Genomic DNA, 57,671 nt, shown 5'->3' with positions numbered 1-57,671 from the left:
ATATTTTCCCTGTTCAGGTCTGCAACCGGGATCGTCAGCTTGTCACTCAGATAACCCCATACTGCGCGCAGGATTTCCTCATAGAAACTATCTTTCTGTTGCATCTGCAAATATTTCTTAGCCAGTTTAAGACGCTTTGTCGCCACCTTATTCGCTTTCCTGGTACGCATCATAGCGATATCGGCATTCGCCTTTATCTGTTTCCTGTATATTATAGTAAATGCAATAAACAGCACTAACGGAATCAGATACCACAGAAGATATGTAAGGGAGCCTACAAAGAAACTTTGAGGGTCTGTAAATGAATAGTCCCCTGTTTTAAGATAACGGATATCCTGCTCCATTTCCAGTTCTCTCTGGCTCGAATAACTGGTAGACACATTCTTTCCCGCATTTGGGTCCTTATCTACATCCAGTGTGTATGATGGGGATGAAACGGTTTTATAAGAACCGCTTCTGGTGTCGAAGTAGGAAAATTCGATGGCAGGTATTGTAAATTTACCCGGATAACGGGGAATAAACATATACTCTATTGATTTTGTACCCGACAAACCATTCTCGGTTAACTTAAAATCATTCTTTACATTCGGATCGTAAGTTTCAAAATCTTTAGGGAACTTGACTTCAGGATTCTTTATAAGTTTCAGGTTTCCCGTTCCCGTTATGTCCAGCTTGATAGTGACAGCGTCGTTTGCCTTAATTTTTTCTGCGGATATAGACGGTTTGAACGAAAAGTCTCCCACTCCTCCCGAAAAATTAGCGGGTTTATTTTGTATCGGAAGCGCAGATACATCGACCGTGACAGGTGTTGTCTTCAATGTTTTTTTAGCCTCGGTCATCACCTCCTGAGTACCGAAGAACGTCTGCACTTTTTTACCTGAAGCCACTTCAAATACGATTTCCATTGTACCCGACGGTATCGTCATTTTACCCGACCGTTGAGGGAACAAGAGCGTTTTCTTTACATCTACAGTATAATAGTTGCGTCCGTTATAATGCTCCAAAGCCATTTGGCGATTTGCCGGAAGCTCGAAATCCTCTGTCATGAAGCCTTCAAATTCAGGAAATTGGATCTTCCCTACATCCCTTATATTCAGTACTGTGTAGAAGCGGAATGTGACAGTCACCGCTTCCTGTTCTTTTACCTTAGTTTTAGAGAATATCGCCCTTACGAAAGCATCATTCGGATTGACATTTCCGGCTGTAGAAGAAGATGTTGTCGGCTTTACCTGCTGCCCGGGCTGTTGCGGCTGAGCATTCTTATCGGGAGGTAAGACCTTTATCTGGGCAGTATTCGATTTATAATTGCTGCCTCCTACTTTTACCGATGCCGAAGGTAAGGTAAAGGTACCTTCTTCTTTTGCCAACAATAGGTATGTATAGGTTATATTACTCTCCGAAGTCACTTTCCCATTGATGTTCGAAGAACTATACATTTGCGAAACAGATGGCCCGTAAAGTACGTCAAAACCTTTTATCTCATCCGGCACATGAATTTCCCGGCCTTCACCACCTTTCAATACATACTGCAGCTGGATTTGCGCACCCTTCACTGTAGAAGCAGGGGCACTGATAACAAAGGTGATGTTATCAGCGCATATGTTTGAAATGCTTATGAGTAATAATGTCAATAAAATCAAATACTTTTTCATTACTCTATTTACTCTTTTTCGTTAGGTCTATTTTTTTATTCAGAATACAAAAATAATAACTTTAAGGTCTCAGACCTACTTATTGACTACACTTTGTTCCGTCGAACGTTGTTTGTCCATCTAAATATAGCATCGGTCGAAAGTCATAACTTTAAAGTGTAATATTAAATATCAACGTTTACTTATATTGCTTTCAGGTCTTGTACCCGTATTATTACGGGCTCTATTATTAAAGACTTTTCACTTCTGATCGTCTCATCGTACACGTCTCCCCACATATCTCGTACTCTTCTGCCTGTCGGGGTAGAATATTCTACTGATATCTGCCCTTCGGGAATAGTCATCTGTCCCTGATTACGTGGCTGAAGTATTAAGCGCCTAAGTTCGACTACCTTATAGGTCTTGCCATTCACAACTTCATCTGTAAAGGTTTGACGCGAACGTGTTATATTGGTTGTATAAAAATCTTTCACAACAGGAAAATCCGCACTTATTATACGCTTAACCTCTTTAGTTGTATATAGCTTATAAGTCAGCGTCAATGTATCTGACAAATTTACACTTGTTCTGGATACGGTTGTTTTTACAAAAGCATCGACTTCGTCCGCAACTTCTTTTGGCGACTTCACTTCTACTTTGACGGACTCCGCTTTATATTTCTTGCTGTTTACCGTTATTTCAGCTCTGGGCAATGTATATTTCCCGTCTTTAGAGGCTTCCAGATAATAGGAAGATGTGGTCATATATACAGTCACTCGTTTACCATTATTAAACCTGACTGCCCTCGACGATGATACAGAAGGGCCATATAATATGGTGAAGCCCTCCATATTCTTTATTATTACCGGCTCTCTTATATCATTATCGCTTTCAACTATATAGTCCACTCTGAATTGTTCCCCTGTGAACACTGTTTCGGGCGCTTTTACATTTACCTTGACACTCTGGCCTATAGCCACCGACAGAAAGGGGAATAGTAATACAACTGACAAGCAGAACCGGCAAATTGAATAGCTATATCCTTTTCTCTTCATTACCAGTCTTTATTTTGCTTTCTGTTATTTTCGTTCTTCTGTTTTCGCTCCTGAGCTTTAGCCTGTTTTACACGTTCCTGTGTTTCTTTCTCGTCTTGTTCCAAAGCCTGAAGTATCTGTTGCATATTTTGCTGCGACATTTGGTTCTGATCCTGCTTCTGGTCCTGCTTATCCTGCTTAGGGTCCTGTTTCGGATCTTGCTTGGGATCTTGTTTCGGATCTTGCTTTTGATCCTTATTCTGATCTTGCTTATTATCTTTATTCTGGTCTTTGTCCTGATCTTCTTTATCTTTTATCATTTTCTGAACCACAGCCAGGTTGTACCGTGTTTCTTCATCTTTAGGATTCAGGCGCAGGGCATTTTTATAGGCTTCCATCGACTGCTTCAGATTATCCGCCTGTTGCCCTCCCCCCTGTTGAGGCTGACCTCCCTGTGCCATCTGCATTTGCTGTCCTTTTTCATTCCCTTTCTTTTTCAGGAATGTATTACCCATATTGCTCCAGGCAGAGCCCATTTTTGTTTCATCTTCATTCTCCAAGGTCAGATAATGCTGGTATTCTTTCAGCGCGTCATCCCATCTCTGCTGCTTATAATATGTGTTAGCCAGATTGAAAGAAGCTTCTTTCGAACTTGCATTTTCTTTCAGCGCATTGCTGTATTCGGTTTCAGCCGCGCCATATCGTTGTTCATTATATGCCTTATTCCCTGTTCGTACAGCTTTTCTAACCCCCTTCTGGGCGGATAGGCCGATAGTTACAAACACTAATAATGTTATAAATATAATTTTCTTCATCATCTTGTCCACATTCTCAATTATTTAAACAGCCTGATATTCCGGAATATCCTGTTCTTCTTATCAAACACACATATCTCCAGTAGAAGCAGCGCCAGCATAACCCATGCGAAAATCTGATATTTTTCGTCGTATTCGGAATATGCGATTCCATCTATTTCTTTTTTCTGCAATTTTTCCAACTCCGCTTGCAGGCTTTTCAGCGCACTGTTCGAATTATCAGCATGTGCATAAAGCCCTTTTCCGGCCTTTGCTATCTGGCGGCACATCTCTTCATTCAGCTTTGTCACGACCGGCTGCCCCTGAGTATCACGTTTCATATTATTAGAACCCGGCGATACAGGAATCATTGCACCTTCGGTAGTACCTATGCCCACAACATTTACATGCACACCCTTCTCAGCTGCCCGCGTTGCGGCTCCTTCCGCGTCGCCTTCATGTCCTTCACCATCGGTAATCAGAACAATAGCCTTGTCTATATCCGTATCGTTAGAAAAGCAACTCATGCTGATATCTATCGCACTGCCGATTGCAGTTCCCTGAACCGGTACAAGACTGGGATCAATCGTTTCCAGAAACAATTTAGCTGACTGGTTATCAGGAGTAAGCGGCAACTGTATAAAAGCTTCTCCGGCAAATACGACTATAGCCACTTTATCATCCCTGCGTTCATCGATAATGCGGGTCAGCATTTGCTTTGCCTTGGCTAACCTGCTCGGTTTTATATCTTCAGCCATCATCGAATTAGATACGTCTATGGCAATAACCAGTTCTATTCCTTTCTTGTCGACCTTCTCCACTTTTGTTCCAAACTGCGGGCGTGCAAGAACGACTATACCAAAACCTATGGCAACAAGTATAACCCAGAATTTCAGATATGAACGTTTCAATGAAAGTTCAGGCATCATTCTTTTTACCAATGCAAGTGTTCCCAGTTTTTCCACACTTTTCCTTTTCCTTATATTCAGGAAAATAAAGCCTATCACAAAAACGGGTATGGCAAAAAACAAATACAAATATTCAGGATTCCCAAATTTAAACATACTATTTTGCAATTACGAGTTACAAGTTACGAGTTACAAGCTTTAATACGTTATAACCAAACCCTTAGCCCATCATCATTCTTAATTTTTAATTCTTAATTATCTCATGGTATATTCCTCAACCATGTACGGCGAAGAACCAGCTCCAGGCCAACCAACGCTAATGCGAAAATGGCAAATGGCAGGTAAAGTTCTTTACGCTTGGTTACAGTATTTACACTTATATGGGTTTTTTCCATTTGATCTATCTCATCATAAATCGCACTCAGGCTGGTATTGTCCGTTGCGCGGAAGTATTGCCCTTTGGTAATAGCTGCTATCTCCGTCAATGTACGCTCGTCAAAGTCGCCTGACACCTGCATAGTCTGCAAGCCGTAAGGTGTCATTATCCTTGCTGTAGATGTCCCTCTGGAACCAATTCCTATGGTATAAACACGTATATCATAAGACGCTGCCAGTTCTGCTGCCGTTAAAGGTGCAATTTGTCCGGCATTATTGGAACCGTCAGTTAAAAGTATTACAACCCGCGATTTGGACTTACTGTCTTTCAAGCGGTTCACAGAGTTGGCCAAACCCAGTCCGATGGCAGTACCATCCTCTATCATGCCGAATTTAACCTCTGTAAGTAAGTTCAACAATACCTTGTGATCCGTTGTCAACGGGCATTGGGTAAAGCTTTCCCCACCGAATATGACCAGACCGATCCGGTCGTTAGGCCTGTCGTTAATAAACTCGGCGGCAACCTTCTTAGCCGCTTCGAGACGTGTAGGAGAAAAATCCTGCGCCATCATCGTACCCGAAATATCGAGAGCCATTACAATATCAATCCCTTCAGAGTTCGATACATCCGAAGAATTGACACTCTGCGGACGGGCCAGGACAATTATAACTAACGCGATTGCGACCACCCTTAGCAAAAACGGAAAGTGGCGCAGATAAACTCTTATTGTAGAGGGTGCCTTCTCAAAAGCAAAGCCTGAAGACATCTTAAATGTAGCCTGCATCTTCCTCAACTTAATGATGTACCACACAATTAGCGGTATCAGCAATAAGAGCAAGTATAAATATTTCGGATTGGCATATACTATATCCATCATATATCTTTAGCTTTGTTTTTTATCTTCTTTGTTTTCTTTTTCATTCGAGACTTGATTCTCTGCCAGATTATCCTTTTGTTCTTCCATTGTCTGCCTTTCTTCTATCTTAGTCTGATTGACAAACAGGTAAGCGTTAACCAGGCTCAGGTCGTTTTCGTCGGCAAACGGAGTATATTTGGCAAACTTGACCAGATCGGCCAACCTCAGTATCTGAGACAGGCCATCTGTTGCCGATTTTGTATCAGTAGCCAAATGTACGGAAGCGATAATATCCTCTGATATCATTTCCGGAGCATCTATATTGAATCGCCGGTCAATGTATTCGCGAAGAATATCTGTAAGTTCGGTATAATACTCTTTCTCCTGCCCTTTCTGCCATAGTTTAGAAGTCTTCAGCTTATCCAGTCCCTGTAATGCAATCACATGAGGAGGCAAAATAATTTTCGGGGTGAAGAAATAACCTTTATTCCTCTTCCGTATATAGAAGTAAAAGGCAAGCCCGATAAGGGCAAGGATCAATAGTATAATCAGAGGAATAAACAAATATTCAAGATAGTCCTGCCATACAAACGGCGGATCTTGCACTGTTTTTATATCCGATATCTGAAGCTTTTCAAAATCTATGGAATCAGTCTGGTGATTTTTCAATTGCTCCAGATATGCTAAAGACTGCTCCGACAATTGCGGTGCGGAAACTTTCAGCCCAAAATCGTTTGTACGAAGCGTATCCACACCATCCAACACCTGCATATAAGGTACATGGTAGAGTGTGGAATCGAACGAAGTCACGACATATTTCTGGCTGATGGTCATTACCTCTGTCATTACCGTATCCGGCTTCAGCATTTTCAGCACCTCGATACCTGTTATCAGCGTATCCGGATAGACAGGGAAGACGATATCCCGTCCTTTGGGGGCAATGACCTCTACATTAATGATTGCCTGTTCACCGATCAGGATATCCGATGGCTGTATTGTTGCCCTTACCGTCGACTTCTGCGCCGATAGCGAAAAACTCAGGCAGCAAAGCAAGCCAGGCAATAGTATATTTTTTAGTTTCAACATATTTTAGTTACGAGTTACAAGTTACGAGTTACAAGCCTTTTATAATTTATAACTCATAATTCATAATTATTCTTTTAGCTTCTCTTCTTAAACAAGGCCATCAATGCCTTTACATAATCCTCATCGGTACGGACAGAAACACTATCGACCTTACTCCGGTTGAATGATGTCTGCATATTCTCCTGTTGTTTTTTCCACCAGTCCTGATATACCTGGCGTACCCTTCTGGACGAAGTATCTACCCAACGTTCCGTTCCGGTCTCCGCATCCATAACCTTCATAAGTCCGACATCCGGAAGCTGGGTTTCGAGATTATCATAAACCTGCAAAGCAACGATATCGTGCTTACGATTGGCGATGGTCAGGGCGTTGTTATAATCCTGAACATCTACAAAGTCGGATATCATAAACGTCGTGCAACGCTTCTTGATAACATTCGTCAGATATTTCAAAGCCATTCCCACATCGGTTTTGGCACTATCTGCCTGAAAGTTTATGAGCTCCCGGATAATATACAGTATATGCTTCTTACCTTTCTTGGGAGGTATGAATTTCTCTATCTTGTCGGAAAAGAAGATCACCCCGATTTTATCGTTGTTCTGTATGGCTGAGAATGCGAGGGTTGCTGCAATTTCCGTAACCATATCGCGTTTCAGAGAGTTCCTTGTCCCGAAGTCCTGGCTGGCAGACACATCCACCAAAAGCATAACTGTCAGTTCACGCTCCTCTTCAAACACCTTAATAAAAGGCTTATTGTAACGGGCAGTCACATTCCAGTCTATATCGCGGATATCGTCTCCGTATTGGTATTCTCGTACCTCCGAAAAAGCCATACCCCTGCCTTTAAATGCTGAATGATATTGCCCTGCAAATATATTGCGGGACAAGCCACGGGTCTTTATTTCAATCTGACGTACTTTTTTTAGTAATTCGCTTGTTTCCATAAATTCAGTAAACAGTAAACAGTAAACAGTAAACAGTATCGTACACTATTTTCCGTCACTTTATTCTGGTTGTTTTTAGTATCGAAAATAATATCCTTGCGATTTCATCCACATCTTTATATATCTCTGTAAAAGCATCAATCTCCAAGTAATTAGTATCCTTAAGTAAGGATAACCAGTATTTAGTTTCCAGCACTTCTTTGTATGCAATACCCATTTTTGCAGAAAAATCAGCATGCGATATTGCACCGTTAGCTTCAGCAACATTTGCACCAATAGATGTTCCACATCTAAGTATTTGTTTCGACAAGATATATTCATTCTTTCCGTTTAAGGATTTATGCAATCCTACAATTTTTATCGCAAATGAATAAGCCTTCTCATAAACTATACTATCTTTTTGAATCATCTCAGTACTGATTACTGCTTACTGTCAACTGTTTACTGATCAAGGTACTTCAATCTTATTTAAGATTTCGCTGATGATCTCATCGGAATTCGTATTATTGGCTTCCGCTTCATATGTCAGTCCGATACGGTGGCGCAATACGTCGTGGCATACTGCACGGATATCCTCTGGGATAACGTAGCCTCTACGTTTGATAAACGCGTATGCACGTGACGCCAAAGCCAGACTGATAGATGCACGCGGAGAGGCTCCGAAACCGATCATCCCTTTCAGCGATGTCAAGCCGTTTTCTTCCGGAAAACGTGTTGCAAATACAATATCGACAATATATTTCTCTATCTTTTCATCCAGATAAACATCTTTCACCACTTCTCGGGCTCCAATGATTTCATCCGCTTTCATTACCGGAGTTAAATTTCCATAGTCTCCTGTCAGGTTGTTTCTCAGGATTAATTTTTCCTCTTCTTTCTTCGGGTAATTTATCACTACTTTCAGCATGAAACGGTCTACCTGCGCTTCCGGAAGCGGATAAGTACCTTCCTGCTCAATAGGGTTCTGAGTTGCCATCACCAGGAATGGGGACGGTAATTTATATGTCTTTTCCCCGATCGTCACCTGGCGTTCCTGCATGGCTTCGAGTAAAGCACTCTGTACTTTGGCAGGAGCACGGTTTATTTCATCTGCCAATACAAAATTTGAAAATACAGGCCCGTGTTTTACGAAGAACTCTTCGTTTTTCTGGCTGTAAATCATTGTACCGATAACATCGGCAGGCAATAGGTCCGGAGTAAACTGTATACGGCTGTATTTAGCATCGATCAACGACGCCAATGATTTTATAGCCAGTGTTTTTGCCAATCCCGGCACCCCTTCAAGAAGGATATGCCCATCGGCTAAGAGACCGATCAGGAGTGATTCCACAAGATGCTTCTGTCCTACAATCACCTTGTCCATCCCCATTGTGAGAGACTCTACAAATGAACTTTTACTTTGTATCCTTTCGGTAAGTTCTCGAATGTCAACTTGCGCCATACTTTTATTCTATTTTGCGTTTATATTTATTGTTTGATTTTTCTCAAATATAATTAGTAAACTCAGATTAACCCAAGATATTTTACGGGTAAAACACTCCTATTTTACTAAGCACGACAAAAATAGAAATGTTAAATCTGAAAACCGATAATTCGGAGTTAAAAAAAATTAAGCGGAACGAAGTATTTAAACCGACAAATTAAATAGTGTACAGCACATACATCATATTATTAATTTAAGGGTTTTAATATCCCGTTCAGTTACGAAATTCTCAATTGAAAAGGCTTTCTAAAAACGGCCTTATCCCGGCTAAGAAAAACTCAACCGCTATTACCATCACTATAAGTCCCATCAGACGCATCATTACATTGATACCGGTTTCGCCAAACCGTTTTATCAGTTTCGATGAACTGATAAGAATGAGATAAGTAACCAGTAACATAAGGCATAACGCCACCACAAATACAACTTTCAGCAATATACTGTCGGCATCTTCCATCAAAACAATAGCATTCGTTATCGCTCCGGGCCCGCACAGCATAGGTATGGCAAGCGGCGTGATAGCAATATCTTTGATTGTCTGTTTTATTTCCGAGCCTTTAGCTTTAATCGGAGACAGGCGGGCATTAAGCATATCGAAACCGACAACGAAGAAAATCGCGCCTCCTACTATCCGGAAACTGTTGACGGATATACCAAATACCCTGAACAGGAACTGTCCGGAGAAAGCAAAGACCAATACAATAATGAGTGAAACCAATACAGCCCGTTTTGCCACGGCAACCCTGTCTTTCGGCTCCATGTCGGAAGTAAGCCCGAGAAAAACAGGCATCGCGCTAATAGGGTTTATAAGGGTAAAGAAAGATGTAAAGACCAATAGTCCGTAGGTTAACAATTCATTCATATTCTTATTTTTCAACAAAGATATATCAAGCCTCAACATATCCGGTACATTTCCCGGATTTTGTATAAAAATTGTACATCCGTTCTTTCTGCCGGCACTATAATGATAAATGTTTTCCGCATTTATACTGTTTTGTACCGATTAATTTCAGAAACACCTTACCTTTGTTAGGTCTGACTAACAAATAGCAGAAGAATGTATGCTAATAAGTCAAAATTCACTATAATTTCATTTTGAAGCAAAAAATCTTCCATAGAATTTAGTATATTTGTACCGCTTTTAAGGATAGGAAATCCAAGCAAACAACATATTGATAATCAATTATATTAATTATATTTAATTACAGACAATCATGATTACAATTGACAAATTCAATTTTTCAGGAAAGAAAGCGTTCGTCAGAGTTGACTTCAATGTACCTCTGGATGCAGATTTCAACATCACAGACGACACCCGTATCCGTGCAGCTATGCCGACCCTAAAGAAAATCATAGCCGACGGCGGTAGCCCGATCATCGCATCTCACCTTGGACGCCCTAAAGGTGTAGAAGAAAAATATTCACTGAAACATATTCTTGCCCATGTATCCAAACTTCTTGGAGTCGATGTACAATTCGCTAACGACTGTGTAGGCGAAGAAGCCGGTATAAAAGCGGCCGCCCTTCAACCGGGCGAAGCTCTTTTGCTTGAAAATCTTCGTTTCTATGCCGAAGAGGAAGGCAAGCCACGCGGTTTGGCTGATGATGCAAGCGATGAAGTAAAAGTTGCTGCTAAGAAAGCAATCAAAGAAAGCCAGAAAGAATTTACAAAGACACTTGCTTCCTATGCGGATGTTTATGTAAATGACGCTTTCGGAACTGCTCACCGTGCACATGCTTCCACTGCACTTATTGCTGATTATTTCGATGCAGAACACAAAATGTTCGGCTATCTGATGCAAAAAGAGATCGACGCTGTAGAAAAAGTAATGAAAGACACTGCACGTCCGTTCACAGCAATTATCGGAGGATCAAAAGTGTCTTCTAAAATAGATATTATCGAAAACCTGCTTGACAAGGTGAATAACCTTATCATCGGCGGTGGTATGGCTTTCACATTCGAAAAAGCGAATGGTGGCAAGATCGGTAATTCTCTTTGCGAAGATGACAAGCTGGAATTAGCCAAAGACATTATGGCGAAAGCTAAAACCAACGGTGTAAACCTTGTTATAGCAAGTGACGCCAAGCTTGGTGACAAATTTGCTAACGATGCCAATACACAGTTTGCCGATGCCGGCAATATCCCCGACGGATGGTCTGGTTTCGACATAGGGCCTAAAGGTGAAAAAGAATTCACAGATGTAATCATGGCTTCCAAAACTATCCTTTGGAATGGTCCTGTGGGTGTATTCGAATTCGACAATTTCGCTCATGGTACCGAAACTGTTGCCAAAGCGATTGCTACTGCAACCAAAGCCGGAGCTTTCTCTCTTGTAGGTGGCGGGGACTCTGTTGCTGCTGTTAACAAGTTCAACCTTGCCGATCAGGTATCTTATGTATCTACTGGCGGTGGTGCATTGCTTGAGTTCATCGAAGGAAAAGTTCTTCCGGGAATTAAAGCTATCAGAGGATATTAATATCCAACGCTTATATATGAAGGTCCGTACATTCCTGTACGGACTTTTTTATTTCATTTTCAATTTATTTTTTTTAACTTTGGAACAACCTAAACAACAAAAACATGAAGAAAAAAATTAATGCCCTGCTTCTATGTTGCCTATTCTTATTCTTCACAGGATGTTCCAATGACGATGATCTTATAGTAGATGAACCTGAAGAAAAACAGGAAGAAGTCAACCCGATGGACGCATTTACCCCCCTTAAATCAAAATCAGCTACAAATAAAAAAGATTTGTTAGGAAAGGGTTATGATTATACAGGCTCATATGCAAGCGATCTATCAGTAAAAGAGTCCATCATCGACATGGAGAAATACCTGGCTGAGGAGTCGGGCCGTTACTATAAAATGGGATGCTTTGAAAGTTCTAACTTTACGGTTTCCGGTTCCACTGCATGGCGTTATACGAAACATCTTACAAATATATCCAATGACAGCTATTGGAATCTGATACCCGATAATATTGCCGCTTTCTCGGGTGTAATCCTTGATAATGAAATGCTGTATAACAAAAAGGATGAAAATAAAGAAGATTACTCATTTGCAAGCATCCACTATTATTACTATTGGTACAGGCACTCGCTAAACACCGGGCCTAAATATCTATATGATTATCTGACAACGGATTTCACGAATGACCTCACTTCTTTGCCTTCAAACAAAATCATTGAAAAATATGGTACTCATATTATTATTGAGTATGTTACAGGGATGCGTCTGGATTTAATATATAGGTCTAAGGTAGATAAATCGGGTTATGTGAGCCCAGAGTATGATGGTACATACTACACAGAACAGTATGTCGAAGATGGAATAAGGCACACTGTCAGGAGTATTGGCTATTGGCCTAATGGGCCGGGTAATCCGCCAGATGAAAACAATGTAAAACTAAATGGTATTCCTATCCTCTATATTGAAAACCATGGAGGTGACAATAGCCTGATACCATCCGGAGTCTACAATCTACAGAAACAATATCCACAATTAAACATCAACAAATGGTTTCAATCTTTAACCGAAGATAATACTGCCCTTGTAGACTTGAATTTAGACAAACTTATTCCTATATATGAGCTTGTAACAGATGAACTGAAGAAAACAGAATTACAAAATGCAATAGAAAAATATATCAAAGACCGACAGATTGTTTTCGAGTAAACAAAATAATAATTCTTATGAAAGCCTGCATAATTAATTATCAGGCTTTTCTTTTATCTCTTAAAAACTTAAACATTGCCCGTTCCCCTCCCGGATAAGTTTGACGATTAATAATTTAATCCGCTTTTTATTTTATCAACTGTATATTGTTAGAAAGTAACAAAGGTAACAGAAATCAATGTACCGATTAATCAATTTGCCGATGTGCCAATGTTTTTAACGAAAAATGAAGAACGAAAAATATTCTTAAACGAAAAGTGAAGAATGGATAACAAAAAATACTTTTAAACGAAGAATGTTTTTCACTTATCACTTTTAGTTTAAAACATTTGCTAATATGCTAATTTTAACTACACTTCGTTCCGTTGAACGATGTTTCAAATTTGCTAATTAATTTTTTCAAAGAACTATCAACTATCAGCTGACAGCCAAAAGTTATATATAGATAAACTTTTCGTACTTTTGTTACCTTATAATAAACTTACAAATGATAATATTCAATACGACTTTTCATGTAGAAGACGATGTTTGCGGCGATTATATTAGCTACATGAAAGAAACATATATCCCGAAAGCGGCTACCAGCGGATTCCTGCATGAACCGCGATTCGCCCGTATCCATGCGCAACATGAAGAAAGCGGCAGCAGTTATTCCCTGCAATTCAAGGTAAAAAATGTAGATACACTCAACCACTGGTTTGAGACAGAAGGTCTGGATTTACAAAAAGAAATTACGGTACGCTTCGGGAATAAAGCTCTGGGATTTGTTACATTACTGGAAGAAATCGAATTATAATGATAGAAAAGGAAAGGATCATTCTGGGTATCGACCCGGGAACCCAGGTAATGGGGTATGGCGTTCTCCGGGTGGTGAATAACAAACCTGAGATGCTGGCTATGGGTATACTCCAGTTAAGTAAGTATGATGACCATTATCTCAAGCTTCGCCGTATTTTTGAGCGGATAATCGGCCTGATTGACGAATTCTTACCTGACGAACTGGCCATTGAGGCTCCCTTTTTTGGAAAGAACGTGCAAAGTATGCTCAAGCTAGGCCGCGCTCAGGGCGTAGCTATGGCTGCTGCTTTATCGAGGGATATTCCCATTTTTGAATATGCACCATTGAAAATAAAGATGTCGATTACCGGAAACGGAAGGGCGGCTAAAGAACAGGTTGCCTATATGTTACAAAATTTTCTGAAAATACCTGATGAAAATATGCTGCCACAGATGGATGCCACCGACGGATTAGCGGCTGCAGTTTGCCATTTTTTCCAAACAAACAACCCTTCTCAGGAAGTAAAATTTACAAGTTGGAAAGATTACATAAATAAAAATCCGGGAAAAGTGAAAAAATAGACAACTCATATGATATACGAAGATCTGAAAACAATAGAATACGGCAGAGCGTGGGACTATCAGCAGCAGCTATTCGCAGAGGCTTTATCCTGCAAGGATAAAGGCACCAGACCCGAAAGTCATCTGCTTTTCTGCGAACATCCCCATACCATCACAATCGGTAAACATGGCAAACAGGAGAATCTACTCTTTCAGGAAACTTATCTGAAAGAAAAAGGAGTATCACTTTTCCAAATAGACAGGGGAGGTGATATTACCTACCATGGTCCTGGACAACTCGTGGGTTATCCGATATTCGATCTGGAAGCTTATGGTATAGGCCTACGTCAATATATCTTTAACGTAGAAGAAATTATTATCCGGCTTCTTCAAACTTATAATATCCGGTCGGAACGCCTCAATGGTGCAGCTGGTGTATGGTTAGATACAAATATCCCTTCAAAAACACGGAAGATAGCTGCCATTGGAGTACGTAGCAGCCGCTTTGTCACCATGCACGGATTTGCGCTGAATGTAAATACCGATTTATCTTTTTTCTCACTTATTAATCCTTGTGGCTTCATAGACAAAGGAGTAACTTCGATGGAGAAGGAGTTGGGGTATAAAGTAGATATGGAGGAAGTAAAAGAAAAAGGGAAAAATTTATTTGAAGCACTCTTTATCGAACAGATTGTTTAATAAACGTTTAACTAATTTTAGTTTCTCAATTCCAAACTTAACCGTGGCTTAATCGTTTCGTAATACACTTCTCATACTTTTGACGAAACAAAAAATGTAAAGGGATGGATATAAAACGATTGGGAGCCATCGACATAGGCTCCAATTCGGTACGTCTGCTGATTACAGATGTACTCGACTATCATGGCAAAGCAATCTTCAAGAAAGATTCCTTAATACGCATACCACTAAAATTAGGAGAAGACACATTCTCCAACGGATCGATCAGTGAGCAGAAAAAAGAGAAACTCGCTATACTGATGCAGTCTTTCTATGGACTTATTCAGGTAAATGATGTGGAAAAATGGCGTATCTGTGCTACATCAGCCATCAGGGAAGCTACAAACGCCAATGAAGTACTGGATTATGTATATGCCAGATCAGGCATCGAAATTGAGATAGTGGACAGTAAAGAAGAAGCCCGCTTTATACTGACCAACAGCATAGACGAACTTCTGGAAGAGAACCGGGCATACATATACACCGATGTAGGAGGCGGAAGCACCGAAATGGTTATATTCCATCAAAATAAAGAGATCGCCACGGAAGGATTCAAGCTGGGAACTTTACGCAATTTGTCTCAGGATGAGGAAAGGGCTGAATGGGAGAGGATGAAAGACTGGTTGTCCGAATACTGCAAAGATTTTGTAAAAATATCCCTGATAGGCTCAGGAGGCAATATTAATAAGCTGGACTCCCTGCTTCGCCGCTGTGGACGCATAAGACGGGAAGAACTCGTTAGTTTTTCGTGTAAACTGAGAAAGATGAGTTATGAGGAACGTCTCCTCAAATATAATATAAACCTGAACCGGGCTGATGTTCTCCTTCCGGCCATCGATATATACCTGCGCATAATGAAGCTGGCACGGGCTCTGGTTATCGAAACACCCATAATCGGTGTAGCCGACGGTATAATCAAAGATTTATACCTGAGAAATTATATGCCCGCATCAACACCCGATATCCAGGAAGTTTCTCAGCCTCAGGCAAGAGGAAAACAGCCCGCTTAACTGTTTATTCATAGGACCTTAACAGCGCTGTCACAATATATTTATTCTTTTGTTAACGATAAAAAAGAATAGATATGAATCAAAAAAAACATCACAAGACCATCGTTTTATCGGACATACATTTAGGTTCGAAATGGTCGAAAGCAAAAGAAGCTACAAAGTATTTGAAAGAAAATACATGTGACACGCTCATCCTGTGCGGTGACATCATCGACGGATGGCAACTCATGCGCGGTAAAAAAGCAAAATGGAAAAAACGCCACAGTAACTTTATAAAACTATTGCTGGATATTCAACACGATACAAAAATTATTTATCTGAGAGGGAATCACGATGACTTCCTGGACCGTATCCTGCCTCTCCAGTTCCAGAATATAAAGATTGTAAAAGATTACATACATACGAGCAACGGCAAGCGTTTCTATGTAATACACGGCGACGTATTCGACATGGTAACCAGCCGTTACAGCTGGTTGTCGAAAATCGGCGATGTAGGTTATACCCTCCTCATGTGGGTAAACAAATACTATAACAACAGGCGTTTGAAGAAAGGACTGCCTTATTATTCCCTTTCGCGTGAAGTAAAGAAAAGGGTAAAAGCATCCGTTTCCTACATCAGCGACTACGAGAAGCACATTGTGGAAATAGCTCGGAAGAAAAAATGCGATGGCGTTATCTGCGGACATATCCACCATCCGGAAAAGGCTTATTACGATGAAATATTATATCTCAATTCGGGTGACTGGGTAGAATCTTTATCCGCGCTGACTGAGGATTATGAAGGCAATTGGGAAGTAGTGATGTATAATCAGGAAGATAAAGTGGTGGAAGTTATGAAAGAGGATAAAGTTCCCGAAAAAGTAAAATTAGCCATATGAGATACCTATTCATCGTTCAGGGTGACGGCCGCGGGCATATGACACAAGCCATAGCCTTATCCGAAATACTGCGCCGCAACGGACACGAAGTCGTTGAAGTGCTGATCGGGAAAAGTAAAGTAAGGGAGATCCCGGATTTCTTCTATGAAAAGATCGGAGCAAAAGTCCGGGTTTTCGACACACTGTCTTTCAGTTTCAAAAAAGATAAAAAACATATACACCTGCTAAAAACGATACTATACAACATTACACCTAAAAGGCTCAGAAAGTATAAGAAAAGCATTGAGAAAATACACAGGCGCATAAAGAAAAACGAGCCGGATGTAGTAATTAATTTCTATGAAATACTGACTGGTTTTGCCCACTTACGTTTCAGTATGGATGTTCCCGTTATTAACATAGGTCATCAATACCTGCTTAAACATCCGGGATATACACATGGCAAAGGAGACGGACAGGGCATGATGTTTCTTCGCCTCCACACCCTGCTATGCGGAGTAGGAGCAACTAAAACCCTTGCCTTGTCATTCTATCCCATGAAGGATTATATACCGGAACGCATCGCCGTAGTCCCTCCACTACTAAGGAAAGAAGTTTTAGACCTTACACCCACAAAAGGAGACTACATACTGGGGTATATGCTGAATCACGGTTACGAGACCGAAGTCAGGACATGGCATGCTAAGTATCCCGACATTAATTTACATTTCTTTTGGGATAAGAAAGATGCAGGCAGAGAACAGCATATCGACAAAAATTTAACACTTCACACGATTGATGATGAAAAATTCCTTAACTTTATGAGCGGATGCCGGGGATATGTTACCACTGCCGGATTTGAGTCGGTATGTGAAGCCCTTTACCTCGACAAACCAGTAATGATGATTCCGGCTCATATAGAACAGGAAGTAAATGCCGCTGATACCGCATCTTTCGGAGGAGGGGTTATCGGGAACAATTTTAATATAAGTGTGTTATTGAATTATATGGAAACGAAAGAAAATTCAGACGGATCATTCCGGAAATGGGTGGATTCGGCTGAGGAAACCTTTCTCAGACACCTTACAACGCTTGTGTAATGATAAACAACAGAGATTTAAGCTGGCTTACTTTTAATGAACGTGTATTACAGGAAGCTCAGGATAAGAGTGTGCCTCTGATGCAACGTCTCCGCTTTTTGGGGATATACTCTAACAACCAGGATGAATTTATCAAAGTCCGGGTAGCCAATATTGTACGGCTGAGCCAGATAAAAGGGAAGAAAACACCCCGGTTTTCCGGAGGCTATACCGGCAGGGAACTACTACCGCTTGTAAATGCGGGAGTGTACTCGGGACAAAAAAAGTTTGCACATACCTACACAGAAGTTCTGGACGAAATGGAACAACAGGGGATATATGTTATCAATGAAAAACAACTGAACAGGAGACAGAAGCAATTCTGCCGCGACTATTTTTCTTCTGTTGTCAGCCAACGGCTGGTTCCCCTCATTTTAAAGAAAACAACACAAATACCGTTTTTGCAGGATAACAATATCTATCATGCCGTAAAGATGACTTCCGGCAAGAATTGCAAAAATCCGAGGTATGCTATTATCCAGATACCGGTAAGCAGTTCATGTCCCCGGTTCATCGTGCTGCCTTCGGTCAAAGACAGGAATGATATCATTTTCCTGGACGATATTATCCGGCTGTGCCTCGACGAAATATTTTTCATGTTCAATTACAAATATATATCGGCCTACACATTCAAACTGATGCGTGACGCGCAGCTGACCCTGGATGACGATATATCGAAAAGCCTGATAGAAAAGATGGAGGACGGATTACAAAACCGTCTGCACGGACAACCTGTGCGCCTGATTTACGACAAGGAAATGCCGGATGACTTGCTAGATATAATCGCCACTAAGTTGAGACTGAAAGGAAATGAAGGACTGGATGCCGGCGGCAGATACCATTTGATGCGTGACCTGATGAAATTTCCGAAAGTCCGTCCCGATCTGGAAAGTAAAAGCCCTGAGCCCTTACAGCATCCTGACATAAAAGCATTCTCGAGTATATTAAAAGTTATAAGCAGAAAAGACATTCTGCTTAATTATCCTTATCATACATTCAACCATTTTATCGACTTTCTCCGTGAAGCGGCTATAGACCCCAAAGTGGAAAGCATATATATAACGCTTTACCGTGTGGCAGAACGTTCGAAAGTGATAAATGCGCTGATAAATGCGGCGAAAAACGGAAAGAGAGTCGTCGTTCTGCTCGAACTACTTGCGCGCTTCGATGAAGAGCAGAATGTTGAATACTCCGAGCTGCTGCAAAAGGAAGGAATAAAAGTCATACATGGCGCAAATGGGCTGAAAGTGCATAGCAAGCTGGTATTGGTGCAGCGTAAAGATAGAGGATACGCCTATATCGGGACCGGTAATTTTAATGAATCGACAGCACAGATCTATGGCGATTTCGGTTTGTTTACATCCAATTCGCAAATAGTAGCCGATGCGGCGGCTGTTTTTGATTTTTTACTTAACACGCATAAACACTTTTCGTTCAAGCAGCTGATGATTTCCCCCTATTATATGAGAGAGCAATTTGAAGCACTGATAAAACAGGAAATAAAGAATGCCCAGAACGGTAAGAAGGCATATATACACGCCAAATTTAACAGTCTTACCGATGAGGACATGATAAGCCTGCTATATAAAGCCAGTCAGGCCGGAGTGGAAATACGCCTGATAGTAAGAGGCGCCTGCTGCCTGCAACCCCAGATAAAAGACCAGAGCGAAAATATCAGGGTTATCAGTATTGTGGATAAATATCTGGAGCATGCGCGGCTTGCTATTTTTCACAACGATGGCGATGAAAATATATATATCATGAGTGCCGACTGGATGACCCGTAATCTCGACCGCCGGGTCGAAGTCGGTACCCCCATCCTTGATAAAAAGATAAAAGAAACTCTAAAAGAATTCTTTAACATACAATGGTCCGATAACGAAAAAGCCCGGGACCTTACCATATTTGGAAGCAACGAATATGTAGAAAAAGAAGGCAATACCCCGTGCCGGTCACAAATGGCCCTATATGATTTTTATAAAAACCTGAATAAATAAACAAAATGAACACCGATATATTTGCAGGCATAGATATAGGCTCCAACGCTATCCGCCTATTGATAAACAATATAGAAACTTCCCGAACAGGCGCCGACTTTAAGAAAGTCGCTTTCCTGCGTGTACCCATCCGGCTAGGGGAAGATGTATTCACTAAAAATGAGATAAGCGAAGATAAGAAACAACGTCTGATCGATGCCATGCAAGGCTTTTCGCATATAATGAAAGCCTATGGTGTAACCGACTACAGGGCATGCGCGACCAGTGCCATGCGTGATGCCAGGAACGGGAAAGATATAACAAATACGATCCTCGAAAAAAGCGGTATCAACATAGAAATCATAAGCGGACAGGAAGAAGCTGATATAATATATGAAGCCGGAGGCCTGAACAACCTGATGGACAAAAACCGTAATTATCTGTATGTTGATGTAGGTGGAGGAAGCACCGAGGTCGTAGTATTCGGTAACCAGCAAAAAATCACCTCCAACTCATTCCAGATGGGAACTGTACGCATGCTCGTGGATGCTGTAAAAGAGGACGAGGAACAACGCTTCAAATCATGGTTGAAAGAAATATATAAGAAATATGCACCTCTTAGCATAATTGCTTCCGGAGGAAATATCAACAAGGTACACAAAATGCTGGGTAAAAGAGAAAAAGAATACCTTACCTATCCCGAGATGAAAGTTCTATACGATACCTTGAAAGATATGAGTTATGAAGAGAGAATTCAGAATTTCAAATTGAATACTTACCGCGCCGATGTTATTATTCCGGCTCTCAAAATATTCCTCATAGTGAGCAAGGCATGTAAGATCGGTGAAATCTATGTTCCTAAAGTAGGATTGGTAGATGGTATAATACACCATCTCTATGGGGAAAAACATAAATAAAGCCGGTTAGAATACACCCTTTTTTAATAAGCAAGGGACTAAAAGGCAAGCCGGCATGATGTGTGTGACGCTCTTTTGCCATGCTGAATAAGCTGACGCCGAGCATTGTTTCAAGAAATCAGCGATTCAACTGATTGTGAAGGATATCCTATATCAAAAGTATTCCTTCACAGAGGACAGGGTAACAGAATGATACCGGAAATTTCTTTTGGGGCAGCCCCTTTACTCAAATAAATCAATCGTGTTTTAGATATCTCTTGCAATTGCTGATATGGATACTATATCTCTCCCTGAGTCTGTAATGACTTCTCTTCCGTTATCTATTTGTCCGGTCAGTAAATGGAAGGCTACACCTGTTTGCAGACTATCCTCCATATCATACTGACATATCATCAGTAAAGAAGCCACGTCCCCGCGTGGTAAAGAAACTTCCATCGACCAGTTTTCATCTATATACAATGTAACATAACCAGCGGAATCTTTATAAGATATGAATACGCTGTATGGCTCCTGTGAGTCTATAAATACTTTGTATTTAACAGGGATTGAAGTTTTCTTACCGGTTGAACATGAATATACTCCCCCGATGAACAACGGCAACAGCATTGTGTAAAATATTACTTTCATAACCTCTTACTTCATTTCGCCCCATTTTACAATAGCAACCTGTTTAATCCGTTCATATGTATCACCTTTTCTCGATTTTAAGGCATTTGTAACTGTGTTAACATGGATACCCAAGGCAATCGAAACCTCCTTCTTCCATCCGTGAGGTAAAAAATCCGGTAGTTCTGTTTTATGTATTATAGTCGTTTTCGCCATATGTTTTATTTTAAAAAATTCATATCTTTATGGCTTTGTGAATATTCACAAATGCAAATATACTCAAATGAGTACACAAAAACAAATAAGTATTTACTAAATATTCACTTTTGAGAATAAAATTATCTCATGTCTATTAATCAAAGAGTTCAGGAAATAATAGATAAACTGTTTTCCGGCAACAAAAGAGCTTTCTCCGTCGCTGTAGGGATTGCTGCGACTGTTACTGAGAATATTGTAGGAACAAGAGGCACTAATCCTTCGTTTGAAGTAACCTGCAAAATAGCATCCGCAATTGAGAACATCAATACGGAATGGTTGCTGACAGGGAAAGGCTCGATGTTTAAAACCGGAATATTGCAAGGTAACGATATACTAAATACCGTTTCGGAAAATGAATCTTCTTATGGACTAATATCGGATTATAGCGCCAGACCTTTTATCGAATCAGCCTCTCTTGTCAAAGATAATTTCAGCCGAGCCATTAGTTCCAATAATTGCAAAACTATTATAATCCCCTTTATAGATGGCTGCGATTTTTTGTTACGAAATCATGGGGACAGCATGGTTAACCTGTCCGACCTGAAGAAAAGTATAAACGATCAGGATATTGTGGCATGCCGGTTTTGGGAAAATCTTTCGCATATACGCTGGGGTGAGGTGTATGCTATGGCTACAAAACAAGGATATATCATAAAAAAAGTAGTGCCATCGGATGTAAAAGGGAAAATAACATGCATTTCTTTTAATGGAAAAAAAGGATATACGCCATATGATCTGTCCCTTTCCGAAATTTCCGACTGGGCCATTGTAGTGGGTGTGGCTTCTGTGAATGTATGGTAGAACCGTTAACAGATAAATATATCAAAGGTTAAACAATAAATATTCGTCTATCACAAAATTAGAGGTTATTTCCCGAACCGCTTCGTCCGGCGCTATCATCAAAGAGGTGGAAAGCACTTCTGCATCAATAGCATTTACAGCCTTCACTGATACAATCTTCCGCACCTCACTATAGGTTCCTGTATGAGGGTCTAAAATATGCTTCGTATGACTTGGCATATTCCCGGAAGTAGATAGCGTACTATCTTTCAATTCCACTATTCCGAGGGTATTCTGAGGATTGTAGGGGTCTTCTATTCCAATAGACCAATTATCTCCAAAAGGATGAGAACCCAATGCCAGTACCGAACTATTACCGAAATTTATCAATGCGCAACTAATTCCTTTAGTCTGTAGAATATCCCTTATTTTTTCCAACGCATACCCTTTGGCATAAGCTCCCAGGTCCAGCTGAATGTCCTGGTCCTGAAAAAAGACCGTATGCCTTCTGCTATCTAAAAGTACCTGTTTGAAATCTTTCAGGCTGATGTCAAAATAGCCTAGAGTCATTGCATGATATTGCCTGCAATCGACGAGTACCGACCATAATTCATCATTCACCGGTACAGGTGAATGAGCCGCGTGCTGATTAACTGCGTACAATTCACTTTCTTTATCGAATTTATTAAACAACTTATTTAGCCGGAAAATCTCATTTTCAATTTCTATCCAGCATTCCATCGATACATTTTTGCCGGGATGCAGAATCAAAGCATCCAGCCTGGTCCCCATCACATGCATCATAGCCCCGTGAAACAGGTTGGAGGATTCATAGAAATCTGAATAGGAATCTGACATATTAATTCATTTTGTAAGTTAAAAACAAACTCTTAGCTTATATGACAAAAATACTGATAACTTTTAGTTTTTACAGTACCCGATTTGATTAAACTCTATGAATAAAAAAGAAACAATGAAAGAGGATATGAAGTTTTACAATCTATTCATTCCTCTCTCATCACTCTCCAGAGCCTTATTCAGGCTTCATCAATCATGATAATTGAACGCTTCACTTATATAGCGGGATCAATTCCATCCCGGATTTTGCGTAAGATTCGGATTCAAATCCATTTCGGCTTGCGGTATCGGCCATAAATAATAATGATCGGGAAATCCTCTCTGGCGAATATTTACGCCTGTAAATTCAGTCATCCAGACTCCGTCCACTACATCTTGCCCTATTCTCCACCTGCGGATATCAGAATACCGTTGTCCTTCTCCACAAAGTTCTACCATCCTTTCATGCCGTATTTTTTCACGCATCTGCTCTTTGTTCAGGCCTGAAGGGAGATCCGGCATACCGGCTCTGTCCCTGACATCATTTACAGCATCGTAAACAGACTGATCCGGAGCAGCAAGAGCTTCATTCCGGGCTTCCGCATACATCAACATCACATCAGCCAAACGAATAAGAGGGAAATTCAGAGGCATATTATCCTGTAATGTATATACAGAGCCTGTTTCCACAAACTTCCGCCATGCGTAACTGCCGTTTGTCCAAACAGGAACAAAGGCGGTAAGATCAGTTGACACAACCGGAAATTTATAGACATATGATATCCCTCCCGCACCTACGAACTCTGACCAGGGTACTATTATTCCCGCATGGAGGCGAGGGTCCCGGTTCGCATATAATTTTCTGACAGAAGCTTCATCATTCCAGTCTGTTACTCTATTTGGGTTAAATGTCTGCCCATTCGCATTTGTATAATTATTAAAATCGAATGGAGTACCATCTATCATCTCATATGCATTTACCAATTCAGGAGTCGGGCGCGTACGTTGCGAATTTGACGTTGCACCCCTTCCGGCGCCATAATTCCGGTCTGTCGCTATTCCATGGCCTGATTCGGCTACATATTGAACATCAAAAATGACTTCGCTATTATTATTACCGGCTACCCTGAACAGTGTATGATAGTCGCCGAGTAACGTCCTGTCGCTTTGCTCCATTATTTCGTTAAAGTCTGCGGCAGCTTTGTCATATTGCTTTGCCCAGAGATGGGCTTTGCCCCGCATTGCTAAAGCAGCCCACTTAGTGACACGCCCTTTGTCTGACTGACCATAACTTTCCGGTAAAAGGGAAATAGCATCTGTCATATCCTGTACAATGAAATTATAAACTTCCTCATCTGTACTACGGGCTTTATATCCTTCGTCAATATTCATTGGATAGTCATAGATCGGAACACCTCCAAAGTAATCCCACAACTTGAAATAGAAGTATCCCCTGAAAAACTTAGCTTCACCCAGGCAGCGATTTTTTATTGTCGCATCCATCGAAGAAATATCGGGAATGTATTTTAAAGCGGTATTGGCCCTGTAAATACCTTTGTAGAATATTCCCCAGGAAGTTGAATATATCGCAGCATTAGTAGGATTGACACCAGTAGTCAGACCTGTGGACCACGACTGGTAAGAAATATCAGTAAAATCGTCCATCATGCCATATATAACTATACTATTGACAAACTCACGGTTAGCATGGTACAACGGATTTATGCCCTGTATCGCATCTTCCTGTGATTTCCAGTAATCTCCTTCCGACAGACCGACCAATGAATTCCTGTCAAGGAAATCGCTGCAAGAAGCCAGAAAACAAACAGATAGTAAGATTAATATTATTTTGTTTTTCATGTCTCTTTTATTTAAAATGTTACATTTAAACCAATAACCCATTGTTTCATCAGAGGATATGCCATACTGGGATTCTCAGGATTATAGCCATCGAAACTTGTAAATGTGAAGTAGTTTTCGAGATTTGTATATACCCTCAATCTTTCAACCATAAACCTGGAAGTTAATTTTTTAGGCAAAGTGTATCCCATCTGTATCGATTTTATCCTAAAATAAGATGTATTATATAACCAGTAATCACTGTATGCCGTATTCAGTGCTGATCCCGACGTAAGCAGGCGCGGATATTCAGTGGATGGATTCTCCGGTGTCCAGCGATTTAAAATTTCAGCCCTCTGAAGGAAGCCTTCATTTATATTGAACGTATTAAATCCGTCATTCCCCCAATATCCCCTGGCTCCGCTGACGCCTTGTCCTGCTATATTAATATCGATACCTTTGTATGCCGCGCTGAGATTAATTCCATAAGTCATTTTAGGCAGGGAAGAATAGTCTTTAACTACACGGTCTTGCAGATTGAACGTTTTATCTCCGTTCGAATCCTTATATAACATATCACCGGGCTTTGGCGTACCTCCTATATCGCTGCCAAACTTATAACCATCGGCTATCAACTGGTCTATTTCCGCCTGATCCTGTAAGATTCTATCAAACTCCAGCACATAAAAACTCTGGTAAGGATTGCCCTCTTGGGTTATAGTGGCTCCGCTGATCAATTTATCCCCGTTATATTTGGTTACTTCATTGCTGATTGTTGATAAGTTTCCGCTGACACTATAGGTAAAATCTTTTCCTACATTTCCATGATAAGTCAGCTGGAATTCCATGCCTTTATTTGACATCTCGGCAATGTTTTGCCAAGGCGGAGTGAAATTCCCAAAAACCAGAGGAATCTGAATTGTAGTTAATAAATCCGTTGTTTTTTTGTTATAATATTCTGCACTTAAAGATAATCTGTTCTTCAACAGTACCAAATCCAATCCGACATTAGTCATAGTAGTGGTTTCCCATTTGATCTTACTATTAGCCAGTTCTTTAGGAGCTACACCTTGTTGAAGCTGTCCACCGAACGGATAAAGAAGGGAGCCATATACCACCTGATAGCCATAATCTCCAATTCTGTTGTTACCGAGTTTACCCCATGAACCTCTTATCTTCACGTCATCGAAAATATTCTTTAATGGTTGGGCGAATGATTCTTCAGTCAGTCTCCAGCCTCCTGAGAATGAAGGAAAGAACCCCCACCTGTTATCCTTATGGAATCTTGAAGAACCATCATAACGGGCATTGACCTCCAATAGATATTTACCTTTATAATCGTAATTGATACGTCCGAAATACGATCTGAGGGCATCATCGGTCCCGTTTCCTGTAATTGATTCATTATCAACACCGGCATCCATGATGTAAATAGCATCATCCCCCAATATATCACCTTTTCTTGCATCGAACCTGTCCATACGGTTGTATTGCTGGTCGAAACCGAGCATTGCTGCAAAATTGTGTTCTTTATTCAAAGAATAATTAAAGCGTAAGAGCGAATTCAATACAGTTGTATAATCTCTGCGTGTTCCATTGAATAGCTTATCAACGTTAGAACTTGCCTGATATTCATAGCCTGTCTGGAAATTCCATAGCGAGTATGGCCTTGTATACTCCCAATTATATCTGTTGTCATAATTGAAACCAAAGCTGTTTTCCCACTCCAGATATTTCAGGAATTTTATTTTTGCATAAACTTTTAAACCTAATTTTTGTCTTTCATAATTACCCCTTATATTATCGATGTATGCGCGGGGATTTCCTACACGCGGGAAGTTTTCAAACATTGTTCCTCCATAGCGTCCATCTTCATATTGAGGAATAACTCCGGGCGTGGTATTTCTGATATTATCATAAAGGCTGGTTACATTGATCGGGTCCCTGTCAGACCAGGAACCATAAACATTCCCTCCCATATCGAGCCAGTTTGTTACTTTCGAGTCGACATTTATACGGAAAGAGTATTTCTTATAGCCTGAATTATCGATAATACCTTTATTATCAAGATATCCGAGAGACATCGAAAAATTCGTATTTTTCCCTCCTCCCCGTACTGTCAGATTATGTTCTGTCACTACAGATGTATTCAACATCTCTTCATACCAATTGGTATTCGGATAAAGAGGGTTGCCTGCGGCGGATTCCGTCCTCCATTGTTCGATTAGGCTGACCGGATATTTTTCACGGCCTTCCGATTCGTTGACTAATTCCATGTGGGTAGCCATATCGTTTATAAAGTCTATTGTTTTAGCCGCTTTTTGCCAACCTACATAACCGCTGTAGGTAACATTAACTTTGCCTTCGCTCCCTCTTTTTGTAGTAACTAATATTACTCCATTAGCTGCCCTGGAACCATAAATGGCGGATGATGCCGCATCTTTTAGCACGGATACACTTTCTACATCATTCGGGTTCACATCATTCAATGCCCCCGGAACTCCATCGATAATAACCAATGGCGAAGCATCATTCATTGTTCCTCTACCTCTCACCAGGATATTGACATCCTCTGCGCCGGGTGTTCCCGACAATTGCGAGATATTCAATCCGGCACTCAATCCTGTAAGTGCAGAAGACAAATTCATTGTAGGCCTGCTCGATAGTGCTTCGTCAAACTTTACGGATGACACGGCTCCCGTCAGATTCTGTTTTTTCATCGTACCGTAACCAACCACAATGACATCATCAATCATATGGGAGTTTTCGATCAGTTCAATATCATAGTCATTACTTGCGCCAATAGTAACTTCCTTCGGATGATAGCCCAGATACGTGACAACTATTACCGAACCGGGATTTACAGTCAAAGAGAACTTCCCGTCAATGTCGGTCATAGTAGCGTTCGTTGTACCTTTTACAGTAACGCTCGCCCCTATAAGCGGTTCTCCTGATCCGTCGGTAACAATACCCTGTATTTTTTTCTGTTGCGCCGGAGCTGGTGGTAATCCTTGAATTTTACTACCGTTTTCCACTCCATCATGAGTATATGCATATGCAGTAATATTGGATAACCCCAACATTACAGAGCAAATAAATGCCCATAAAATAAGTTTCTTACAGTTTCTCATTTTGTTAGATTTTTCAATTATACGTTGGTTTTTCAAACTAGAATGACATCTTTTACAGTCAGTAATTCTGTATTATCTAAGGATGCCATCATTCTCAAACATCTTTCTTATTTCATAATTATTAGAGTTTACAGTAACATTTACTATTCGATATTAATGAGAGCTCAATGATGGAAATTGAAAAGAAGATTATTATATCTTTTTTGTACTGACATTAATATTTCAACGAGTCAAATTCCTGAAAATCATGACTTCCTCAAGAACTACAGCCAGACCTACACATCCCCTTGCACTATAAACAAAAATATCTATTCTTTCATTTTCATGATGTCATATTCGAGTTAAAGAATCCTCATATTACGTCATTCTGAATTTATACTTGTATCTGCATTGGGGATATCAGGACAAGCTGTTCAATTGTCGTAAAACTGTACGGGAATATAGGAACGCTGTATTCATGCCACGCCCGGCATGCAGTGGTTTAAAAGGATATCCGTTGAAATTGGCTTGCTGTATATAAAGAAGTTATGATTATTTATTAAGTTCGTATTGTCTCCCCGGAGTGATAAAATATTTACCTTTTCCAGCTTTGAAGAAGATTGTGTTTTTACCTGGCTCCACCCTAAAGTTGAGACAGATATTCTTATCCTCACCACAAACATTCCAGAAGCCGGACTTTAAATCTGTAAGTAGAATCTGAAACTCCATATCCTGATTTACAATCAAAGCAAATGGCTCTTGTATCTGCTCATAACCGGCGCTCATACATACCATACGATCTTGCAATAAGATAATATATTTATTGTCTTCTTCCTTAAAATATACAGGCAAGGGGCCGGTATCACCTGCCGCCATCTGAAGAACAGTAAGGAAGCGGTTATTCCGTTTGTTTTCCCTGGGATACACAACAACCTGATAGCCATCTGTTTCCGGCAAAGCCGATTTTATCTGATACTGTACACCTAATACGCTGGAAGAGTCTTTCAGACTGGATATTTCTATTTCCCGTTCTTCCGGCAACGGAAGTAACACATTCAGATGGGTCTTGCCAGTAAGACCGTTTTCACTGTTATGTAATACGACTCCGGTTTGCAAATAGTAAGGTTTATTGAGTGTATTGATTTTCCAATATTTTTCGAAACTGTCCTTAGATGTAATCAGGTCGTCAGCAACTATGACAGCTGCCGGAATATCCTCTCTGTTCAGATTCAGAAAGCAGAAGCTACGGGTATAATTACTCACTTTGCTATAATAAGCAGCAGTGAGATCCGCTTTGAAATAACTGTATGACGGTTTTTGAGTATTAGCTTCAAAATCTGAGGAAAGTACAGTTCCATAATCGAACCACGGGTCTGTTTTCGTTTCATGGGGAGTTCTTGGAGTCCTTTGGTTGAAACGGCTTCCTCCATCATTAATTGTTGTCCTGTGCTCTAACTTTTCGTCAGGGTCTTTTACCAACATCATACTGTGAGCTACCGACCTTTTGTAGAAATTAAAGTCATAGGGTGTACCATAAGCCCGGTATATACCAAGGTCGGCTATTTGTTGTCCGCGATAATAAATCTGGAAAGATCCTGCATTGGCATGCTGATGATTCCCGAAATGATAACCGCCACCTTTTATTTCGACAATTACATCATTACTTTCTTTACGCATACCCCATCCTGTACGGGCAATCATACCTCCCAGAACAGTACCGAAATCTATCGTCAGCGGTAGTGAATCCGGACTTGGATTTGCTTTAAGGTCAGGATCGTTTACCAGAAGGAAAAGTACAGGATTATCTTTAGCCCGGGAGAGTCCGCCACGGCGCTCAAATTCTCCTTTCGTTACCGGATCGCCTGCATATGCGTAATCCAGTAATAACGTCTCCGGATAAGACACATGAGTTTTTGAGAATTTATCCCCGTCCGAAAGCCTGTCTCCGTTTGGTAGCTGCATATACACCCAGTATTTTCTAAGGTCGGAAATATTATCGTTGAATATGCGGATTCCTGTCATCCGGTAAAACATCCATGCCGCATGCATTTCCCATCCATGCCTGTATGCACCGTAGTCAAATCCCTGGTTATGGCGGGGCGACTGATATTCGAACGCCCGCATCGGAAGTAATTTTTCCAGCATCAGGTAAGATATATACCGGTAAGGTTCCCGGTTCTTATCATATATAGCTATGCTCATTGCCAATAAATCCCTGTTAACCTGTGCTTCGCTGGCATGCCCGTTTACAATATTTTCTTTAAAGGGAGGCCATCCGATTTCCATATCGGGCGCAAGGCGCATCATATTCTCATAGAGAACCTGCTTATCACCTTCGTCCAGCAGGTCATAACACCAATCATATATAAGCGCTGCCGTATAGATAGATTTACCTATCTCCCTTGTGATATCTCCATGCCTGACATTCCCGTATTCAAGGACTGATAAGTAACCGGTCATCAGGCGAACGACTTCATTGCCTACAGAGCGATCGCCGGTCATGAGATAATAAAAAGCTTTGATAATTGCGACATCTCCCAGTTCATTATTATGGAATACTTCTTTCCGCATATCGAACTCAAAAGGGAACGGTTTTTTAGCTGCTTCCTCCACTTCCTGCCATATAGCAAGGTTCTCGCCTTTGGTCAATCGTTCTCTGACTTCAGGCAAGTTATCTTTGTTAACCCATAGCCGTGGATGGCTCGCAGGAGGAGTGATAGCGGGCGTGTAAGTTACTGCCCCGGCAGGAACCTCTTCCGGAATATATGTTTTTATTCTGATCGCTTCGAAAAAGATTTTTTCCGGAAGCCATATTTTCAATTCCTGCCCCGCTTCGAGATTGAATGTACCGAGATCATGCCCCGAATATTCATGAAGATTGGACACTATTCGCCTTGTTATACGCTGATTATCTATCTGAAGTTTAACCAACCTGGTCTCAACCGTCATTCCCGGCTTAATCTCCTCCTCTCTCACCACATCGGCAAATATCCTGTACTTCCCTGGTTCGGGAACATTTATAGCGTATGTAATATCCGGTTCTGATTCGCTATCATTACTGACTCTCTCGCCTATTCCTTTTTTTAATGACACATATTTCATATCCGTAGAAGTTGCTTTATAGCTTGTTATTGTAGTCTTGTTATTGACTTTTGCTATATTTACAGGTAAGATTATAGTGTAGCTTTTGGAAATATTCTGGGCCGATGTGCCTGCACCTGACATCAGGAATATCAGGAAAGTAACAAAATATAGTCTGTATTTTTTATCGTTATTCATGTTCTGTTTTTTCTTATATGAAGATTCGGTCGATAGGTATTACAGGCTCGCTGGCATCCCCCAAATGCCCTTCGGAAAGGGGGACTGAATATCTACTGTGAATAGACTTTGGGGAACAGGACGCCATATTCCGGCTCGCTTTGGATAATACCGGAATGAACAAAATATTTGAACGGATAAAATTCAGTCTACTTCTTTACCGTATTCGTTACTCTTACATTGACATTCTCCGGGTCAGTCTGAATATCTTTTCCGACCGGATTAAGTTGTATTATCTTATTAAAATGCGAATTATGAACAGGTGCCAGAAACTCCAGTGCTATATCCGCTTTATAAGAAAGAATGCCGTTCATATAAATATTATACATGTTCCCTGGCTTGAAGCCCTGTCCGTATTGTCCGTTCCCGTAAATACGTATGACTTTTCGTTTTCCACCTTTAGGGCCGTCACTGATATTGGAACAATAGATATTGTATATCTTCGGCTGCGAAGGGAGAAGAATCATCACATGGTGTATACCCGATGTTTCAATATTGCGGCAGGTAATATCATGAATATCCCCACCGTAGGAATAATCTGAATAGCTGACCGGTAACAAAGGAAATACATATTTATTGTTGCTCCATCTCGATTCGTCGAAGGCAGCCAGGATAATGGAGTCGTCGGATGTTTCGCCTGTAATATTCTCAATCAGGATATCAGATCCGCCTTGTATTACGCTGATCCCGTCCCCGTTTTTTACAGTCGTGTGCAACTCGAGATTGTTGACATGGCCGTTCTTGCATCCATTGGTCAGTACAATACCCCAGCTATGTGTTTTCTGAACTTTCAGCCCGGATATTTCAAAACCATCTACATAAGAAAATAATATGGTAAAATTTCTCCATCCCCAATAGTCTCCCAGCCATTTTTCTCTGACTCCTGTTTTGGGATTAACTCCTTCGTAAAAATTTTCGGCACCTTCGATTACAGCACCGTTCTTACCTGTAATCCTGATATTCTTGGCAGGTAATAACTGTTTTACGTAGCTATTCGGATTCTGTTCATCTATATCGAGATTTCCGGAACGGATGATATTATCAAAAGTCTGGTCGGCCAGTTTTATTTTGCATCCGTCGACTACCATCGTTGTATTGGATGGCAGGGCGATAGCTTCCGTGATAAGGTAAACAGCAGTATCCTTGAACAAGATGGTGCCACCGTTACACTCTTCCAGAAAACCAAGCGCATTGGAAATCTTCTCGGATATATTCTTTCCTTCGAAATCTTCCGGTTTGACTACAATGGATTTGTCGCCATTTTCAAGATTCTTTGATTCCCGCGCAAATACAATACCCGGGTGAAAGGAAAAAATCAGAAATGCAAGCAATATCAGTCTCATTATTCAATCGTTTTATTAATTGATTTCTTACGGATTATACTACGGACCAGCCAGTATAACAACCGGAAAAACAGGATGAAGAAATAGAAACCTATACTTAGACTCAGCACCCATAACAATTGTGTATAGAGTTCTTTCCATTCCGTATCAAAGGCAATAATGGAATATACATTCAATAAGAACGCGAATACAAAAGAGGCTCCCCATATGATTAACTCTGTCCGTTGCCTCTTTGCTGTTATTTTAAATTTTATATCTTTCATGTCAGTAGTTATATTACAGGTAAGGTATTTCGTATTCTTTAGGGAACTCGATTACAGAACGCTCTTCCATAGCTTTATTTCCCAACAGGGCCAGAACGGATGCATAATATGCTTCCTCTACCAGCATCGGCATAGATTCTCCGGTGATAACAGAAGTACAATAAGCAGATACAAGAGCCAATGAACCATCATCTACTGCAGCGCCTGTAGTGTTAGACCCGTCGTGTGTCTGGATATTATCTAAAATAGGCTCTCCCAACGCCTTAGATGCAGTTTCAGGCACCCAGCTGGGACCGGCAAACGGTATACTGTCGAATACCTTATGTTCTATCTGATTTATCAGTTGTTGTATTCCCGGCGCCGGTTTTGGATTTTCCATATATAGCAGTCCCTGTGCCAGTTCGAGTGTACCCTTATGACCGAGTACCTGCTCATCCATTCCGTAATGCTTATTCGAGATAATGGATTCGAATGTCATACGCAACCCGTTGGAATAATGGTAAATAACGCTTACGCTGTCGTAAACTTCTCGTCCGTCTTTCCAGAAAAGGATATCTCCGAAACCTGTAATATAGTCAGGCAGGGACTTATTTACCCAAGTGCCCATCTGTAGCTGATGCGAAGCAAGTTCAGTCATCAAACCGCCCGAAGACTCCCTGTATAAACGCCAGTTTATCTGTTTCTCCAACGATGGTTCAGGTACAGGCCTGCGCCAGTCGTTATTCCGGTACCAGAAGTTACGAAGACCTACTATCTCACCAATTGTACCGTTCTGTATGAGCTCCAGAGCTTTCAGGTATTTAGGGTCAAACAAGCGTTGTAGCCCAATGTACAAGACTTTGCCGCTTTCTTTATAAACCTCATACATCTCTTTACACTGTTCGATAGTTCTTGCCATCGATTTTTCGCAAAATACATGCTTTCCGGCTTTAAGTCCGGCAATAGAAATAGGCGCATGCTGATGAAGCGGTGTAGAGATCAGGATACCGTCGACGTCCGCGGCATTAATTGCTTCGTTGTAATCTTTATATTGCTTTGCCTTTGGACATAGCTTTGCCGCATTATCCAAGTGAGGCTGGTAAATGTCACATATAGCCACTATTTCAGCATGTGGAATCTGCAACAGATGATTAATGTGATACATTCCCCTCGAACCCGTTCCGATAATTGCAAGCCGGGCTTTAGATCCGGCTACATCCTTCTCTTTTTTAAGGGCATATGCATGCAGTAACGGTAAAGAAGATAACAGAAGTCCACCCCCTCCTACTACACCCATATTCTTCAGGAAATCTCTGCGAGATAAATTTTGTGTTTTCATCGTCTATATTGTTTTTTTTTAAATATCATCTCTTTTATTGTTTCAATGCACCGGATCTTTTTTCTTTAGCAAGTTCCAGGGCGGTGGTTGTTATATAATATTTAACCAGCATATTCGGCACTTCCCAATCGGGCATTTCACGTGTAATCAGAAAGTTGAAGTATTTCTCCGCTACTTTCGAGAAATGTGCTTCATGCCCGTCATCCATACTCGGAGATATTTCTATTTCCAACATGCCGTCATATGCATTTTTGAGTGATACGGGGTAAATATTTTTCAGGTCGCTGATCGCTCTTGCAATATTCTTCCTGAAATCGCTTTCGGTAGCCTCTGCTCCTTTTTTGATATAAAGCCTGGATTTATAGTCTTGCTCTTTCCCCTGTAGTACCAACAGTACCGCTTTGGTCCCGTTAATTATCGTCCGGTGCGTATCGCCTGTTCCTTCGGGCGCCTGATAGTCCCACACAACTTTTATGCCGACATTCACGCCTTTTACCTGATAATTGATCGTACCATTGGCATTGACGTATAAAATGGAGTCTTTTACATATTTGCTTAAATAACCGGGAAATTTCTTAGCCTTTGTAGAACGGCGGAATTGTTCTAAAGTGACAGGTGTTGCCCAGTGGCTGGCGCCGGTCACTTTTATGTCTTTTTTATAATCCAGTGCGACTTCGGGGAAACATTCCCAGTTGACGATATCGATCAGATGTGTGGTAACATCCACAATTCCTTCACCCTGCTGTTCCACATCGTAATACCATGCAGGACGTGTAAGAGGTGTCCCGGATACAATTTTATAGAAGTGGTGTACACTTTCCATTTCTACGGCAGGATTTTCCGGCGTGCCTTTGGTTATCGTGCCAAAGAGTTCTTTGTCCTGCATAAGGACACGGTTCAGTATATTGATGAAATTATAGCGTTCGGTCATGATATCATACAAAAGTACATCATTTTTTGCAGAAAGTGTAAATGCTTCTTTCAATTGTTCGAAAGAAGCTTTATCTATTGCCATCGGTTTATCGGCAAGGACATTCAGCCCGGCACCCACAGAACGTAGTATGTAATCAGTCTTCAACTGGTTGTTTCCGGCCAGCACCACGACATTCCCGCTCTTATCGGAGAGCATTTTCCCGAAGAAATCATCCCCTGTATATACTTTAAGGTTCCAATATGTGGGATTATTCTCCCGGGTATTATATGAATCAATCAGGTCCATATAATTATTCAGTTCGGGCCCGCTCGGGGCATATACCTGCACGTTGTAATTCAGTTGCTGCAACATGGACTTCTGCAACAAAGCAGCATGGAAGTGTGCGGGTGCTACTGTGATCAGGCGCACTTCTCCTTCCGAACCATTAAATTTCTTACTTCCCGATTGCATATTACAAGCTGTGATTAGAATCAGAACCGGAAGAAAGCAGAATATATATTTTAAGTATTTCATATATCAAATGTATTATTTCTTTGGCCTGAATGACCATGATTGAATCTTATGTCCGTGTGCAGCAAAGAATATCAGATACATATAGCATGGAATCAATACCCAGTAAGCATGTTGCAAATCCCAGAGGTCGGCAAAACTCCCGTAAACTATCGGCATTATCGCATTTCCACTCAACCCCATAATCATCAGTGATGACCCTATCTTTGTAAACCGTCCTAATCCTTTTATCGACAGCGGCCATATGCCTGCATAGATAAGGGCATTGGGAAGTCCCAGCGCACACAGGAACCAGATGGAAAGGGTACTTTCGTGACCAAGAATAACAACTTCCTTACTTACAAGGATAATGGCGAAAGACAGTAACAGACCGAGTGTACAGCAAACCTGCAATGCCCTTGTCTGAGATACATATCTTGGTATCAATACAATTCCTATCATATAACCGATTATGGTCGCCGTCAAAGTATAAGAAGGGAAAGCTTTGGCCTCCAAGAGATTCATGCCCATTGAGCCTGCATAACTGATAATGGTGTCGATGGCTATAATCTGTGTCCCTACATGAACGAACAAAGCAAAAGCACCCAGTATCAGATATGGAAACTGAAAGATGGAAGTCCTTTTGTGAGTACAATTCTCCTCTTCCTTATTATTTTTTTCAGGATCTATTTCGGGCAGTACGGAATAGCGGACAAATACTCCGAACAAAAATAATGCTACGGATAATATCGCGTAAGGCTTTATTACCCTGCGGATAAGATCATCGAGCATCATATTTTTGGAGGCGTCGTCCAATGTGCCGGATTCCAGGAGGGTGAACAGGCTACTGTCCGTAACCTTCAGTACCACGGCAGCGAAGATAAGAGGGGAGACTATACCCGCGAATTTGTTGAATATCCCCATCATACTTATTCTCTTAGCCGCACTCTCGATAGGCCCTACGATCGTTATATAAGGATTGGCCGCCGACTGGAGTATCGTCAGCCCCGCGCCTATTACAAACAATCCGGCGAGGAATATTCCGTATGTCCGGGTAAGAGCAGCAGGGATAAACAAGGCCGCCCCCACGGCCATACAGAAGAAGCCATACATTATCCCCCGTTTATAGCCCACTTTATTTAATATATGGGCCGATGGAATAGACAGGCAGAAATAGGCTATATAAAAGGCAAAGGCCACGAAGTAGGATTCGAAGTGCGTCAATTCACACGCAATCTTGAAATATGGAATAAGGATCGCATTAACCCATGAGACCAAACCGAAGATAAAGAACATCGCACCTACAATAACTATTGCAATGGTTGTATTACGTTTGTTTAATTGTTGATTGTTTATTTGGCTCATGGGTATTTTTATATTTCAAGATTTTAAAATTTAAAGATTAAAAAATACTCATTTACAGTTTCATTTCCCAACCAGGCTGATAATCGCGGCTCCAGTATTTCATCGCGTCCGTATCCTGCATGATACGTCCGTTTGCCGGGTCTATGTTCAACTGCCGCCCTACGCGTTGAGCAATGTTACCGACCTGCATCAGCAATGTACTCTTATGCCCTGAAACTATATCCGAATTCAATTTTTCTCCTTTCCTGATACCATCGAAGAAGTTATTTATATGCAGAGCGTCCAGACTTTCGGCAGGATTCATCAGGTTGCGCGGATCTATCTCAATTTTGCTGTACTGCTGTTTCACGACTTTATTATCCAGGTCGAAAATCCTGTAACCGTCACTTCCGGTAATCAGCATACTACCCTTGTCCCCGTAGAACATAGCGCCTACGCTGCTGCCTTCGATAGTTCTTCCGTTACAGCTACGGCCTTCCCAAGTCATGGATTTATTCTTCCCGAATTCCATATTTATCACTTGTGTATCCGGTGTTTCCCAATCGTCTTTGAAGAAATAACGCCCCCCGGCCGAGTTCACCATCGTAGGATATTCCAGTTCCATACCCCAGCGCAGTATATCGACCATATGTGTGCCGTTATTCATGGATTCGGCTGTTCCCCAGCGCCAGAACCAGTGCCAGTTGTAATGTACTATATTATCTTTATAAGCAATGCGTGGCGCAGGCCCCTGCCATAGATCCCAGTCGAGCCATTCGGGTACGGCAACCTCTTTTCCTGTACCTATCGAGGTGCGATTGTTGGTGTACCATGCTTTCCCGAAGTGTACATTACCGATAATGCCTTCTTTTATCGCCTGTATCCCTTCCTGTACATTTGGCCAGGAACGTCTCTGGTTACCCATTTGCAGAACCCTGTTATACTTTGCTACGCCGTTGATAAGTATTTCGCCTTCTTCGGGACAATAGCTGCATGGCTTTTCCAGATATATGTCTTTGCCTGCCTGCATCGCCATCAAAGCCGCGGGGGCATGCCAGTGGTCGGGTGTGGCAATGATAACCGCATCCACATCCTTCGATTCGAAAACTTTCCGTAAATCCTTTTCGCCCTTTGGACTGAATCCCTGAATCTTAGCTACGGCATCGGAACATTTGGCGATAGCACGGCTGTCGACATCGCATATATAGGTTATCTCGCAACCTTTTTGTTTCGCAAAGTTCGCAGCCAAGGCCCCTCCCCGCGAATTAACTCCAATTGCGGCAATACGTATTTTGTCGTTTGCCCCGTTGATATTGGAATAACTTTTTGCACTTAAACCGTTTAAAACTCCCCCGAACGAAAGAGCCGATGTGCTCACAATTGCTTTTTTTATAAAATCACGTCGTGTACTCATGATAATGTGTTTTATAGAGGTTAAATTTGATTCTCAGTTACTAAATACAAAGAAAATCTTATTTGATACAAAACCGAACTCAAATGACGCCTTACTATTCTCAAAAAACGTCAACATCTCCCTGCAATGACCTAAAGCCTTTATTATACATATATTATCAGACATTCTGAATATCACGGAGACTGTGTTTCGTCTTAAAGACAGATAATGTTAAATCTAACAGCAAATATGGAGATTCCCGCCATAGCTCACCAATACACTGTAATACAGAGTATTTAAATCCACACAGGCCGGTATACACAAATAGTAAAGATTGGTATTTCTTCGTATTTTGAATTTTATGTTAATAATCTCTTAATAATATGGTATCCATATCAAGGTATCAATTTCATTTATAAATTATTTTTATCTTTAGCCACTGAATATTTCCGGCCTGATATAAAAAAATATGTGGAGCCGTTATACTTCTTCAAGTCTAAAACTCCATATTATACTTATAATATAGTTTCGTATTTGCTACTATAGTCTAAATATCAGGTTGAGGCATATAAATAACTTTACTTAGCTTTCTGTTTGGAAATATAAAAATTAAATTTGAATATTCCGGCGATTAAACAATGTTTAGATTATTTTTAAGATTTGGAGCCAGTTTAAAATTCGCTTATTTCATAGTACAATCACCTTATCTATCATAAACCAAAATACTTTAAACTAATCTTGTATAACTATGCTAAAGATACTTGTATTGACAGATTTTTCGAGTGGTTATAGCCGCCGGTTGCTGGAAGGTATTATCCGGTACTCCAGAGAAGTGGGGCCGTGGTCGTTTCTGCGGATGCCTCTGTATTACCAAATGATGTATGGCGAAGCGGGTGTCGCCGACTTTGCAAAAAAATGGAAAGCAAACGCCATCATAGCACAACTCCGGGATGTAAATCTGGAATTATTCGAAACTCTGGATATCCCGATCATTGTACAGAACTATCGCGACAGGAATAAATCCATTTCGAATCTGACAGGTGACTACTACGAAACAGGTGCCATGGCCGCAGACTTCTTTCTGGCGAAAGGTTACCGAAACTTTGCATATTACGGGTACTCGAATGCAATCTGGTCCCGGGAGAGAGGATTAGGCTATAAGGAAAGAATTGAAAAAGCCGGGTATAAATGCAAGATACTGGAAAACAAAAATCCCGACAACAAAGAATGGCTTTACAATACAGAATATATGGGGAAATGGCTGCAATCCCTTCCTAAGCCGACTGCCCTTTTCGCCTGTGACGATTATTATGCACTGCAAATATCGGAAACCTGCAACATATTTAATATCAATATACCTGATGAAGTAGCTATACTGGGCGTGGACAACGATACACTGTTATGTAACCTGTCCACTCCTACGCTATCCTCCATCGTACTCGATGTGGAAAACGGAGGATATCAGGCAGCCAGGCTACTCGACAAATATATCAAAGGGGAGATAAAAGAGGCTTTCAATATAGTAGTCAAGCCCCTGTATATAGAAAACAGATCGTCGACAGACAAATATGCCGTTTCGGACGAACACATAAAGATAATACTGGATTATATCAACAAAAACTACAATAACAAGGTATCAGTCAACGATATAGTCGATATCGTCCCTTTATCGAGGAGGGTCCTTGAAAAAAAATTCAAAGCCTTGGTCGGCACATCCATATACCAATGCGTATTGGATCACCGTATCAATCATTTTATAAAACTACTGTTAACCACTGACGAACATCTGCCGGATGCTGCCATACAGTCCGGATTCGATGATTTTAAAAATGTATCTCGGATATTCCGGAAATATAAATCCATATCGCCTGCGGAATACAGAAAATTATATAAGAAGCAATAAGAACTGATCATCTCCGGCAAAGACGCTAAGGCGCAGAAATACTTTTCAATTATTTCCGTATGGAATTTTCAGGTAAAAACGGTTGTTATTTTTTTCTTAAACATTTATCTATAAAATAAGAGCCGATAGCCTTTAGCTGTTAGCTGATAGTTCTTTGATAGATTGATTAAAGCAGTTACAAGTTACTTCGCCCTGCGGGCAGTTACAAGTTACAAGTTAGTTCACTGTTTACTGCTAACTGTTAACTGATATATCTGTTACCTTTGTTACTTTTTAACAGTTACAAGTTTGCCTCGCCTTCGCTTCGGCGAATATTATTTCTTCGCCCTAGAGGCAGTTACGAGTTACGAGTAGACAAGATACGAGATACGAGATACGAGTTGTTCACTGTTTACTGTTTACTGTAAATAGTGTTACCTTTTGAGTTGATAGTGGCTGATGACAAGCATTGATAAGCTCTTACTTTATCTGATTATTGTCAATTGTAACAGGACGCCATTTCATGTTCTAAATGAAACATTGACGTCTTATGAGAACAGTCATTCGCATTACAAACCATATTCTGAAAATATAAAAGCTTAATTTTGAGCTATCGTTAAATCAGTCCTAACCGATTACTAAAAACAGAACCCGAAATGAGAACTATAATAGAAAATGCTACTTTAATCCTACCTGAAGGGATACTAAAAAACGGCTTTGCCGTATGCACCGACAGCATTATATCGCAGATAGGGGAAGGTCCTTTTGGCAAATACAACGATTCTGATATGGTAATCGATGCCAAAGGAAACTATGTATCCCCGGGATTTATTGATATGCATACACATGGTGCCGGAGGACATGATTTCATGGACAATACAGTGGAAGCATACCTCGGGGCGGCCCGTACACATGCGCGGTACGGAACAACAAGCCTTGTCCCCACCACCCTGACCAGCACGACAGAAGAACTGCTAAACACATTTACTATATATGAACAGGCAAAAGAGCAAAATACAGATGGTGCGGATTTTCTGGGATTACATCTCGAAGGGCCTTATTTTGCCTACAATCAGCGGGGCGCCCAAGACCCGGAATACCTGAGGAACCCGGAACCGGAAGAGTATAACCTGATATTAGCTCACGGAGAGAAACACATTATCCGCTGGAGTATGGCTCCCGAACTGGATGGCGCTTTAGAATTGGGACGATTGTTGCGGTCGAAAGGTATTCTGGCTTCACTCGGGCATACAGACGCGCTTTATGAAGAGGTTACCGAAGCTTATAAAAACGGCTTCACTCACGTTACCCATCTCTATTCCTGCATGTCCACAATCACCCGGCGCAACGCTTACCGCTATGCAGGAGCCGTTGAAGCCACTTATATGATAGATGATATGAGCGTGGAGATCATCGCCGACGGAATACATCTTCCTAAATCGTTGCTCCAGTATGTTTGTAAATTCAAATCCATCGATAATATTGCCTTGTGCACCGACTCCATGAGGGCTGCGGGCATGCCGGACGGAGAATATATATTGGGCAGTAGAGACAAGGGGCAGGTGGTTGTTGTAGAAGATGGCGTAGCCAAACTTCCCGACCGTAGCGCGTTCGCCGGCAGTGTGGCCACGGCCGACCGGCTCGTGCGCACGATGGTCGAAGTTGCCGGGATTTCTTTATCCGATGCGATAAAGATGATAACCCGGAATCCTGCCCGTATTCTTGGTGTTGATAAAACCAAAGGATCTCTTGAGTCAGGCAAGGATGCCGACATTGTTATTTTCGACTCTGATATTGCGGTACAAACGACAATCGTAAAAGGTAAAGTTATTTATACACAAAACAATAATCTTAAATCATGATCTTTAAAAAGGACAAGTTGACGGTAAAAATATATACTTCAACTAAAGAAATGTCAGTCAATGCTGCGTTGGATGTATCTACACAAATAAAAGAACTTCTCAGCCGGAATGAACATATCAATATGATTTTTGCGGCGGCTCCTTCTCAGTCTGAATTTCTAAAGGAACTGGTTAGTTATCAAGATATAGATTGGGGAAGAATCAATGCTTTCCATCTGGACGAGTATATCGATCTGAGTGAAGATGCACCGCAAAGGTTTGGCAATTTCCTCAAAAAAGAGATATTCGGACTGCTGCCCTTCCGGAATATTTACTATCTTGACGGAAATAAACCGACTGACGAGGAATGCAAACGCTATACCGCTTTGCTGGAGAGGAATCCGCCTGACATTGTATGTCTGGGCATAGGTGAAAACGGACACATTGCGTTCAATGATCCCCATGTTGCCGACTTTAATGATGCGGAGACTGTTAAGGTTGTTACACTCGACGAAATGTGCAGGCAACAGCAGGTAAACGACAAGTGCTTTGCCAGAATAGAAGATGTGCCGGAACAGGCGTTGACATTGACGATACCGACCTTACTATCAGCCCGGTATTTGTACTGTATAGTACCATTCAAATCTAAATCCCAGGCCATATATAATATGATAAACGGAGATATTTCGGAAGCCTGTCCGGCATCTGTACTAAGGACTGAGGATGATGTCATCCTATATCTCGATAAAGATAGTGCCTCTTTACTGGTTCAGTGAGGATAGCCAAAACAATGAATAGGTCTGAGAGACCCTAACCTTATAATAATTACTGCCATATGAAGCTAAAAATTATAGTAATATCAATCATCTCCCTGTTTATATCAGGAGGTTTGTATTCCCAGGATGTAATAAAACTGGGAATCATAGGACTGGATACATCACACTCCCCGGCATTTATCAAACTGTTGAATGATAAAAATGCAGCTGAACAGTACAAAGGATTCAAGATTGTCGCTGCTTATCCCTACGGATCAAAAACAATCGAGAGTAGCGCAAAACGCATACCCGGATATATTGAAGAAGCCGGGAATCACGGAGTAAAGATAACATCTTCAATTGCCGAAATGCTCAAACAGGTAGATTGTGTACTCCTCGAAACCAATGATGGCAATCTGCATTTGGAACAGGCTCTCGAAGTTTTTAAAGCCGGAAAACCCATGTTTATAGACAAACCGGTTGCCGCCAATCTGGCTGAAGCAATCGCGATATTTAAACTCGCAAAAAAGTATAATGTTCCTGTATTTTCGTCTTCAGCCCTCCGATATTCCCCTGTAAATCAGGAAATACGTAAGGGAGATCATGGTAAAGTGCTTGGAGCGGATTGCTATTCACCTGATGCATACGAACCCAGTCATGCAGATTTCACGTGGTACGGCATACATGGTGTGGAAACGTTATATACCGTTATGGGAACCGGATGCACAGAAGTAAGCCGCTTATCGACAAAGGATTTCAGCGTAGTCACAGGTGTATGGGCAGACGGCAGGATCGGAACATTCCGCAGTATCCGCACAGGCCATAATTACTTCGGGGGAACAGTTTTTTGTAGCACAAAGGTAGTGCAGGCCGATGGTTATAAGGGATATGCGGTACTGCTGGATCAGATTCTGCAATTCTTCAAGACGAAAGAAGTGCCTGTCGACCCTGATGAGACAATCGAGATATTCACATTTATGGAAGCATCGAACGAAAGCAAACGTCAGAACGGGGCTCCGGTATTGATGGAAAGTATCCTGGAAAAAGGAAAGCTGGATGCCGAACGTATCCTGAAAAATCTAAATGATTAGCATTCTTCGTGCATCATTAACAGGTAAAAGTAATTTAATGAGTAGTCATATTTCTGAAAAAAGGAAGTTGCCCGGTTGGATAGCTTCCTTTTATACGTAAATGTATCGAACAGTGATTCACGTTCCTTATTCTTATATTTAGCCGGTTTTTAAGTTATGAGTTCTTTGAAATATTTTTAGGCTTCAGCCTGTCTGCCGCAGTATTACTGTCAGATAATTATGCATACATTCTGTATCCGGGACAAAAAGTGAAATTGCATTATTGCCTGTCTATATTCTTCCCGGGTCGGAGATACCAAAACAGCCTTACAACGAAAGCTGCTTGTTTTTTGTATTATCTCCTCCCAATTTAACATAAAAATGAGTATGATGCACGGTAAAAATACCCAGAAATAGGTATTGAGGATATCTTCAAAACAGTCTAATTTTGATGATCATTTAATAGATTGTAATTCATCCATCATTTATCTGTTGATAAAATTTAATAAATTTTGCCGAATGAAAGAGAATTTCTTTCACAGTAAACTTGCTGCAGTAGTAATCCTTTTCTTAATTTTAGGTAACACAAATCCATCCCTGGCTCAGAATAATACTTATCAAATCAAAGGTGTTGTATTAGATTCTTTGGAGATGGCTCCGGTAGAGATGGCAATTATCTCTATTGTCGATCTCGGCCTCTGGTCCAGAAGCGATGAAAAGGGAGTATTTGTATTGGACAATGTTCCTGCAGGGACACACCGTATCAGATTTTACCTCCTGGGTTATAAAGAAATAACCGTAACCAAAGCCATTCATTCAAATATCGAAGGATGGACACAGAAAATACAACCGACAAGCCTGTCTTTGAATGAAGTAACGGTTACTGCAACAGAAAACAAGCTGGGGTCAATCTCAACAATCGGAAGAGAAGCAATCGAGCATATTCAGCCCAAAAGCTTAACTGATATATTCCAATTGCTACCGGGACAAATAACGGACAATCCGGCTTTGTCATCACCGGGACAAGTAAAGATCAGGGAAATAACAGAAAACGACAACAGCGCATTGGGAACGTTGGTTATTGTGGATGGAGCCCCAATATCAAATGACGCGAACATGCAGACGATCAACACATCCCGGTCTGGTAAATCATTCAATGAAACCAGCTATTCCGGGAGAGGGATCGATTTACGTGACATTTCCGCAGACAACCTGGAGTCGGTAGAAGTCATCAAAGGGGTGCCTTCTGCTGAATACGGAAATCTTACCTCAGGAGTTGTGTTGGTAAAAACAAAGATCGGGGAGCAACCCTGGACAGCCAAATTGAAAACAGACCCGAATACTAAGATAGGAAGTATATATAAAGGCTTACGCTTACCAGAGCGCTCCGGCATACTGAACGTAGGAGCTGATTATGCTGAAGCTTACGATGATATTCGTGAAAAATCTGACGGTTATAAGCGCCTGACAGCAACAGTGGCATACTCAAATACTTTCCTCAACAAAGCGAATCCTTTAGATGTGAATATCCGCTTGTCAGGCTACAGCACGATCGACGAGAATAAGTCCGACCCTGAGATGAATAGCGAAGAATTAAAAAAGACATCACAAAAAGGAGTCCGCTGGGGAATCGATGGTAAATGGATGCTGCGTAAATCATGGATCACCAATCTGGAATATAGTATATCGGGTGACTATGCATCGAACACAAGCCGTACCAAGTCATTACAGGTACTGTCTACCGGAGCTGTACCCTATCCCACTTCCTACGAAGGCGGAATGTTTGAGGAACAATATCTGCCGGGGGTATTTTATACGGATTACTCTACAGATGGTAAACCATATAACGTTTTTGCCAAACTAAAAGGGAACTGGAGCCGCCAATTTTTCGAGCAAACCCTCAATTCCGTTAAGATGGGATTAGACTTCTCTCTTACAGGGAATAACGGCCGCGGGCTTGAATATGACATATCCAGGCCGCCAATGCTAAATCTTACAACCAGTATCAGGCCAAGGGCTCCTAAAGACATCCCTACGCTAAAAAGTTATGCCTTCTTTATAGAAGATAAAGTTGTACAGCCTATAGGCACAACCGAGCTTACAGTACAGGCAGGGACACGTTTTGTAAAAGTACAACCGGGAAATTTTCATTCGGTAGAACCCAGAATAAATACAAGTTTTGAATTTCTCAATAAAAAGAACAACCAGTTATTCGATCATTTTAGTATCGACATAGGCTATGGACTTTCATCCAAAATGCCAACCTTGTCATATATATCGCCGGATAATGCCTATTTCGACAATATGAGTCTCAATTATCTGGATGGGGAAAACTCTTTAGCTGTGATATCGACCGAAGTATTAAACACATCCAACCCTAACCTGAAACCGGCACGCAGCACTAAAAAAGAGTTAGGCTTGTCTTTCAGGATAAATAAAGTCTCCGTCTCATTAACAGCATATCACGAAAAATTAAAAGACGGGCTATCGTTTTACTCCACTCCTCACTTCTCTTTTTATGAGAAGTTTACAGTAAACGGAGCAGGCAAAATGCCGGAATTTGAAAACGGCAAAGTCTACTATTACGAGAACGGAAACCGCCTGGAGGCTCCATCATCGACCAGTGTAGCGATATATACTTACAATACGCCGGCAAACAACCAGACGCTTATAAAAAAAGGGTTTGAATACATTGTCGATTTAGGTAAGATAAAAGCCATAAATACATCGTTTGTCATAGACGGAGCCTGGTTGTGGCAGGAAAGCTACAATACTCTCCCTACATACATAACTATCTCGCAACTTTTATATGGAGAACCATATCCGTATATAGCAGTAATGCCGGCCAACGATAAAACAATCCGGCAGCGGATAAATACAAATATCCGGATGATAACCCATGTACCCCAACTAAAAATGATAGTTTCACTTACAAGCCAGATAGTGTGGAACTCTAAGTTCAAATACAAATGGGATGATGAAAATGGCAACTCCCTGATTTACTATTACGATGATAATGGCAACAGGGTGTATGGCGATGCTGCCTTGAAAGATATGAGTGCTACCCGCTATGTAGACCCTGTCGGGTTTATGGACAATACAGGCACTATCCATGATTGGAAACCTGAATATTCCACCCATAATGACTATCAGGCAATGGTAAGGACGTACAGTGAATCGTACTACTTTGTAGAAGAAAGCCTGCCTCCGGCCGTTCAGTTCAACCTGCGGTTGACAAAAGAATTTTCGCGCAATCTCACATTGTCTTTTATGGCAAATAACTTTCTGAAAATGAATCCGCTGCAAAAAAGCAACAGGACCTCACTTGATGTAAAAAGGAACACGAGGTTCTACTTTGGAGCAGAAATCAATTATAAATTTTAAAACATCGAAACAATTATGAAAACATTACTTTTTAAGCATAACAATGCTAAAGAGTTCTCGGTTAAAACCGCCCGGTCACTTTGTTTGCTTATCTTTTTACTTTCAATATTATTACTTCCGTCATGTAGCGACAATGATGAAGAAGCAAAAAGATATGTCGTAAAAGTAACAGTAAATTACCCGGAAGGATACAACGGGCTGGCTTCGGGAGTTGAAGTAAAAGCAGTAAATTCCCAGACCGGCTCCAGTACTGCAGCTACCACCGATGCCAGTGGTATAGCTCAATTCAATCTGGTATCAGGTTTATATAACTTCACCGTAGTTCACGAAACTGAAGAATTTGCCTTCAACGGGCTGAAAGAAAATCAGACTGTGTCTCTGGATATGGCTGTTTCTGTAGACCTCCATGCAACATCTCTTACAGGTGGACTTGTATTTAAAGAATATTATTATGCAGGTTCTCCGGTAGAAGGAAAAGCCGTAGGTTATAGTTCCGATCAGTTTATGGAAATATATAACAACTCAGACGAAGTTATATATCTGGATAATATAGGTATTGGCTGTTTAGATCCGGCTACCTCCAGTAGTGCATCCGTCTGGGTCGATAACAATGGGGAACTCTTAAATGTATTGCCTTTGTGGGGCTATAGTTTTTATATAGAGGGATCAGGTAAAGATCATCCGCTCGAGCCTCGCACCAGTATTGTGATTGCCCAGGATGGCATAGATCATCAAACAGACCCTCTGGGCAATCCGGCTTCTCCTGTAAACCTGGGTAATGCGACATGGGAAACTTATGTAGGGGACATCAATAATGGAAAAGATGCGGATGCCGCCGGTGTACCTAATCTGACCTTATTATCGACAACTACAACGACACAGAATGACGCTTTATATTCGGTATTCGGCCCTGCACTGATAATGTTCCGCTTCCCGGAAGGAGTAGATCCCGCTGCATTCGCGGCAAATGCAAGCAATCTGTCCACAAAACCGGGTACATCTGCAGCTACACAATATCTGATGATTCCAAAAGAATATGTGGTGGATGCGATAGAATGTGTCTATAATGACCCCGGGAAACGTAATAAGAGAATTCATTCAGATCTGGACGCGGGTTATACGTTTATAACAGGAGGTACATATAACGGAAAAAGTGTCCGCCGTAAAGTGAAGCAGATAATAGACGGCAAAGTTATCTACAAAGATACAAACAACTCGACAGAGGACTTCCTGAAAGATCAGACTCCTACCCCATTTGTTCATCCTGTCACAGTAGACTAGATAATTAAATCATAAACCTAGATGAAGTTTATTTACAAAAATATAATCCTGACCGGATTCATCTGTCTGTACACAGCGGCAACTTGTAATGCCCAGTCTGGCGACAGCATTACAAGCCCTGCCGACTATTCGCTATTGCCAATACAATATACCGGACTGCAAACGTCAAATCCTGTTGCATATATCGAAGTAGACAGGGACCGGATGAACGGACAGATTACCTATAATCATACTTCGGGAGATTATAAATATATTTCTGACCCGAGGTCTATGAATAGCGGACAAGTCGCATTGGAAGGATTTAAACGGGTAAATAAACTTCATTTCTACGGAAGTTTTTCCTACAATATATCAGGGTTGAAAGGCCAGAAGTGGAAAGACGTACTGATGCCTTCCCAAGGCAATCCCTTCATATTGGGTGACAGTATAGGAGGTGATTATGACAATGAACGTTTCGCCATAAAAGGAGTAATGGCTTCCACCCTCAACAAAAAACTGAAATGGGCCGTTGCCGTAGATTACAATGGAGGCAGCTCTGCCGACCAGAGCGACCCCCGGCCCAGGATTGATGCCACACGTTATTCTATTTACCCGGGTATCATGTATAACTTATTGCCGGATTGGAGTATCGGGCTTGATTTTGGATATGAAGGCTATAAGGAAGTTATCTCCGTTACCACAACTACTAAGAAAGACCATAATTACTTCCTGTTTCAAGGATTAGGCAATTATACCATCGAATCGGGAATATCACATGGCCGCCAATACAAAGGAACTGCGTTTGGTAGTAATGCCCAGATTAAATGGAGAAAGAATATATATGAAAATATTCTCCAGTTAGGCTATAAAAGCAATGAAGAAAAGTCTGAAGACGGTGCTGTCTCGGAGAGTGACAATAGTTCTGTAAGTGGCTCCGGGAATAGTAATATGTTCAGATCAGGAGATTATAAGGAAACAATTTACTCGCTGATGAATATATTTTCTGTAAAACAGGGTCAAACATCACATATTCTAAAGGTCAATATCGACAACAACAATTCCAAAGGTATATGGTACGACCAGAAAAAAATAACAAACAGTAATAATCAGCAAATCTGGGAGATATATAATAAATCGGTAAAATATAAAAATAAAACGACAAAAATCGGACTGGATTACATATGGCTGAAAGAAAGATCCGGCTGGAAAGATTATATGCTGGGAGTCGCGGCAGAATTTGAGCAACATAAGACCACACTCCTGCCTGATATGCATCTGCAAAAATATTCAAACGTCAATGTCGCTATAAAAGGAGGCAAGACCTTCCGGTTGCCAAAGAATTTCCAATTAGGCTTCGATTTAAAGGCTTCATACCAACGTAATCTTTCTTCAAAAGCGGATTTTACAGGTCTGGCTTTAGCTAATCTGTGGTCGTATCCTGTCTTTGAATATCTTACATCCGATCATTATAGAGGCGATGCTTCATTCAAATTAAGTAAACAAACACGGATGGGAAACCTTCCGTCAACCATATATCTGACAGCCGGTGCCAGTTATACAAAATCGGCTCTGGATACCGATAATTTCAATAAACCCGATCGTATAGGGATTGCAACATCATTTGGTTTTACATTTTAAGAAGAAAATGAAATACAAGATACTTATTATTCTATTGTTTGCCTATTGCGCGACTGTAGGAGCTAAAGACACAAGGAGAGGCTTTGCCATTGTGATAGATAGTATAAGCTATGTACAAGCAAAAAGCGAAGTCGAAAGTTATGCCGGATCGGTAGAAGCCGATGGACTTAAAACGTTTATAGTTGTCGACCGTTGGAACAATCCCGACTCCATAAAGCATAAATTGAAACAATTATATCTGTCAGCCGATAATCCCATAGAAGGAGCCGTATTTATCGGGGATATTCCTGTGGCTATGATACGGGATGCACAACATTTGACATCGGCCTTCAAAATGAATCAAAAACGGGACTGGCAACGCTCCAGCATTGCATCTGACCGTTTCTACGATGACTTCGACCTTTCTTTCGAGTTTCTGAAACAAGACTCTGTAAAACCTCTTTTGTTTTATTATTCATTACGGGCAGATTCCAGGCAGTCGCTTCATTCCGATATTTACACAGGCCGTATCAGGCCGTTGGATAAAGGAAGTAAAGGAAAATACGAACAGTTGCGGGATTATCTCGTAAAAGCCGTTGCCATAAAATCTCAGGAGAAAAACAATATTATAGATAATCTCAGTATGGCCCGGGGATACGGATACAATTCCGAATCACAGGTAGCATGGTCCGGTGAGCAACTGGCGCTTAAAGAGCAATTCCCGACACTATTCAACCCCGGGAGTTTTGTTAAGTTTATGGACTTTGACTCCTATTGGCCGATGAAACCATATTGGTTAAATGAAATTCTCCGTCCCGATCTGGATATTATGCTATTCCATCATCACGGGGCTAATGACAATCAGTATGTGACCGGCAATAAAAAAGGAAATGACGTCAATACATCGATAGAAAACATCAAATTTTATCTTCGCAGCAAGATATCTTCAGCTGTGGAAAGAGGTAAAAGCAAGGAAGAGGCGATAGACTCTTATATGAAATTGTTAGGTGTACCGCGCGAATGGTGTGAAGAAGCTTTCGATCCGGAACTGATAGCAAGTGACTCAATAACAAATGCATCGATGGGAATTACTCCGAAAGATATACTTGAAATATCCCCTAATGCGCGTTTTGTTATGTTTGACGCATGTTTCAACGGCTCGTTCTTCGAAGAGGAATATATAGCAGGCGCTTATTTATTCAACAATGGAAAGACCATTGTAACCCAGGCAAATACAGTTAACACCATACAAGACAAATGGCCGGACGAATTCCTTGGACTTCTCAGCCATGGCCTCCGGATAGGTCAATGGGGTAAATACACCCACTTTCTGGAAACGCATATATTTGGAGATCCTACCTTCAGATTTGCAAGGAATGTGACGACCGGTTTCGATATCAACGATGCCCTGACAATTCATAAAAATGATATTAAATTCTGGAAAAAAGCTCTGTTAAACCCGTCTGTAGATATACAGGCAATCGCTTTACGGATGCTCTACGAGAATGATTATACGGACATTTCGGCATTATTGAAAAGATCCTATTTCGAATCGCCCAGTATGATCGTAAGGCTTGAGGCGCTGATGCTGTTATCTCAAATAGATAATGATGATTTTATAGAAGTACTTGCCGCTGCTTCGTCTGACAGCTATGAATTGACAAAACGGTATGCGATAGACCTCATTGCCAGAAATGGTTCCGAAGAGTTGCTGCCATCCGTAGCCGGAATGATACTAAATGACAATACATCGAAACGCCTGGTATTTAAACTATCCTCAGGTTTCAGGATGATGAACCTCGATAAACTCGAAACAGAGTTACTGAAACAAGCCGGAAATCTACCTTTATACTCGCGAGACATGCTTGACAGCAGCCTGAAGAATATCAGGTCGACCAAAGAAAGTAAGAAAAAGGATTTTGACCTGATGGTGAATAAATCGGAAGGAGTAAAAAAACGATTATCTGAAATTAACCGCTTTCGCAACCAGCCGGCATCAGATGAAGTCGATATATTATTCACAATATTGTCAGATCCGGACGATGAGGCGGAAATACGGTTGACAACGGCCGAAGCTCTGGGCTGGTATATCTATTCTTACCGTAAACTCCACATAATAGATAGGTTAAACGAGCTGATAACAAAGGAAAAAGACACCTCAGTATTATCTGAAATGAAAAAGACTATCAACCGGTTGTCTGCTAAATAAGGAATAGATCAGTGTATGAAAAAATATATTTATATAATTCCGGCCCTCTTTCTTTTACTTGTCTTATCATGTAAGAGCAATAAGCCCCTGACTGAAATAAAGCCAATCTTTACAGAATATGAGCAACACCTCATAGACTCCATATTGCAATACGGGCTCGACCATGAAGCGCTTTACACAATGTTAGGCAGAGTGAAACCGATGAGTTCCCTCGTTTCTTTTTGGTATCCTTTAGCCAATAAAGACAGTTTGAAGAAAACAAGCGCCGATGTAGTAGACCGTAAAAACCAGGGAATATATCTGGACAAACTGCATGCTGTTCAACAAGCTGTAAATAAGTTGAATATTCCCGATTTACGTTTTATAATGATTCCCTATAAGGCAGCTCAGGGCAACAGACGTATAATGCAGCTTAATGTTGTGCGTGTAAGCGCATTAGACAGTCTTTTAAGGGTAAAAGAAAGTTTCTTCGGACAATTCGGGTTAGTTCCGGGTACAGATCCCGGCATCGCCGTCAGTGCAATAGAGAATGCCGACCGTTACGAACGCAACCGGGGATACGGATATTTGTTCGGTTATCCTGATTACGCGGTTGATTTCTTTGTGGATGACGCTGTAAGAAGGAGCCAGAAGAAAGAATCCCTGCCAAGAGAGTTTTTCCAGATACCTGTATATGCCGGTGACAAAGGTTATTTCGTCTATACATACCCCAAAGATCACAAGCCTGCGCCGGCAGTAGACTCGGCTATATACAACAGAGCCGGAAAAATACTGGAAGATTATAAGAAGATAAGGGACAGCTATATGAATACTGACAGCACCATCAGCGCTTACCAGTTACTTATAGAGTATAATAGGCAATGATATAAACCAGTATAAACCACAAAACTATTTTGAAGGATAAAAGTAAAGCTAAGATAAGTGCTCTTACCGGAGTATCTATTGTTGTAGCCAATATGATAGGTGCAGGAGCATTTACCAGCCTGGGCTTTCAACTTGAATCGTTAAGCAATACGGGAGTCGTGCTTTCCCTGTGGATATTAGGAGGAATAGTAGCCCTTTCGGGAGCGTTCAGCTACGCCGAAATAGGTACAATGATTAAACGGTCGGGAGGCGAATATACTTTCCTTTCACAAATATACCACCCTGTGGTCGGCTACCTTTCAGGATGGATTTCATTGACTGTCGGATTCGCTGCCCCCATCGCCTTATCGGTTATTGCTTTTACCACATATCTCCCCGTAGAATTAAAGTATCCGAAGCTGATTGGTATCGTCCTGATTTTCTTCATTACACTTATTCATTGTTACAATCTGAACTCCAGCTCAAAATTTCAGAATATAAGTACGTTTCTGAAAGTATTCTTCATCGTAATTATTATTTGTACAGGTCTCTTTTTACCGGAAAAAGGAGCGAATGCCTTTAATTTTGAACAATCTTATTGGACAGAAACAGGGTCACTCGCTTTCGCTGTGAGCCTTATCTATGTCAGCTATTCATATTCAGGATGGAACGCCGCCGCTTATATAACCGAAGAATTCCGTAATCCCCGAAAGGCTCTGCCCGTCGCGCTGATTGGCGGAACTTTACTTGTGACCGTCCTATATACTTTACTTCAGTTTGTTTTCTTAAAGCATGTCCCTTTTACCGAACTTGCAGGAAAACTGAATATAGGTACTATTGCCGTAGAATATATGCTGGGTGATACAGCTTCGAAAGTATTCAGCGCAGGTATCTCCATTATCCTGATTTCGGGAATAAGCGCGATGGTATGGGTTGGCCCCAGGGTTACATCAAGTATCGCGCGGGAACATAACTTATGGAAGTATTTCAATGTTGCACCGGATCATATACCCCGCAAAGCCTTATGGTTCCAGTTTTTACTAACCGGGATACTCTTGCTGACCGGAACCTTTGAGCAGATAATGATTTATTGCGGAGTATTGCTTAATGTATCCACATTACTGGTCGTGACCGGCGTTGTGATATTGAGATATAAAAAAACAAGTAACCCGGATGGTTTTCGAAGCCCGTTTTTCCCTTTATTCCAGATTCTGTTTATCATCGTTTCTCTCTGGATGATAATATTTGCGTTTATCCACAGTCCAAAAGAATGTTTACTGGGTCTCCTCAACCTGCTGACAGGCTTCTTAACGCTCATATTCAGTAATAAATTTACAAAATAATCATCAGGCTCGAAAACATTATCCTTTCATGAAGGATACAAAAAATAAACGAGTCCGGAATATTTCCGGACTCGTTTACAAATAGTTTACACGACTCTTTTCTTGCTCTTCCTCTTGGACTTGAACCAAGGACCCTCTGATTAACAGTCAGATGCTCTAACCGACTGAGCTAAGGAAGAATATACTTTTGAGGGAAAGAATCCTTTCAGATTTGCTCTTCCTCTTGGACTTGAACCAAGGACCCTCTGATTAACAGTCAGATGCTCTAACCGACTGAGCTAAGGAAGAGTATTTTTCTCTCAAAAGTGACGCAAAAATAGGCCTTATTTCTGAATTATGCAATATCTTTACGCAAAAAATTAAAGAAGAATGACAAAAGTGCTTGGAATGGGCAACGCCCTTGTGGATGTTTTAGCAGTAATAGAAAACGATAAGATACTGGAACTCCTCGGATTACCGAAAGGGAGCATGCAACTTATCGATGAAACGAAGCTGGAAATAATATCTAAAGAAATTAATAAGCTCGACAAAAGTATTGTTTCCGGCGGCTCTGCTTCCAATACAATCATCGGACTTGCCAGTCTCAATGTCGAAACCGGGTTTCTCGGTCGCATAGGCTCCGACTTCTATGGTACATATTATAAAGAAGACCTGAAGAAGCATCATGTAAAGTCACATCTGACCGAAGTGAATGAAGCTTCGGGCGTGGCATCTACATTTATTTCCAAAGACGGAGAACGTACTTTCGGCACTTATCTGGGCGCGGCGGCATTACTCCATGCTGATGAGCTGGAAGCAAATGATTTCAAAGAATATGATTATTTCTATATCGAAGGATATCTGGTACAAAGCCACGACCTGATAAAGAAAGCCATCGTACTGGCAAAAGAAGCCGGAGCAAAAATCATTCTGGATATGGCCAGTTATAATGTTGTGGAAGCCAATCGTGATTTCCTGCTCGAAATTATACCTCGATATGTGGATATCGTTTTTGCAAATGAAGAAGAGGCAAAAGCCCTGTTCAGCCTCGAACCTGAAGAAGCTGTTTCTGAAATAGCGAAGCAGGTAGATACAGCGATTGTAAAAACAGGGGAAAAAGGCTCGTGGATTCAACAGGGAGATGAAAAAGTATTCGTTCCCGCACTTAAAGTAAATTGCGTGGACACAACAGGAGCAGGCGACCTGTATGCGGCAGGTTTTATCTATGGCCTGATACATAACTGCCCGCTTTCTGCTTGCGGAAGGATAGGTACATTGCTGGCTGCAAATGTAATAGAAGCTATCGGAGCTAAAATAGAAGAAAATAAATGGAGCCGATTACATCAGGATATTAAGAAATTAATCTAGAACAATTACCATTATGAAGAATACTCTGGAAAACAAAGTCACGTTCGTCACCGGAGGCGCGCTTGGGATCGGCAAGGCTATAGTAACCGCTTTCTGTAAGGCTGGCGCAGATGTATTCTTTTGCGATATAAACGAAAAAGAGGGGAAACAACTCTGCGACGAACTGAATGATTATAAATGTACATTTGCTAAAGCCGACATATCGGATAAAGGGGCTTTAGCAAATGCCATAACCTCGATCCTCAGTCAAAAGGGCGACATAGATATTATCATTAACAATGCGGGCGTAAGCCAGTTCGGTTCCATTCTGGATATGTCGGTCAATGGGTTCGACAAGGTTTTGAAGACAAACCTCCGGCCTGTATTCATTACCGCTAAATTATTAGCCAAACACCGGTCAAAAAGCAGACCGGAGAATAATTACGGACGCATTATCAATATGGCGTCTACCCGCTACCTGATGAGTGAACCCGATTCGGAAGCATATGCGGCTTCGAAAGGGGGAATCGTATCCCTCACCCATGCGTTGGCCATCTCCCTGAGTAAATACAATATCACGGTGAACTGCATCAGTCCGGGATGGATAGACACGGGACACTATGGAGAATTGCGCCCGATAGACCACGGACAACATCCATCCAACAGGGTGGGTACACCGGAAGATATCGCACGTATGTGCATCTACCTCTGCCAGCCCGAAAATAATTTTATCAACGGGCAAAATATTATTATAGACGGAGGTATGACCAAAAAGATGATCTATGAAGAATAAAATGCAAAGCACACGGACGGGACGTCTGCGCGGGCAGAGGCTATATCTGCATAACTAAAAATTTATCAGAACCAAATATCTTTATCTATATAAGAAACTGATTATTAACATTAATATTTAAGTATCTTATGAAGTATAAAGAGAAAACGGCTTCGGAGATTATCCGGATGATAGAACAGGACTTGTGCAGCATCTCCGAAATATGCAAATCGTTTAAAATCAGTCGTAAGACATTTTATGAATGGAAAAAGGCAAAACCTGATTTCGGTGAAGCGGTGGAAGAAGCCATCGACCACCGTGAAGAAGTGATGATAGCTTCGGCACGTATCGGACTGAAACAACTGCTCGAGGGATACATGCAGAAAAAAGAGAAGGTCACCTACATCCCCGATAAGAACGATCCGCTGAACGAGGTGGAGAAATGCCGCGTAGTGGAAAAGAAATTCTGCCCGCCGAGCATCCGCGCGATAAAGTACGTACTCGACCGGGAGGAAAGGAGGAAGGACAGAGACCGCTTGCTTGCATCGGAACGCCATCCGCTGGTCATTGAAGTACAGGACGAAGAAACCAGGCGTCAGCTGATGATATTGAAAGGGAACGGCTTCCGTTCGGGCGGCTCGCTCAATCCGGAAGTAGTGGCGGCCGTGGACAAGGAAATGGAAGAGGAAGGGCGAAAAACGAAAAATGAAGAACGAAAAGTGAAAAATGAGCAAGGGCAAGCTATGGAACAGCCGCCTGTCGCTCAACCATCTG

Annotated in this window: 46 protein-coding genes and 2 tRNA genes (1 of these 48 running past the window's edge); 24 read left to right on the top strand and 24 right to left on the bottom strand. The window is 41.2% G+C overall.

Annotated features, from left to right (window positions below):
• The 10 genes from ACFO6W_RS12250 to ACFO6W_RS12205 all read right to left on the bottom strand — a co-directional run.
• A protein-coding gene (locus ACFO6W_RS12250; protein ID WP_379996805.1) for a BatD family protein crosses the window boundary here: on the bottom strand, nt 1-1,652 show its 5' portion. The gene continues 184 nt to the left of window position 1, outside the view; the window shows 1,652 of its 1,836 coding nt (coding positions 1-1,652); its start codon is at nt 1,650-1,652; its stop codon lies beyond the left edge, outside the window.
• 182 nt (nt 1,653-1,834) lie between these two features.
• Nucleotides 1,835-2,686, bottom strand: coding sequence for a BatD family protein (locus tag ACFO6W_RS12245; RefSeq protein ID WP_379996803.1), 852 nt, complete (start codon nt 2,684-2,686; stop codon nt 1,835-1,837).
• A complete protein-coding gene (locus ACFO6W_RS12240) occupies nt 2,686-3,483 on the bottom strand; it encodes a tetratricopeptide repeat protein (RefSeq protein ID WP_379996801.1) in 798 nt (265 codons plus the stop codon). The genes ACFO6W_RS12245 and ACFO6W_RS12240 overlap by 1 nt, the downstream gene beginning before the upstream one ends.
• 17 nt (nt 3,484-3,500) lie before the next feature.
• A complete protein-coding gene (locus ACFO6W_RS12235; protein WP_379996799.1) occupies nt 3,501-4,523 on the bottom strand; it encodes a vWA domain-containing protein in 1,023 nt (340 codons plus the stop codon).
• A gap of 104 nt (nt 4,524-4,627) precedes the next feature.
• Entirely contained in the window at nt 4,628-5,611 is a 984-nt protein-coding gene (locus tag ACFO6W_RS12230) for a vWA domain-containing protein (RefSeq protein WP_379996981.1), read from the bottom strand.
• A 15-nt stretch (nt 5,612-5,626) separates the two neighbouring features.
• Complete coding sequence (locus ACFO6W_RS12225) at nt 5,627-6,685, bottom strand: hypothetical protein (RefSeq protein WP_379996797.1); 1,059 nt, start codon at nt 6,683-6,685, stop codon at nt 5,627-5,629.
• Between the two features lie 74 nt (nt 6,686-6,759).
• A complete protein-coding gene (locus tag ACFO6W_RS12220) occupies nt 6,760-7,629 on the bottom strand; it encodes a DUF58 domain-containing protein (RefSeq protein WP_379996795.1) in 870 nt (289 codons plus the stop codon).
• Nucleotides 7,630-7,684: 55 nt separating this feature from the next.
• On the bottom strand, nt 7,685-8,038 hold the full coding sequence (locus ACFO6W_RS12215; protein WP_379996793.1) for a four helix bundle protein: 354 nt from the start codon (nt 8,036-8,038) through the stop codon (nt 7,685-7,687).
• Nucleotides 8,039-8,077: 39 nt separating this feature from the next.
• Nucleotides 8,078-9,070: an AAA family ATPase gene (locus ACFO6W_RS12210; RefSeq protein WP_379996791.1), complete on the bottom strand. Its 993-nt coding sequence runs from the start codon at nt 9,068-9,070 to the stop codon at nt 8,078-8,080.
• Between the two features lie 271 nt (nt 9,071-9,341).
• Entirely contained in the window at nt 9,342-9,974 is a 633-nt protein-coding gene (locus ACFO6W_RS12205; protein WP_379996789.1) for a MarC family protein, read from the bottom strand.
• A 352-nt stretch (nt 9,975-10,326) separates the two neighbouring features.
• On the opposite strand from ACFO6W_RS12205, the gene ACFO6W_RS12200 reads away from it, so the two are divergent.
• From ACFO6W_RS12200 to ACFO6W_RS12155, 10 genes are all read left to right on the top strand, one after another.
• Entirely contained in the window at nt 10,327-11,589 is a 1,263-nt protein-coding gene (locus ACFO6W_RS12200) for a phosphoglycerate kinase (RefSeq protein ID WP_379996787.1), read from the top strand.
• Between the two features lie 104 nt (nt 11,590-11,693).
• Nucleotides 11,694-12,788: an MACPF domain-containing protein gene (locus ACFO6W_RS12195; protein ID WP_379996785.1), complete on the top strand. Its 1,095-nt coding sequence runs from the start codon at nt 11,694-11,696 to the stop codon at nt 12,786-12,788.
• Between the two features lie 487 nt (nt 12,789-13,275).
• The gene (locus tag ACFO6W_RS12190; protein WP_379996783.1) at nt 13,276-13,584 is read left to right on the top strand and encodes a DUF4286 family protein; all 309 of its coding nucleotides are present in this window, start codon (nt 13,276-13,278) and stop codon (nt 13,582-13,584) included.
• A 2-nt stretch (nt 13,585-13,586) separates the two neighbouring features.
• Entirely contained in the window at nt 13,587-14,147 is a 561-nt protein-coding gene (gene ruvC / locus ACFO6W_RS12185; RefSeq protein WP_291108828.1) for a crossover junction endodeoxyribonuclease RuvC, read from the top strand.
• Between the two features lie 9 nt (nt 14,148-14,156).
• Nucleotides 14,157-14,825, top strand: a complete 669-nt coding sequence (gene lipB / locus ACFO6W_RS12180; RefSeq protein ID WP_379996781.1) for a lipoyl(octanoyl) transferase LipB — start codon at nt 14,157-14,159, stop codon at nt 14,823-14,825.
• Between the two features lie 104 nt (nt 14,826-14,929).
• Nucleotides 14,930-15,874 (top strand): Ppx/GppA phosphatase family protein, encoded by a 945-nt coding sequence (locus tag ACFO6W_RS12175; protein WP_379996779.1) that lies wholly within the window; start codon nt 14,930-14,932, stop codon nt 15,872-15,874.
• A gap of 74 nt (nt 15,875-15,948) precedes the next feature.
• On the top strand, nt 15,949-16,752 hold the full coding sequence (locus ACFO6W_RS12170) for a UDP-2,3-diacylglucosamine diphosphatase (protein ID WP_379996777.1): 804 nt from the start codon (nt 15,949-15,951) through the stop codon (nt 16,750-16,752).
• On the top strand, nt 16,749-17,831 hold the full coding sequence (locus ACFO6W_RS12165; RefSeq protein WP_379996775.1) for a glycosyltransferase family protein: 1,083 nt from the start codon (nt 16,749-16,751) through the stop codon (nt 17,829-17,831). Before ACFO6W_RS12170 ends, ACFO6W_RS12165 begins: the two co-directional genes overlap by 4 nt.
• Nucleotides 17,831-19,867, top strand: coding sequence for a polyphosphate kinase 1 (gene ppk1 / locus ACFO6W_RS12160; RefSeq protein WP_379996773.1), 2,037 nt, complete (start codon nt 17,831-17,833; stop codon nt 19,865-19,867). The genes ACFO6W_RS12165 and ppk1 overlap by 1 nt, the downstream gene beginning before the upstream one ends.
• A 5-nt stretch (nt 19,868-19,872) precedes the next feature.
• Complete coding sequence (locus ACFO6W_RS12155; protein WP_379996771.1) at nt 19,873-20,763, top strand: Ppx/GppA phosphatase family protein; 891 nt, start codon at nt 19,873-19,875, stop codon at nt 20,761-20,763.
• A 246-nt stretch (nt 20,764-21,009) separates the two neighbouring features.
• On the opposite strand, the gene ACFO6W_RS12150 is transcribed toward ACFO6W_RS12155, so the two are convergent.
• Both ACFO6W_RS12150 and ACFO6W_RS12145 read right to left on the bottom strand, forming a co-directional pair.
• Complete coding sequence (locus ACFO6W_RS12150) at nt 21,010-21,390, bottom strand: hypothetical protein (RefSeq protein WP_379996769.1); 381 nt, start codon at nt 21,388-21,390, stop codon at nt 21,010-21,012.
• A gap of 6 nt (nt 21,391-21,396) precedes the next feature.
• Nucleotides 21,397-21,585 carry a hypothetical protein gene (locus ACFO6W_RS12145; protein WP_379996767.1) on the bottom strand — a complete coding sequence of 63 codons (189 nt, stop codon included), beginning with the start codon at nt 21,583-21,585 and terminating at the stop codon, nt 21,397-21,399.
• 129 nt (nt 21,586-21,714) lie between these two features.
• Here ACFO6W_RS12145 and ACFO6W_RS12140 point away from each other — a divergent pair, with 129 nt between their 5' ends.
• Nucleotides 21,715-22,428: a S24 family peptidase gene (locus ACFO6W_RS12140; RefSeq protein ID WP_379996765.1), complete on the top strand. Its 714-nt coding sequence runs from the start codon at nt 21,715-21,717 to the stop codon at nt 22,426-22,428.
• A 21-nt stretch (nt 22,429-22,449) separates the two neighbouring features.
• Here the strand turns inward: ACFO6W_RS12140 and ACFO6W_RS12135 are convergent, their stop codons facing one another.
• From ACFO6W_RS12135 to ACFO6W_RS12090, 10 genes are all read right to left on the bottom strand, one after another.
• A complete protein-coding gene (locus ACFO6W_RS12135; protein ID WP_379996763.1) occupies nt 22,450-23,265 on the bottom strand; it encodes an FAD:protein FMN transferase in 816 nt (271 codons plus the stop codon).
• Nucleotides 23,266-23,493: 228 nt separating this feature from the next.
• Nucleotides 23,494-25,104 carry a RagB/SusD family nutrient uptake outer membrane protein gene (locus ACFO6W_RS12130; RefSeq protein WP_379996761.1) on the bottom strand — a complete coding sequence of 537 codons (1,611 nt, stop codon included), beginning with the start codon at nt 25,102-25,104 and terminating at the stop codon, nt 23,494-23,496.
• A gap of 11 nt (nt 25,105-25,115) precedes the next feature.
• Nucleotides 25,116-28,214 carry a SusC/RagA family TonB-linked outer membrane protein gene (locus tag ACFO6W_RS12125; protein ID WP_379996759.1) on the bottom strand — a complete coding sequence of 1,033 codons (3,099 nt, stop codon included), beginning with the start codon at nt 28,212-28,214 and terminating at the stop codon, nt 25,116-25,118.
• A gap of 531 nt (nt 28,215-28,745) precedes the next feature.
• Nucleotides 28,746-31,472, bottom strand: a complete 2,727-nt coding sequence (locus ACFO6W_RS12120) for a hypothetical protein (protein ID WP_379996757.1) — start codon at nt 31,470-31,472, stop codon at nt 28,746-28,748.
• Between the two features lie 188 nt (nt 31,473-31,660).
• Nucleotides 31,661-32,854 carry a glycoside hydrolase family protein gene (locus tag ACFO6W_RS12115; RefSeq protein WP_379996755.1) on the bottom strand — a complete coding sequence of 398 codons (1,194 nt, stop codon included), beginning with the start codon at nt 32,852-32,854 and terminating at the stop codon, nt 31,661-31,663.
• The gene (locus ACFO6W_RS12110) at nt 32,854-33,117 is read right to left on the bottom strand and encodes a hypothetical protein (protein WP_379996753.1); all 264 of its coding nucleotides are present in this window, start codon (nt 33,115-33,117) and stop codon (nt 32,854-32,856) included. Before ACFO6W_RS12110 ends, ACFO6W_RS12115 begins: the two co-directional genes overlap by 1 nt.
• Nucleotides 33,118-33,130: 13 nt before the next feature.
• The gene (locus tag ACFO6W_RS12105; protein ID WP_379996751.1) at nt 33,131-34,435 is read right to left on the bottom strand and encodes a Gfo/Idh/MocA family protein; all 1,305 of its coding nucleotides are present in this window, start codon (nt 34,433-34,435) and stop codon (nt 33,131-33,133) included.
• 34 nt (nt 34,436-34,469) lie between these two features.
• Complete coding sequence (locus ACFO6W_RS12100) at nt 34,470-35,882, bottom strand: putative oxidoreductase C-terminal domain-containing protein (RefSeq protein WP_379996749.1); 1,413 nt, start codon at nt 35,880-35,882, stop codon at nt 34,470-34,472.
• A 12-nt stretch (nt 35,883-35,894) separates the two neighbouring features.
• On the bottom strand, nt 35,895-37,223 hold the full coding sequence (locus ACFO6W_RS12095; RefSeq protein ID WP_379996747.1) for a sugar MFS transporter: 1,329 nt from the start codon (nt 37,221-37,223) through the stop codon (nt 35,895-35,897).
• A gap of 52 nt (nt 37,224-37,275) precedes the next feature.
• Complete coding sequence (locus ACFO6W_RS12090; RefSeq protein ID WP_379996745.1) at nt 37,276-38,616, bottom strand: Gfo/Idh/MocA family protein; 1,341 nt, start codon at nt 38,614-38,616, stop codon at nt 37,276-37,278.
• A gap of 727 nt (nt 38,617-39,343) precedes the next feature.
• On the opposite strand from ACFO6W_RS12090, the gene ACFO6W_RS12085 reads away from it, so the two are divergent.
• The 10 genes from ACFO6W_RS12085 to ACFO6W_RS12040 all read left to right on the top strand — a co-directional run bounded on the left by ACFO6W_RS12085 (nt 39,344) and on the right by ACFO6W_RS12040 (nt 54,799).
• Nucleotides 39,344-40,498: a XylR family transcriptional regulator gene (locus ACFO6W_RS12085; protein WP_379996743.1), complete on the top strand. Its 1,155-nt coding sequence runs from the start codon at nt 39,344-39,346 to the stop codon at nt 40,496-40,498.
• Nucleotides 40,499-41,133: 635 nt separating this feature from the next.
• Nucleotides 41,134-42,339: an N-acetylglucosamine-6-phosphate deacetylase gene (nagA, locus tag ACFO6W_RS12080; RefSeq protein WP_379996741.1), complete on the top strand. Its 1,206-nt coding sequence runs from the start codon at nt 41,134-41,136 to the stop codon at nt 42,337-42,339.
• Nucleotides 42,336-43,094 (top strand): glucosamine-6-phosphate deaminase, encoded by a 759-nt coding sequence (locus tag ACFO6W_RS12075; protein ID WP_379996739.1) that lies wholly within the window; start codon nt 42,336-42,338, stop codon nt 43,092-43,094. Before nagA ends, ACFO6W_RS12075 begins: the two co-directional genes overlap by 4 nt.
• Before the next feature lie 59 nt (nt 43,095-43,153).
• Nucleotides 43,154-44,164 carry a Gfo/Idh/MocA family protein gene (locus ACFO6W_RS12070; RefSeq protein WP_379996737.1) on the top strand — a complete coding sequence of 337 codons (1,011 nt, stop codon included), beginning with the start codon at nt 43,154-43,156 and terminating at the stop codon, nt 44,162-44,164.
• Nucleotides 44,165-44,662: 498 nt separating this feature from the next.
• On the top strand, nt 44,663-47,527 hold the full coding sequence (locus ACFO6W_RS12065; protein ID WP_379996735.1) for a TonB-dependent receptor: 2,865 nt from the start codon (nt 44,663-44,665) through the stop codon (nt 47,525-47,527).
• Between the two features lie 15 nt (nt 47,528-47,542).
• Nucleotides 47,543-48,808, top strand: a complete 1,266-nt coding sequence (locus ACFO6W_RS12060; protein ID WP_379996733.1) for a DUF4876 domain-containing protein — start codon at nt 47,543-47,545, stop codon at nt 48,806-48,808.
• A 21-nt stretch (nt 48,809-48,829) separates the two neighbouring features.
• Nucleotides 48,830-50,425 (top strand): DUF6850 family outer membrane beta-barrel protein, encoded by a 1,596-nt coding sequence (locus ACFO6W_RS12055; RefSeq protein ID WP_379996731.1) that lies wholly within the window; start codon nt 48,830-48,832, stop codon nt 50,423-50,425.
• Between the two features lie 7 nt (nt 50,426-50,432).
• Nucleotides 50,433-52,613, top strand: a complete 2,181-nt coding sequence (locus ACFO6W_RS12050; protein ID WP_379996729.1) for a HEAT repeat domain-containing protein — start codon at nt 50,433-50,435, stop codon at nt 52,611-52,613.
• A gap of 15 nt (nt 52,614-52,628) precedes the next feature.
• Nucleotides 52,629-53,477, top strand: coding sequence for a hypothetical protein (locus tag ACFO6W_RS12045; RefSeq protein ID WP_379996727.1), 849 nt, complete (start codon nt 52,629-52,631; stop codon nt 53,475-53,477).
• A gap of 29 nt (nt 53,478-53,506) precedes the next feature.
• Nucleotides 53,507-54,799 carry an APC family permease gene (locus ACFO6W_RS12040; RefSeq protein WP_379996725.1) on the top strand — a complete coding sequence of 431 codons (1,293 nt, stop codon included), beginning with the start codon at nt 53,507-53,509 and terminating at the stop codon, nt 54,797-54,799.
• Between the two features lie 105 nt (nt 54,800-54,904).
• On the opposite strand, the gene ACFO6W_RS12035 is transcribed toward ACFO6W_RS12040, so the two are convergent.
• Nucleotides 54,905-54,978: transfer RNA gene (locus tag ACFO6W_RS12035), tRNA-Asn, on the bottom strand.
• A 35-nt stretch (nt 54,979-55,013) separates the two neighbouring features.
• A tRNA-Asn gene (locus tag ACFO6W_RS12030) sits at nt 55,014-55,087 on the bottom strand.
• 81 nt (nt 55,088-55,168) lie between these two features.
• Between ACFO6W_RS12030 and ACFO6W_RS12025 the strand changes: the two genes are divergently transcribed.
• The 3 genes from ACFO6W_RS12025 to ACFO6W_RS12015 all read left to right on the top strand — a co-directional run.
• Nucleotides 55,169-56,146: an adenosine kinase gene (locus ACFO6W_RS12025; RefSeq protein WP_379996723.1), complete on the top strand. Its 978-nt coding sequence runs from the start codon at nt 55,169-55,171 to the stop codon at nt 56,144-56,146.
• 13 nt (nt 56,147-56,159) lie between these two features.
• Nucleotides 56,160-56,918 (top strand): SDR family NAD(P)-dependent oxidoreductase, encoded by a 759-nt coding sequence (locus ACFO6W_RS12020; protein WP_379996721.1) that lies wholly within the window; start codon nt 56,160-56,162, stop codon nt 56,916-56,918.
• A gap of 128 nt (nt 56,919-57,046) precedes the next feature.
• Nucleotides 57,047-57,671, top strand: a 625-nt coding sequence (locus ACFO6W_RS12015; RefSeq protein WP_379996719.1) for a helix-turn-helix domain-containing protein, incomplete at its 3' end; no start/stop codon positions are given.

Source organism: Dysgonomonas termitidis (assembly GCF_042654545.1).
Classification (GTDB): Bacteria; Bacteroidota; Bacteroidia; order Bacteroidales; family Dysgonomonadaceae; genus Dysgonomonas; species Dysgonomonas termitidis.
The sequence above is the reverse complement of the archived record's forward strand: the minus strand, read 5'-3'. Positions and strand labels throughout refer to the sequence as shown.

Coding starts and splice junctions, on each gene's coding strand:
- ACFO6W_RS12220 (WP_379996795.1), bottom strand. CDS start 7,629: ATGGAAACAAGCGAATTACTAAAAAAAGTACGTCAGATTGAAATAAAG.
- ACFO6W_RS12020 (WP_379996721.1), top strand. CDS start 56,160: ATGAAGAATACTCTGGAAAACAAAGTCACGTTCGTCACCGGAGGCGCG.
- ACFO6W_RS12115 (WP_379996755.1), bottom strand. CDS start 32,854: ATGAGACTGATATTGCTTGCATTTCTGATTTTTTCCTTTCACCCGGGT.
- ACFO6W_RS12145 (WP_379996767.1), bottom strand. CDS start 21,585: ATGGCGAAAACGACTATAATACATAAAACAGAACTACCGGATTTTTTA.
- nagA (WP_379996741.1), top strand. CDS start 41,134: ATGAGAACTATAATAGAAAATGCTACTTTAATCCTACCTGAAGGGATA.
- ACFO6W_RS12215 (WP_379996793.1), bottom strand. CDS start 8,038: ATGATTCAAAAAGATAGTATAGTTTATGAGAAGGCTTATTCATTTGCG.
- ACFO6W_RS12210 (WP_379996791.1), bottom strand. CDS start 9,070: ATGGCGCAAGTTGACATTCGAGAACTTACCGAAAGGATACAAAGTAAA.
- ACFO6W_RS12110 (WP_379996753.1), bottom strand. CDS start 33,117: ATGAAAGATATAAAATTTAAAATAACAGCAAAGAGGCAACGGACAGAG.
- ACFO6W_RS12195 (WP_379996785.1), top strand. CDS start 11,694: ATGAAGAAAAAAATTAATGCCCTGCTTCTATGTTGCCTATTCTTATTC.
- ACFO6W_RS12060 (WP_379996733.1), top strand. CDS start 47,543: ATGAAAACATTACTTTTTAAGCATAACAATGCTAAAGAGTTCTCGGTT.
- ACFO6W_RS12050 (WP_379996729.1), top strand. CDS start 50,433: ATGAAATACAAGATACTTATTATTCTATTGTTTGCCTATTGCGCGACT.
- ACFO6W_RS12055 (WP_379996731.1), top strand. CDS start 48,830: ATGAAGTTTATTTACAAAAATATAATCCTGACCGGATTCATCTGTCTG.
- ACFO6W_RS12200 (WP_379996787.1), top strand. CDS start 10,327: ATGATTACAATTGACAAATTCAATTTTTCAGGAAAGAAAGCGTTCGTC.
- lipB (WP_379996781.1), top strand. CDS start 14,157: ATGATATACGAAGATCTGAAAACAATAGAATACGGCAGAGCGTGGGAC.
- ACFO6W_RS12130 (WP_379996761.1), bottom strand. CDS start 25,104: ATGAAAAACAAAATAATATTAATCTTACTATCTGTTTGTTTTCTGGCT.
- ACFO6W_RS12125 (WP_379996759.1), bottom strand. CDS start 28,214: ATGAGAAACTGTAAGAAACTTATTTTATGGGCATTTATTTGCTCTGTA.
- ACFO6W_RS12070 (WP_379996737.1), top strand. CDS start 43,154: ATGAAGCTAAAAATTATAGTAATATCAATCATCTCCCTGTTTATATCA.
- ACFO6W_RS12135 (WP_379996763.1), bottom strand. CDS start 23,265: ATGTCAGATTCCTATTCAGATTTCTATGAATCCTCCAACCTGTTTCAC.
- ACFO6W_RS12075 (WP_379996739.1), top strand. CDS start 42,336: ATGATCTTTAAAAAGGACAAGTTGACGGTAAAAATATATACTTCAACT.
- ACFO6W_RS12245 (WP_379996803.1), bottom strand. CDS start 2,686: ATGAAGAGAAAAGGATATAGCTATTCAATTTGCCGGTTCTGCTTGTCA.
- ACFO6W_RS12225 (WP_379996797.1), bottom strand. CDS start 6,685: ATGTTGAAACTAAAAAATATACTATTGCCTGGCTTGCTTTGCTGCCTG.
- ppk1 (WP_379996773.1), top strand. CDS start 17,831: ATGATAAACAACAGAGATTTAAGCTGGCTTACTTTTAATGAACGTGTA.
- ACFO6W_RS12100 (WP_379996749.1), bottom strand. CDS start 35,882: ATGAAATACTTAAAATATATATTCTGCTTTCTTCCGGTTCTGATTCTA.
- ACFO6W_RS12240 (WP_379996801.1), bottom strand. CDS start 3,483: ATGATGAAGAAAATTATATTTATAACATTATTAGTGTTTGTAACTATC.
- ACFO6W_RS12085 (WP_379996743.1), top strand. CDS start 39,344: ATGCTAAAGATACTTGTATTGACAGATTTTTCGAGTGGTTATAGCCGC.
- ACFO6W_RS12090 (WP_379996745.1), bottom strand. CDS start 38,616: ATGAGTACACGACGTGATTTTATAAAAAAAGCAATTGTGAGCACATCG.
- ACFO6W_RS12190 (WP_379996783.1), top strand. CDS start 13,276: ATGATAATATTCAATACGACTTTTCATGTAGAAGACGATGTTTGCGGC.
- ACFO6W_RS12025 (WP_379996723.1), top strand. CDS start 55,169: ATGACAAAAGTGCTTGGAATGGGCAACGCCCTTGTGGATGTTTTAGCA.
- ACFO6W_RS12235 (WP_379996799.1), bottom strand. CDS start 4,523: ATGTTTAAATTTGGGAATCCTGAATATTTGTATTTGTTTTTTGCCATA.
- ACFO6W_RS12095 (WP_379996747.1), bottom strand. CDS start 37,223: ATGAGCCAAATAAACAATCAACAATTAAACAAACGTAATACAACCATT.
- ACFO6W_RS12165 (WP_379996775.1), top strand. CDS start 16,749: ATGAGATACCTATTCATCGTTCAGGGTGACGGCCGCGGGCATATGACA.
- ACFO6W_RS12170 (WP_379996777.1), top strand. CDS start 15,949: ATGAATCAAAAAAAACATCACAAGACCATCGTTTTATCGGACATACAT.
- ACFO6W_RS12205 (WP_379996789.1), bottom strand. CDS start 9,974: ATGAATGAATTGTTAACCTACGGACTATTGGTCTTTACATCTTTCTTT.
- ACFO6W_RS12155 (WP_379996771.1), top strand. CDS start 19,873: ATGAACACCGATATATTTGCAGGCATAGATATAGGCTCCAACGCTATC.
- ACFO6W_RS12045 (WP_379996727.1), top strand. CDS start 52,629: ATGAAAAAATATATTTATATAATTCCGGCCCTCTTTCTTTTACTTGTC.
- ACFO6W_RS12175 (WP_379996779.1), top strand. CDS start 14,930: ATGGATATAAAACGATTGGGAGCCATCGACATAGGCTCCAATTCGGTA.
- ACFO6W_RS12140 (WP_379996765.1), top strand. CDS start 21,715: ATGTCTATTAATCAAAGAGTTCAGGAAATAATAGATAAACTGTTTTCC.
- ACFO6W_RS12120 (WP_379996757.1), bottom strand. CDS start 31,472: ATGAATAACGATAAAAAATACAGACTATATTTTGTTACTTTCCTGATA.
- ACFO6W_RS12150 (WP_379996769.1), bottom strand. CDS start 21,390: ATGAAAGTAATATTTTACACAATGCTGTTGCCGTTGTTCATCGGGGGA.
- ACFO6W_RS12065 (WP_379996735.1), top strand. CDS start 44,663: ATGAAAGAGAATTTCTTTCACAGTAAACTTGCTGCAGTAGTAATCCTT.
- ACFO6W_RS12105 (WP_379996751.1), bottom strand. CDS start 34,435: ATGAAAACACAAAATTTATCTCGCAGAGATTTCCTGAAGAATATGGGT.